Origin of the sequence: Thermodesulfobacterium sp., from assembly GCF_030445475.1 — a bacterium.
Lineage (GTDB): Bacteria > Desulfobacterota > Thermodesulfobacteria > Thermodesulfobacteriales > Thermodesulfobacteriaceae > Thermodesulfobacterium > Thermodesulfobacterium commune.
Map to the genome: position 1 here is coordinate 57,672 of NZ_JASUTP010000003.1, position 49,394 is coordinate 107,065.

Sequence of the window (49,394 nt, forward strand, 5' to 3'; positions counted from 1 at the left end):
TACAAGACATAAGACCTCAGGTTATGGCGCTTTTTATCATAGGGTGTGCTGCTGGAGCTGTAGCTGTGGGTCTTATTCTCTTGGTTATAACCTATCGTAATAAAGCAACCTTAAAAGTAGACGAATTCAATTTATTGAGGGAAGACTAAGATGGTAGTAGAAACCTCTATCACACCTTTACTCTGTGTGCTGGTTTCTCTTTTAGCTATACCCTTTATCATCGCTACCGGAGAAAGGAATCCTAACTTAAGAGAATTCTGGTCTGTTTTGGCAGGTATAATCAAATTTATCTTGGTTTTATCGATGGTCCCTGAGGTAGTTTCAGGAAAGATTTTAGAGTTTGAAGTCTTCTCTATACTTCCTGGTATTTCCTTGAAGTTTAGAGTAGATGCGATGGGACTACTTTTTGCCCTTGGAGCCTCATTTTTATGGATCATTACTACGTTTTATTCTATAGGATACATGAGGGGGCATCACGAACAAAAACAAACTCGATTTTATGCTTGTTTTGCCGCTGCCCTTTCCTCTACCATAGGGGTTGCTTTTTCTGCCAACCTTTTTACGATGTTTTTATTTTACGAAGCCCTTACCTTTGTAACCTATCCTTTAGTGGCTCATCATGAGACACAAGAGGCTCGAGCCGGGGCGAGAAAGTATGCCATTTATTTGATAGGTTCTGCTAAGCTGTTTTTGGTAGCAGCCATAACCATCACCTATCTTTTAGCAGGTACCCTTGAGTTTCAAAAAGGAGGAATCTTCCCTAGCCATATAGTAGAGGCTCATCGAGGACTTTTAAGTGTACTTTTTCTTATGTATTTTTATGGATTTGCCAAGGCTGCAGCCATGCCTTTACATGGTTGGCTTCCTGCGGCGATGGTGGCACCTACTCCGGTTTCTGCCCTTCTTCATGCGGTAGCGGTGGTAAAAACCGGGGTTTTTACCGTGTTAAGAACCATATTTTTTGTGTTTGGTCAAGAAACGATGAAACTTCTTTATACCAAGGATTTGGCTATTTTTATAGCAGCTTTTACCATTACCACTGCTTCGATCATCGCCCTTACCAGAGATAACTTAAAAGCAAGGCTTGCCTATTCAACCGTTAGTCAACTTTCATACATCTTACTAGGTGCTCTTTTGCTTACCTATCATGGTACTATCGGAAGCATTATCCATATCTCTAACCATGCCTTTGCCAAAATAACCCTCTTTTTTTGTGCTGGCTCTATCTATGTTTGTGCTCACAAAACTGAGGTTAGTCAACTCGACGGTATAGCGAAAAAACTACCTATTACCATGGCCTCTTTTACGATAGGAGCACTTGGTATGGTAGGTATCCCTATGGTAGGAGGCTTTATTACCAAATGGTATCTCCTTCTTGGTACCATAGAAGCCCATAATTTTTGGACCTTAGTTGTCCTTCTTTTTAGTTCTTTACTTAATGCAGGCTATTTTTTTCCCATAGTTTATAGAGCTTATTTTAAGGAATATAAGGGAGAAGGGCATGAAACCCATCATCCAGTCAAAGAAAACCCTTTTATGGCTACTACCCTTTTGATTACAGCTATCATCAGCGTTATTTTAGGTCTTTATCCGGACTTTTTAATAAACCTTGCTAAGGAGGTTATTAGGTGAGCTTGCCTCAGGAAAATGGAGCCCAAGAAAGACAAATACTAAAACATAACCCCTGGCCAGGATACAAAAGGGCATTTTACATAGTTTTTACCATTGCTGTTTTGTATTTGTTTTTCATCTTTTATCTGGGATACAGGCCTCACTAAAGGGGGGTACCTTTATGCAAGAAGAAAAAAAAGGTTTTTTTGATTATCAGGAAAACGTTAAGAGGTTTTTAAGAGGGTTTTATCTATTTTTGGTGCTGGTAGTTTTAATAGACCCTTTTATCCATAAACATGCTTATTTCGGTTTTGATGGTTATCCTTCTTTTTATGGAACCTTTGGTTTTGTAGCCTGTGTGTTGTTGGTGTTAGCAGCAAAGCACATTTTAAGGCCTCTGGTAATGAGGAGGGAAGACTACTATGATGATTAACATACCCCCTGCACTCATCCTCATCTTTGGAAGTTTGTTAATCCCTTTTTTAAGAGGTAGGCTTAGGAGCGTTTATATAGTAGGATTACCGCTTTTGACTTTTTTCTATGTAATTAGTTTGTCAGAGGGTATCTCATGGGTTTTTAAGGTGCTTGATTTAGAGCTTGTTTTAAAAAGGGTAGACAGGTTGTCTTTGCCTTTTGGGTATATTTTTTCTTTAATTTCGGTTATAGCTGCCATCTACAGCCTTCATGTTAAAGACAACCTTCATTTAGTATCTGCTTTTATCTATGCAGGTGCAGCTTTAGGGGTGGTTTTCGCAGGAGACTTAGCTACACTTTATGTTTTCTGGGAGATTATGGCCTTAGCTTCAACCTTGGTCATCCTTACAGCTAGGAATAAAAAAGCTATTTCTGCAGGTATGAGGTATCTGTTGGTTCATTTAGCCGGAGGTTTATTGCTTTTAGGAGGTATGGTACTCTGGTTTAAACAAACAGGTTCTCTTAAGTTTGAATATATCGGGTTGAATTATCAAGATTTAGCTTCTTGGCTTATCTTTTTGGGTTTTGGGATTAACGCTGCCTTTCCTATCCTTCATGCCTGGCTTCCTGATGCTTATCCTGAGTCTACCGAAACAGGAACGGTCTTCCTTTCTGCTTTTACAACCAAGACAGCAGTCTATGTTTTGGCAAGAGGTTTTTACGGGACAGAGCTTTTAATCTATATAGGGGCTTTGATGACCGCTTTTCCTATATTTTATGCCGTGATCGAAAATAATCTCAGGCGAGTGCTTTCCTATAGCCTTATAAACCAGGTTGGATTTATGATCACAGGTATTGGGATTGGGACCCAACTTTCTTTAAACGGTACAGTAGCCCATGCCTTTTGCCATATCCTGTATAAAGCCTTGCTTTTTATGTCTATGGGGGCAGTGCTTTATAGAACTGGGAAGATTAATGCCACTGACCTGGGGGGATTATATAAGTATATGCCTCTTACGACGATATTCTGTATCGTTGGTGCAGCTTCTATTTCTGGTGTTCCTTTAACCAGTGGTTTTGTTAGTAAGTCTATGATAGTTTCTGCCGCTGGTGAAGGAGGAATGCTATTTATATGGTTGACGCTTTTATTTGCTTCTGCTGGTGTATTCCATCACTCGGGAATTAAAATTCCCTTTTTTGCCTTTTTCAGCCATGACTCTGGCTTAAAACCTAAGGAAGCCCCTACTCATATGTTGGTAGCCATGGGAATAGCGGCTTTTCTATGTGTGGCTATAGGTATTTTCCCTGGAACGCTTTATGGTATCTTACCTTATCCTGTAGATTATAACCCTTATACCCCAGCCCATGTAATCGATCAAACACAGCTTCTTGCTTTTTCGGCCTTAGCCTTTACCCTACTTATGCTTTCAGGCCTTTATCCTCCTGAAATCAGATGTGTAAACCTTGATACCGACTGGTTTTATCGCAAGGCCACAGCTGGGTTTTTGTTTTTGGCAGAAAAGGTGATCGCTAAGATAGACTACCAGATAATCGGTGAGGCTTACGAAAAAATCTTTGTAAGAGGTATGTTAGCCTTAGCAAGGCTTTCTAAAAAATTTGATACTTCTGGGGTTGACAAAAGTTATCATAACTTAGCCAAAGGATCTTTAAAGTTAAGTGAGATTATAAAAGTAATCCAAACAGGAAAGGTTTCAGATTATGCCTTTCTCATGATCATAGGTTTGATAACCCTTTTGTTAATTTTGGTTTTACCGATGCTTTCTTAAAGGGGTGAGTAGATGGGTGAATTAGGCTTTCCAACCCTTTCTTTTCTTATTTTCTTTCCTTTGTTAGGGGCTGCTTTGATCTTTCTGGTTAAAAAAGAGAGTTTGGCTAAGTTTATTGCCTTAGGGACTACCCTGTTAAACTTGGTCTTTGGTATTCCTTTGTGGACAAATTTTGACAAAACCAATCCACAGTTTCAATTTGTAGAAACCTTTTGGTGGATTCCTTTCTTAAACGCTTACTATAAGGTCGGGATAGATGGAATAAGTTTACTTTTTGTTATGTTAACCCTTTTAATCAGTGTTTTATGTGTGTTGTGTTCCTGGACAGCTATTAAACAAAGGGTAAAAGAGTTTTATGCTTTACTTTTGATGATGGAAACCATCATGTTAGGTGTTTTTTGTGCGTTAGACATGTTTTTGTTTTATGTCTTTTGGGAAGCGATGCTTATCCCGATGTTTTTGCTTATAGGTATCTGGGGTAGTCACAACAGAATTTATGCCTCGGTTAAGTTTGTAATCTTTACCTTTGCTGGTAGTGTGTTGATGTTAATAGGAATTATCGTGCTTTATTATGCAGGAGGAAAGACTTTTGATGTCATAGAGCTTTCTAAAGTTCAATTGCCTGTAAACCTTCAATACTGGCTGTTTTTAGCCTTTTTTGTAGCTTTTGCCGTGAAGGTTCCTATGTTCCCTTTCCATACCTGGCTTCCTGATGCCCATACAGAAGCCCCTACCGCAGGTTCGGTTATTTTAGCAGGTATTCTTCTTAAAGTTGGGGCCTATGGATTTTTAAGGTTTACCATTCCTTTCTGTCCAGAAGCAACCCTTGGATTAAAAGAGGTAATGCAAATAATTTCTGTTATAGCGATTATTTATGGAGCCTTAGTCACCCTTATGCAAACAGACTTTAAACGTTTGATAGCCTATTCCAGTATAAGCCACATGGGTTTTGTTACGTTGGGTATCTTTACCCTAAATAAAGAAGCTATAGAAGGGGCAATCCTTCAAATGATCAATCACGGTATAGTCACCGGTGCGCTTTTTATGTGTATAGGTGCTATCTATGAAAGAACACACACAAGAGACCTGAGTAAATATGGAGGACTTGGAGAGGTTGTTCCGATTTTTGTGTTTTTCTATACCCTTTTTTCTGCGGCAGCCATAGGTTTTCCAGGCACTAACTCTTTTATAGGGGAATTTTTGATAGCCCTTGGTGTTTTTAAAGACAGAATCCTTTTAGGAGCTTTTTTACCTCTGGGATTTGTCTTGGGAACCGCTTATATGGTTTGGCTTTATTATCGGGTTGTATTTAAAGAGGTGCCTGCTGAGATTAAAGACCAACTTTATGACCTCAACCTAAGAGAAGTGCTAATGTTTATACCTTTAGTGGTCTTGGTTTTTATGATAGGTTTTTATCCCCAGGTGCTTTTAGGTGTGTTAAAGGACTCGGTGATACAAATCATCAATTTTCTAACCTAAGGCCTTTAGAAATAGTTTTAGGAGGTAACCATGATAAACTTGACTCCGTTTTTTCCTGAACTTCTTTTTATAGGATTTACTTTGTTTTATTTTGTATTAGGCCTTTGGATAAAAAAAAGGGTGGTTCATTCCTTGCTGGTAATCGCTTTTTCTGTTTTAACTTTGCTTACGTTGTTTCAGGTTCAGGGAGAAGCCTTTAAAGGGATGTTTGTAGCCGACTCCTTTAGTCAAACCTTAAAACTTGTGTTTTTGATAAACTTAGGGATTTGTAGCCTTTTGGGTATGAATTACTCCCAGATAAAGGATGAACTCTTTTACGAGTTTAACCTTCTTCTTATGCTTAGCACCTTAGGGATGATGTTTATGGTTTCTTCTAAGGAACTTTTAAGTCTTTTTCTTTCTTTAGAGTTTATGTCCCTTTGTCTTTATCTTTTGGCTGGTTTTGTGGTAACAGACCCTAAGACAAACGAGGCCGCACTTAAGTATTATCTCTTAGGTAGTATGTTTTCAGCCTTGTTGATTTTAGGGATTTCTATCTTTTACAGTATATTTGGAGGAACAACCTTTAAGATTATCGCTGAAAACCTTCCTTTGATGTCTCAACATCCGTTTTATCTTTTTACGGGAATTATATTGATCCTTTCTGCCTTTACTTTTAAGGCTGGGCTTGCCCCTTTTCATCAGTGGTCTCCTGATGTTTACGAAGGCGCTCCTACTCCGGTTACAGCTTTTATGTCTGTAGGCCCTAAGGTTGCTGCCATAGGGGTTATGGCAAGTTTTTTGACAGAAGCCTTGTCTCAAAAACCTGAGCTATGGATAGGACCTTTGATTTTTGTAGCTCTTTTAACTGCAGCTATAGGTAATATCTTAGCCTTAAGACAGGTCAATCTTAAACGTCTTCTTGCCTATTCTTCTATAGCCCATGCAGGCTATCTTTTACTTGCGGTTATAGCCTGCTCAACCTCAGGACTCAAGGCTATTTCTTTTTATGCCCTTGTATATACCTTTATGAACCTTGGTGCTTTTGCTACTCTTATTTCTTTTCCTCAAGGAGAAAGGATAAATGCCTTTTTAGGACTTTCTCAGGCTAACCTATTTTTAGCTATATCCATGTTAGTTTTCCTTTTTTCCCTGACAGGCCTTCCCCCTTTTGGTGGTTTTGTAGCCAAATTTTTTATATTTAAGTCTATCATAGAGTCTGGATATACCTGGGTTGCGGTAATTTCTATTCTTTTCAGCATCCTTTCCGCATACTATTATCTAAGGGTTGGGGTAAAGATGTTTTTCTATGAAGGAGAAATATCTCTACCTTCTACACCTCTGTCTTTAAGATTAATACTCGTTTTTACCTTAAGTTTTACCATAATCCTTGGGATTTTTCCTTTTTTGCCTTAAAGTATCTATAGTAATTTTTAAATCAAGAATTATTTTTTAAAGAAATATGTATAATATAAAAATATATGGAAAAAATAAAAAAGGAGGGATTGGTATGGCCAATTTTTCATTAATTAAACAGTTAAAAAAGAAACTTTTCTACATTTCTTTGATATTCTTTTTGATAACCGGCTTTTTTTGTATGTGATGACCAAGCATTTTATCTATGCTAAGGATACAGAAAAACTTATTGGGATTCTTGCGAACGCGTATAAGATAACCATTAAAGATGAAGGAGAAATCCTTGCATCCTATGCCTCTTTGTTGTCCAATAAAGCTGTCAGTGATGTTTATGTATCTTTACTTAAGGAAGCTGGTACACTTTCTGAGGTAAATGATGCCAATAAAAAAATTTTTGAAAAGTATGGTCAGACCCTTCGGGAAACAGTGACCCCTCAGATTAAAGCTGCTGGAATAAGTAAATATCATATACATTTTCATCTTCCTGGCCCAAGGTCTTTTTTACGCTGGAACCGTCCTCAAGGGGAAGATGTAAAACTTGACGACTTATCCACTTTTCGTTTTACTGTAGCTAAAGTGCAGAAGGAAAAACAGCTTCTTACTGGACTTGAGGCAGGAAGAGACGGTCTTTTCCTTAGGGGTATTGCTCCTATAGTAAGAGATGGACAAACCATTGGTTCTGTTGAATTGGGAATGAATCTTAGAGATTTAGTTAAAAATTTACAGTCTACTTATACTCAAATTTCCCATTATGTGATCCTTGTAAACAAGGACTTAGAAAAGATTATGAGCCCTTATCTTGCTAAGGGTGAGGCCAAAGTCTTAGACAAAGGAATTCTTTATTCTAAAACCGAAAACATCGAAGAGAACTTACTAAAAAAGCTTATTAATGCCAAAAAATACCCTGTGGAGGTTGGCTCTTTAGTTTTTCACGCCATTCCTCTTTATGATTATTCAAACAACCAGATAGGATTTATTATCATAGGTATCAAGCGTGGAGAGATTATAAATCTTTTTCGTTTTAGCGGATTTATCTTGGGGCTTGTTGCCTTTGTGGTGTTTTTCTTTGGTTTTATGGTGATAAACAAAACCTTACAGAAAATCTCACAATCTTTGTCAGACACAACCAATATGGTAGAAGAACTCGGTAGAGGTGGAGGCGATTTAACCTTTAGATTTGAAGTTAAGTCTCAAGACGAGTTAGGAGTGTTAGCCTCTAAATTTAACCATTTCTTAGAAACTTTAGCTTCGATAGTTAAAAACCTAATAGAAAAGGCTGAGGATTTGTTTAGACTTTCTAAAAAACTTCAAGACGATGTAGACACCACCTTTAACTCTGTTAAGGAATTTACGGAAAAAGCAGACCTTATAAGTGCAAGTTCATCTGAGACCGTAGAGGTTATAAACAATGTTACCACTCAACTTGATGAGCTTACTAGAGCCATCAAAGAGATAAGCGAAAAAGCCCAGTTAAGCAAGTCAATCGTAGCTGATACTGCCAGAGAAGTAGATAAATCAAAAAATTTAGTAGAAGAGTTGATTTCATCTTCTTCAACGATCATAGAAGTAGTAGACCTGATTAAAGATATCGCAGACCAGACCAATCTTCTTGCCCTCAATGCATCGATTGAGGCAGCTCGTGCTGGGGAAGCTGGCAAGGGGTTTACCGTAGTAGCCAACGAAGTTAAAGAGCTTGCCAAACAAACACAAGTTGCTACAGAAAACATCAAGAAAAAGATCGACCTTTTATTACAGAATAGCAATTCAGTTGCTCATTCTGTAGGAAGTATCGTAGAAATGATGAAAAAAGTAGAAGAGGCAGCGGTGGCTATCGCTGCAGCAGTTGAAGAACAGGCTATAGTTGTCCAAAACGTTTTTGAGCACATCACTTTTGCCAGAGACAAAGTGCTTTTAAACGAAGATCACGCTCAAGCCATAAAGATTGGTGTAGAAAAATTGATTAGCTCTTCTCAAAAGCTTAAGGCATCAGGTGAAGAAGTAGGAAGAATTGCTGAAGAGATTAAAGATATAGTTTCTCAGTTTAAGGTATAATGTATAATCTTAGGTCAATTAGGCTCCCTCCTTTAGAGGGAGCCTATAGATTTATTTTATGTTTTATTTTATGTTTTAATCTTTTTCCTCTTCTTCCTGGTTAGAAATTCCAGAAAGAAGTCCATGGTGTTTCATCTTAGTCCTCAGTTGTTTTCTTGAGATGCCTAACAACTGAGCCGCTTTAGTTTGGTTCCATCCGGTTTCTTCTAACGCTTTAAGGATAAGGGTTTTTTCCATCTCTAACAGGTTTAAGGTGTTCGAGGAAGACATTTCTTTTTCTTTTGAACCTAAAATTCTTTTTGGTAGATGTTTAAGTGAAATTACACCAGAGGTAGAAAGAATAACCGCTCTTTCTATCACATGCATAAGTTCTCTTACATTGCCAGGCCATTCGTAGTTTATCAACATGTCCATCACCTCAGGTTCTACCATCGGTATAGGACGATTGTTTTCCTTAGCAAATTTTTGGACAAAATGCTGTATAAGAAGAGGAATATCTTCTTTTCTTTCCCTAAGGGGAGGTAGGTGCACCCTTACTACGTTAAGCCTCCAGTACAGGTCTTCTCTAAAAGTGCCTTCCTTGACTGCGTTTTCGAGATCTCTGTTGGTAGCAGCAATCACCCTTACATCAACCTTGATTTTGTTAAGTCCTCCCAACCTTTGAAATTCCTTTTCTTGCAAGAATCTTAAAAACTTTTTTTGTAGACTTGTAGGTAATTCTCCTATCTCGTCTAAAAATACAGTGCCCCCGTTAGCTAACTCTAAAAGTCCTATTTTTTTCTCTGTAGCTCCGGTAAATGCTCCTTTTTCGTATCCAAAAAGTTCGCTTTCTAAAAGATTCTCTGGAAGGGTAGTGCAGTCAACCACTATAAACGGACGGTCTTTTCTTTTGGAGAGCCTATGGATTGCCCTTGCTATCAGTTCTTTACCTGTACCAGATTCTCCAGTAATAAGCACGTTAGAGTTACTATCAGCTACCATTTCTATTATATAAAAAATTTCTTTCATTACCGAACTTTTAGCTATGATCTCTGGAAATTTATGAGAGATATCTTCTTTATAGTCTAATTTTTCATGTTTAGAGATGGCATCTTTGATTACCTCAACCAGAAGTTCAGGGTCAACCGGTTTTACCAGATAATGAAAAGCCCCTAATTTCATAGCCTCTACAGCTTTTTCGATCGTTCCATAAGCAGTAAGCATGATTACCGGCAACATGATGTTTTCTTTTCTTAGCCATCTTAACATTTCTATCCCGTCCATACCAGGAAGTCTATAATCAAGAAGTAGACAGTGAGGTTTGTGTTTTCTAAGCTGAAAAATACCCTCTTCTACGGTTTGGGCGGTTATTATAGTGTAATCATGTTTTTTGAGGATGGTAGAAATGGTTTTTAGACTGTTTATCTCGTCATCTATAAAAAGTATCTTATATTTCATATCTTATCGGGAGGAAAACCTTAAATTCTGTCCCTTCTCCTTTTTTACTAAAAACAGATACTTTGCCTCCATGTTCTCTAACGATTTTTTCTACACAAGCAAGTCCAAGTCCTGACCCTGTAACTTTAGTAGTAAAAAACGGTTCAAACACCTTATCTAACAGTTCTTCTGGTATCCCTTCACCCGTATCTTTTACAGAAATAACTACCAATCCCCCTTCTCTTTGTGTCGCAACCGAGATTTTATCCCCTTTTTTCGTAGCGTCTCCGGCGTTTACCAAAAGGTTTAACATCACCTGTTTGAGTTGATAGGGGTCAAAATAAAACTCAGGTATAGAAGGATCTAAACTTAATTCTATTTGTTTTCCTTCTTCTTCAAACTCAGGTTTCACCAAATTTATTATTTCTTTTATGATATTATTAATCTGCGTTTTTTCAAGTTTTAAAGGAACAGGCCTTGCATAAGTTAAAAAACCGGTGATCAGTTCATTTAATCTTTGGGTTTCTTTGTCTATGATAGAAAGAAATTCCTGCAAAACTTTACCTTTAAAGTTGGTTTTAAGGTAAGAACAAGCAGCCTTAATAGAGTTTAACGGATTTTTGATTTCATGAGCAACCACCATGGCCATCTCTGAAACCGCAGAATATTTTTCAAGCTTAATTTTTTCTTTGGTGGCTTTATCAAGTTGTTCCATATAAGACCTTAGGTCTGCTACCATCTTATTAAAACTTTCTATTACATAACCTAACTCATCACCACATGAATACTTATAAACAAAACAGTCTTCACACTCAATTTTTAAAACACTCTTACACCATTTTTTCGAATCTTCGTTAAGCCAACATCTGGTTTTTCCGTAAGAAGGGCATCGATAATCCTTGCACTGGTAGAAGTCTTTACATAAAATAAGTTTTTCATTTTCACAAAATTCAAACTTGTTAGCCTGCACTTTTTGAATGCTTTTTTTAAGTTTGTTTAGTGGTTTGGTTAGGGTGATAGATATAAAGTACGCCACCACAAGCGCTACCAGCAAAAAAACTCCCGATATAAAAAGCATATAACGTTTCAGCGTATTTATAGAGTGTTCAATAAAATCATTAATGTCTGCTTCTGAAACTCCTATTCTAACCGCACCTAACGAAAAGTCTTCTTTGAAAACCGGACGGTTAAAGTGCTTTATCCCATTATTATCTAAACTTTCCCAGGTTTTGAAGGTAGAATCATTTACAGGAATAAATTGGCCTAATTTAGAAGGATTGGTATGAGCTACTATCCTTCCGTTTTTGTCAACAACCATCACATATACTATCCCTGGAAGGTTTTTTAAAGAACTTACCTTTTCTTCGAGTTTAAGAGGGTCAAAAAAAACCAACCAGTCTACCACCTCTAAAGAAAAGTTTTCTAAGTTATGGGTTAGCCCTTCATAATATTGATTTTTTAAAGAATTTTTTTGGTAGTTTATTATCAAAAAATTTACGCTAAAAAGTAGTAAGGTTATCAAAAACAAAAAAGAAAGAAAGATTCTGCTTTTAATGCTAAAACTTCTTAAGAGTTTATAAAAAGTTGATAAAAAATCTTTACGGATTAACATATCTTTTTATAGGTTCAAATTCTTTATCTTCCACAGGTTTAAATTTTTTTACTTTCAGGTTTTTCAGGATAGAAGCAGGTAGATGGGTGAGTGATTCTTGGACTTTTTTGGCGAGGTCCTTGTCTGCTTTAACCACCGCCCAGGGCCAGTTTGGTAAAAACTCTGTTGGGGTCAAAACTTCTATCTGAGAGAGATCTACTTCTTTTCCAAAAACACCAAGAGCTGCCTCTCTTATGAAACCTGCGTCTGCCTCTTTTTTATACACCCCGATGATCACCCTTTCTTGCCTTTTCACGTCTACTAACCGAAAATCTCTCCTTAAATTGTATCCTCTCTTTTCTAAATAAATTTTTTGTGAAAGAAAACCACCGGCAGAATAAGGAGAAACTATGAAAATTCTTTTGTTTTTTAAATCTTCTATCTTTTTAATCGGACTATCTTTTCTTACGATAATAATCCCTCTAAACCTGTCCCCTCCACATATCTCACTTGATTCATCTATACAGTCTTCTCCTACGGTTAGGGCTATAGCCTTTGCATGCCCAGATTTCGACAGAAGAGCATAAACATAGGGATTTTGATAGGCAAAGTGTACTTCTTTTTTCTTTACTAAGGTGATAAATTCTTCGAAATTTTTAGGGATGACAATTTTAAACTCCTTTCCTGTCTTTTCTGAAAGATACTTCATCAAAGGATCAAACCTCTGATAGATAGTAAGCGGACTGTAAAGAGGTAAAATGGCAACCTTTATGGTATCAGGCCCGTATTTTATTAAATCCTTTCCTTTAAATAATTTTATCAGTACTCTTATGTAGTCAAAGTCTCTGTCTTCAGCAGGCACAAGTTTTTCTATCTGCAGGTTAGTTAAAACCTCTTTAGGAAGAGACACAAGGATTTCTTTTAATAACTGTTTCTCTTTTAAAGCAGAGGTTGAAGCAATCAAAAATACAGGCACTTTTTCAGAGGACTTTATTACTTTAAGACCTGAGGTTAAATAAGGTTTGGCTATCGATTCACTTAAGGCTCCTACCTCATAATCTCCTATCAATACAGAGAGAGCAATCCTTTTTTCCTGACCTAAAAAATCTACCTTAGAAAAGTCTTTTAAAGAAAGTTCTAAGTCTTTTAGCATGGACAAAGGGATTAGATAACTGAAAGAAGAATTTTTATCCCCTAAGGCAAGCCGTTTGTTAACAGCATCAAAAATCCTTTCTATTCCTGAATTTTCTTTGGTTACAAAAATGCTGCTTGCCTCTCCCTGTCCTCCCTTGGGCTTAACTAGAGGAAAAATCTTTTGAGGATAAAGGGCCTTTAATTCGCAGTAAAAAGCTGGGTCTATCATTAGAAGATGTAGTTTATCCTCTGCCACTTTTTGGGTTAGCTCTTCAAAGTTGGCTGAGATGTCTATCGAAACAGGTTTTTTAAGTTGATTTTCTAAATAGGTTTTTAAAGGATAAAGCTGTAAAAAGGTTTGTTGAGGAGAGCTTACGTTTAAGACCCCTATAACTAAAGGAGGTCCGTTTAAAACCTCCGAGGGCTTATTTTCCTGAGTTTGTCTTCCTTTGTCTTTAAAACACCCGGATAATAAAAACCCTAAGAAGATGGTTAAAAATAGAGCCCAAAACCTATTTCTTTTTAACATCTTCTAAATACTCTCTAACGCTAAGTGCGGCTACAGCGCCCTCACCACAGGCAATCACTATTTGCCTAAAGGGTTTACTAACGCAGTCTCCACAGGCAAAAATTCCCTTCTGAGAGGTTTCCATCTTTTTATCTGTAATTATAAAACCGTTAGGGTCTAACTCTACGAAACCTTTTAACCAAGAGGTATTAGGCTCATATCCTATAAAAATAAAGACCCTAGAAACTTCTAAATATTTTAGTTCTCCTGTTTTTTTATCTAAAACCTTTATCCTTTCTACCTTGTGTTTTCCTTCGATAGCCTCTACAGTCGAGTTCAAGATTATCTCAATCTTAGGGTTTTTAAAAACCAAATTTTGCAAATAGGCCTCAGCCCTAAACTTATCTCTTCGATGAATTAAAAAAATCTTTTTTACAAACTTGGTAAGTTCTAAGGCTTCTTTAAGAGCCGAATCTCCACCTCCTACCACAGCCACCACCTCATCCTTAAAAAAAGGTCCGTCACAGGTAGCACAAAAAGAAACTCCCTTGCCTATCAATTCCTTTTCCCCAGGAATACCTAATTTTTTAGGGGATGCCCCTAAAGCTAAGATCACCGCATAACTTAAAACGTAGGTCTTGTCAGAAAACCAGATTTTAAAAAGTTCCTGTTCTTTTTCTATACTAACGACTTCTTTTGATAATAAGTTCAACCCTAATCTTTCTACTTGCTTAACCATCTTTTCTATCAAGTCAAACCCTGATATACCTTCAGGAAATCCGGGATAGTTTTCTATCTGTTCTGTAAGGACTACCTGACCACCTAAAAAGTTTTTTTCTATAAGTAGAGTGTTTAGCATCCCCCTTTGAGCATAAAGATAGGCAGTAAGACCTGCAGGCCCTTCACCTATTATGGTTAGATCATAAGTAGTTTGTTGGGTCATTTTGGTTTCCCATTTTACTTTTTTTAGTTTTATATTATAATTTCTTTTTAAATTTTATTAAGAGGTGAAAAGATGTGTAAAGAATGTGGGTGTGGATTGGTTAATCATCCTTCAGAAGGATCGGAAAAACATCATGAACACCACCATGGACATACCCATTCCAAGGAAACCTTGCAACTTCTTGAAGACATCATGAAATATAACGAATTTCAGGCAAGACATAACAGGGAACATTTTGAAGAATATGGAATTTACGCCATAAACCTTATGAGTGCCCCAGGTTCTGGGAAAACTACCTTGTTAGAAAAAACTATAGAACTTCTTTCAGGAAAGTTAAGGATAGGGGTAATAGAAGGGGACTTAGAGACAGAGAGAGACGCTGAAAGAATAAGGAAAAAAGGAGTACCTGTGTATCAAATAACTACAGGCAGTGCCTGTCATTTAGACGCATCTTTGATCCATAAGGCTATGCATAAACTTCCGATGGACCAGATCGACCTTCTTTTTGTAGAAAACATAGGGAACCTTGTTTGTCCTGCAAGTTATGACCTTGGCACCCACCTTAACGTAACCCTTCTTTCAGTGCCTGAAGGAGAAGACAAACCAGAAAAATATCCTCTCATTTTTAAGGTTTCTCAGTTGGTGGTTATCACCAAGATAGATTTGCTTCCCTACTTTGACTTTGACCTGGAAAAGGTAAAAGCCCAGATACAAAAGATCAATCCTAAGGCTCAGATTATCGCCCTTTCTGCCAAAACAGGAGAAGGGTTTGACCTTTGGGTCAAATTTTTAGAGGATACCTATACTCAACATAAAAACTCTCTAAGATAGAGGAAAGGTTATGGGATTTGAAAAACTTTTGTTAGCCCATGGAGGAGGTGGAGAGGAAACCTTATCTTTGATAAAAGATTTTATTTTGAAATATTTTACCAACCCTATTCTTGAGCCTCTTGAAGATGCAGCTTTACTAACCAATCAAATTTCTCGATTGGCTTTCACCATAGATGGTTTTACCGTAAAACCTATTTTCTTTAAAGGTGGCAACATAGGGAAACTTGCTGTAACTGGCACGGTAAATGATTTAGTGGTAATGGGGGCTAAACCTTTATATCTTACGGTAGGTTTTATCATCGAAGAAGGGTTTAAAATCAAAGATTTAGAAAAGATTTTACAGTCTATGCAAGAAGAGGCCATAAAAAACGAAATTTACATCGTGGCAGGAGATACAAAAATCGTACCCAAGTCAGAGGTAGACGGTATTTTTATCACAACCTCAGGTATAGGAGAGGTGATTTATTCAGGCATTTCTTGTAAAAACCTAAAACCAGGAGACGTTATTTTGGTTTCTGGCCCTATAGGAGACCATGGGGCCTGTATTTTGGCAGAAAGAGAAGGTATAAAAGTAGACATAGAGTTAGAAAGTGACTGCGAAACCCTTTGGCCTGTGTTAAAACCTCTTTTTGAAAGTGGGATTGAAATCCATGCGATGAGAGACCCAACCCGTGGAGGATTAGCCGCTACTCTTCATGAATGGGCTTATAGTTCTCAGGTAAATCTGGTGGTAGATGAAGAAAAAATTCCTGTGAGGCCTCAGGTAAAGGCCTTTTGTGAGGCCCTTGGATTTGAGCCTTATCATTTAGCCTGTGAAGGAAGAGTAGTAATAGCCTTACCAGAAAAAGATGCCGAAAAGGCCTTAGAAATTTTAAGGTCTCATCCATCTGCAGCTGAAGCTAACATCATAGGACAGGTGTTGGACCATAGTCCCTCTCCTCAAGTATATCTCAAAACACTGTATGGCACTCATAGGGTTTTGGAAAATACCTCAGGAGAACTCTTCCCGAGGATTTGTTAGGTAAAGCCTATGCATGAGTTTTTTATCGTTCAAAACGTGATAAGAACCGTAGAAGACTTGATGGTTAATCACCCTAAGAAAAAAGTAGTAAAGGCGGTTTTGTTGATAGGAAGATTTTCTGGGGTTGAGCCTGAGTTATTACAAACTGCCCTTGATTTTTTTAAGCAAGGAAGCGTTTTAAAAGACGCAGAAATCGTGATAGAAATAGAAGACCTTAGGATGAGATGTCAGAAATGTCAGCAAGAATTTTCAAAAGAGAAATGGGATCTTACCTGTCCTTTTTGTGGCTCCTTTGAAACTGAGGTTCTTTCAGGAGAAGAGATGTTACTCAAAAGCTTAGAACTGGTCGATGAGGATTAGATACCGGATCAGGATAAACGGGGTAGTCCAGGGGGTTGGTTTTCGCCCTTTTGTGTATAACCTTGCTAAATCCTTAGGGTTGACAGGTTTTGTCAGCAACGATACCAACGGAGTTTTTATCGAGGTTGAAGGCAACGAGGATACTCTGCAGGATTTTTTAGAGAGGTTAGTTAAAGAAAAACCCCGGCTTTCGCAAATTTACCGTGTGGTTCATGAAAAACTTCCCTCTGTAGGCTATGAAGACTTTTTGATTAAAAAAAGCCTTAAAGATGAAGAGATAACCTTAGACATCTTGCCTGATGTAGCTACCTGTGAATTTTGTTTAGAAGAACTGTTTAATCCTTCAGACCGAAGGTATCGATATCCCTTTATCAACTGCACCCTTTGTGGACCAAGGTTTACCATCATAGAGAGTTTACCTTATGACCGAGAAAAGACGGTGATGAAAGAATTTACGATGTGTCCTGCATGTTTTGAAGAATATACCGATCCTACTGATAGGAGGTTTCATGCCCAACCTATAGCTTGCCCGATCTGTGGCCCTCAGCTTGAATTCTATGATCTTAAACGAAACAAGCTGGCAGAAAAGGAAGAGGCTTTATATCAAGCCATAGAAAAAATAAAACAGAAAAAAATAGTAGCTGTCAAAGGTTTAGGAGGATTTCATCTTGTCTGCGATGCTACAGACAGAGAGGTGGTAAAACTTTTAAGACAAAGAAAGAGAAGGTCTAAAAAGCCTTTAGCTGTGATGTTTAAGGATTTAGTCCAGTTAGAAGAATATTGTTTGGTTACCTCTCAGGAAAAGGAGCTACTTTTATCTCCTTCTCAGCCGATAGTCCTTTTAGAAAAAAAAAGTAAGCTTTTACCTGAGGAAATAGCCCCAGGATTAAAAAAAATAGGAGCTTTTTTGCCCTACACCCCTTTGCATCACTTAATTCTAAAAGAGATAGACCTTCCTTTGGTGGTTACCTCTGCCAACCTTTCAGATGAACCTATAGTGATAGACAACGAAGAGGCCTTTAACAAACTTTCCTCCCTTGCAGATTACTTGCTTCTTCATAACCGAAAAATCCTAAGAAGAGCTGATGATTCGGTGGTAAAAGTAATAGCTGGTGGTCCTGTTTTTATAAGAAGGGCAAGAGGTTATGCACCCTTGCCGGTTTTTCTTCCCTTTAACGTAAAAAAACGGGTACTTGCGGTAGGTCCCAGGGAAAAAAACACCTTTGCCCTTGCCTTTCAAAACAAAATAGTGCTAAGTCAGCACATCGGAGACATAGAAACCTTAGAAGACCTAAAAGATTTCGAAAAAACCCTTTTAGACTTTACCAAACTTTATGAGTTTGAACCAGAGGTCGTGGTAGCTGACCTCCATCCTTTTTATGAGACCACCAAATGGGCAGAACGTTTTGCCAAAGAACAGGGGCTTGAACTTATAAAGATACAGCATCATTTTGCCCACATCCTTTCTTGTATGGCAGAAAACGGGATCTTTGATGAGGTTTTGGGGGTTGCCTGGGATGGTACAGGATATGGAGAAGACCATACCGTTTGGGGAGGAGAGTTTCTCGTAGTAAAAGGGAATAAGTATCAGAGGGTTGGCCATTTTAAGCATTTTAGGTTAATAGGAGGAGAAAAAGCGGTAAAAGAACCTAAAAGAGTAGCCTTAAGTTTGATGTTTGAACTTTTAGGAGAAAAAACTTTCGACCTCTCCTTACCTTTTTTAAAAGAGTTTACCAAACAGGAGTTGACACTTCTTTATCAAGCCTGGAAAAAGGGTATAAATTCACCCTTAACCTCTTCTTGTGGAAGGCTTTTTGATGGGGTGGCTGCGCTAACAGGTTTAAACTTTGTTAACCACTATGAGGGAGAGTCTGCGATGCAGTTAGAAGACCTATTTTTGTATGATTTAGAAGATGCTTACGCAATAAGAATAGAGGAAAAAGAAGAAATCCTGATTTTTGACTGGGAAAGTATGATAGAAGAGATTGCCTTTGGAAAAGAGCCTTTACCAGTAAAAGCTACCAAATTTATCAACACTTTGGCTAAGGTTTGCGAAGAGATAGCTACGAGAATAGGGATAGAAAAGGTATGTCTTTCTGGTGGGGTTATGATGAACAAGCCTCTGGTAGAAAGGGTTAGAGAAAGGCTTTCTAAAAAGGGATTTAAGGTCTATCTACAAAGAAAAGTTCCTCCCAACGACGGAGGTCTTTCTTTGGGACAAGCTCTATATCCCAATCTTTAAGTTGAGAAACCACCGCTTCAATCAAAGGGATAAAATTAGCCTTTACTGAAGGAGAAAGTTCATACCTCATCTCAAGGCTTTCAGGTTCTAACCCTAACACCACAAGCTCCTCAGGAGAAAAACCTCTCATCTCAGCTAAGGTGAGTATGTCTAAAAAACTTACCTCATGGATGGAGAGTTTTTCAAGAATCTGTTTAGGTAGGGTGTCTTTAGTAAATTTGTGAAGGGTGCCAGGAGGACTTCCTTTTGCGATGGCATCTATTACCAAAAGTCTTTTGGCTTTTTCTATGTAAGGAAGTAGTTGAAAACTCCCTACTCCTCCGTCAACAAGCTCCACATTTTCAGAAGGAACTTCAAAAAACTCTTCCAAAACCTTAACTGCTAAAACTCCTATCCCTTCGTCTGCAAGTAAAACATTCCCTATCCCTAATACCACAACTTTATCCATCATCGATAAACTCTCTCATTATTTTTTAGACGAAGTCTTTAAAATTTTAATATACCATTTAAATATTAATTTAGGAAGTTGATATTGACTTTTACAAAAATGGGAAAAATAATAAAATTAAGATTTGAGTTAAACTTTAAATGATTTTATGACTTGGGGTTTTTGGTGTTGAATAGAGTTAAGTTTCAAAAACATGGAGTTTCGAGGGTTTCTATTTCAGGTTATTCCCTGATAGAGCTTATTGCAGTTATTTCTCTTATAGCTATCTTGGTGAGTGTTGCTATACCTTATATGTCTAGGTTGATTCGATATACTAAATATCAAAACTACTGTAATTCTTTAGAGCTTCTTATAAAACAGGCTAAAATCCTTGCGATGGAAAGAAGCACTAACATAGGTATTTGTGTGGATGACGAAAGAACGGTAAGGATTGTTGATATGGGTACGAATAGGGGAGCAGGGGCTTGCGTAGGAACCACTTTAAGAATTCTTCAGATAGAACCAGGAGATACCTCTTTTGTTAGGTTTGCTGGAAGTAGTGCATCGTTAGACCCCAGAGGTTTTGCTATTTTTAATGTTTTTAATGGAAATGCTTGTGTTCATAATTCAGAAAAAAACGTTTATTTTTTAGTTTGTATAAGCAGGTTTGGAGGGATAAGGGTTGAGACAGGGCAAGGAGGGTGTAGGAATTGTTCGTATTAAAAAAAAAGGTATTTCGCTTATAGAAGTTTTGATAGCGATTTTTATAGTAGGCATTGTGGTTTTATCAATAGCGCATCTTATGACCTTTAGTGCCTTAAGCACAAGAGAAGATACCTTAGGAATTTGTACATGGCAGGCTGCTTTGTCAGGAATAGAAGAGGTGAGAGGTAATAGAACGTTGATAGGAACTACCCGTAATTTCATATGCAGTATTTCTAACGGTACTACAAACAGCACGCTAAACGTTCAAGTCACCACAAGGATCATCAGAGGAGCAATTCCTAATACACCTCCTTCTGAAGGAAGCGGGATAAATTCATGTGCTTTGATAGAAGCAATGGCAACTTTATTTAACAAAAATTATACTGTAAGGGATATGGTATGCAACTTTCAATAAATCAGGGAAAAAACACGGGTTATTCTCTTTTAGAACTTTTAATTGCCACCTTTATAGGTCTTTTAGTCATAGCTGCTATGTATGGCTTTTATTGGGTTGCTCAGAATACTTTTACTCAGATAAAACATATTACTTCAGTTAAAGAACAAGCTAAGGTTGGTTTAGCTCAACTGGAATGGTTTTTTCAGAGATGGGGATTTGGAGTACCATGTTCTAACTATAATAATCCAACAGCCTGTATACAACTTTTTGTGGAAAACAGCACGACCCCTAAGTTTCCCTATCCTCCACCAAGTTCTCTTTATCTTCGGATATCTCAAAGTAACCCCTGTGATGAAGTTTGGTTTTATGGAAGTCTTGGTGGACAAGGTTTTGTAACCAGGGTTGTGGGGGTAAATAAGGTAGCTGTTATGAGCTGTAGATTAAACATCCAAAATACACAAAACAACAGAGAGAATTGTTATCATGTATGGAGAAGAAGGACCCATTTTGTAAATAAAAATGCTAACTCTAACGGCTCTTTATGCTATGATACCAATATTTTTAACATAACTACTACTGAATATCCCATAATTTTTAAACTTTCAGGGTTGTCTTCAAACAATCTTGACTGTTCTCGTGAAAACAATCCTGACAATGCTGAATTAGATATTAGGATTGAAGCCTATGAGGGAAGCTGGGAGGATTACAACGGAACCCAGCAGATTTTTGTTAATGCTACCAACCTGGAAGGAGGAGACCTTATCATAAGAACACCTCATCTAATTCATTTTTTTTGTAGACAAAACGAGCATGATCAAAATAACCTTTGGCTTTATGTAGAAACTAAAGATGTAGCTTTAAATTGTAAAACTAACGAAAATCCTATGCCTCTTGTTAGGGTTAATAGCTTTAAAGTTACCCCTCAAAATAATGGAGTTCTTGTCAGGATAGAAGTAATAGGTACAGAAACAAGGTTTGGAATAAATAACTCTAAAATTATAATGGTAGAAAGGTTTTTTGGGAGGTAAAAATGAAAAAAAGGGGCTTTGCTTTGGTTACAGCCCTTATTTTATGCTTTGTTTTGAGTATTATAGGTACAGCTGCCATAACCCTTTCTTATATCTCCTATCAAACAAGTATTGCAGAGAAAAATTTTTATCTTGCTGAGAAGGCTGCAAACGTATGTCTTTTAGCTGCTATGGATGAAATAAACAGGACAGGGTTTTGTAGTAACCAGGAATTTACTAATTCGGGATTAGGATATACTTTACCTTATGGAACCACCTGTAAGGTAACCTCTACTCAGAGTACTAACATCTGTTTCTTAAGGGCAGAGGGACAAGCAAGAAATTCAAGAGTTTTTAAAACTACCATTATTCAGGGTTTTTATGGAGCAGGTTTATATACTGTAAGAGGTGGAGTTAATGCTAATTATAGGGGAGGGCTTCTTACAGGTTGTGATGGAGAAAACAATTGTACTGTTCCTGCTTTTATAGCCTCAAGCGGGACTATAAACTTAGGGAGTACAACTCCTAGGTATTGTCCACAATCATCTAACACAGGAATATGGGGTAACCCTCCTACCTATACCAACGCTGCCTTTCGAGACCTCGTCCCCCTATTCTTCAACGTAAACTGTTTTGCTTCTAATTTTTATGATGTTAATCTTAGATGTAACTATGGCTTGACAGATGCCCTAAGAGACACGTATGGATGGGTCTATAGAAATAGTAATCAAGGATATTTTACCCCCTATCCAAACACTCAAACCTCAAACAATGCCACAGATTTTTATTTTTCTTCTTACGGAGAACCTGTGATAAACTCTGTACTAAGAAATGACTTGCAAAACTATTCTTCCCTGTCAGGACCTTGTGTTTTTACTTCTAACGCTAATTCATACGATTTGAGTAGTTTTTGTAATAATTTTTATAACTCTAATCCTAATTGTGGTAATTATACCTTAGTATTTACCAGGAGAACCTCTATAAGTCTTACAGGTTCTCTTCCTCTAACCTGTGGGAGTACTGACATCTCTTATCGTTGGGTGACCATTTTCCTACCAAGAGGCGGTAGTCTAAATAACGTAAACGGAGGTCTTCCTGTTTCTCAAACTTCCTTAGGAGAATGGAGATATCGTTTAAATATTTACTCCGGAGGTACTTTAAACATCTCTGGTAGTTTAGATTATGTAAGAATCCTTTCTAATGCACAGATCAATGTTTCTTCAGGAGTAAACATAAGAAACTCAACCATCATCCAAGCGCTTAATTCTGAAACAGAAAACAACAACGCTAATTCCCCTCAGAATTTCATTGGTAGTGGACAAATCAACCTTTATGACTCAAAAATAATCACCCGGCACATAAGGTTTACTAACGGAAATCTTTATGCCTTCAGGACCCTTTTATACCTCTATGCTAATGCTTGTCCTAACTGTGTAAGAAACACGAGCGATCCTAATCAAAATCCATGTTATACAGGAAGTAATACCTACAGATGTGGCTGGTATGGAGGTAATTATAACGCCTACGTAGGTATGTATCAAAACGGAACTTACGTGTTATCAGATGGAACTCCCTTGACCTCTCTTGTTATAAACAACAACTCTATCGTTAGATCTTCCAGTTTTTACATAGCTGGAATCTATTTTGGTCAGGATGTTAATTATTTAGTGGGAAGCACAAGCTTTATAAGAGGATTTCTTGTCAGAAATTTGCCTTCCAATCTTTCACTTCAAATAGGTTTTACAGATAATACTAATTTTCAGTTTAAGTTAGACGCAATCAACTCCTTGAGATATGACCCTCTGTCCCGAAGAGGTTTTTGGTTTGTAAGGAAGGTTAACTGTATTAGAGAAAAACCAACCCCAGCTTATTTTTCTGTCATAACCAGAATGACTACTTGGTAAGTTGTTATAAACTATTTCTAAATTTGTAGTATAAAGACCTATCTTAAGAAGGGATACAACTTAAGTAATTCTTGATACTGCCTTGTCTTACAAATTAGAAAATGGCTAAATTATTTTCCTATAGAGACCGATCTTTCTCTTTTGAGATTATCTTATCTATTCTTTCTTTTCTATAAAACCATTTGCTAAGAAAGAAATACATGGAAAGAAAAAAGACAGAAAAGATAAGCAACAGAGTAACCACAGTTACTGCATCATCCGGGGTTATTAAAACGTGCTTTCATTGATGGCTTCTTTTGGGAGGTAAAGGACGTATGGCAAAACCAAATAACTTTATATTTATCAGAGTAAAAGCACTGTAAGTTACAAAAAAGCCAACAGCACCCCACATACCTTCGGGAGAATAAACCTTAGATAGCATATCTGGATGTCCTATCTCCCTTATCTTTTGTTTTACCCTGAACCTCCAAACCAGAAAACTTACATAAAAGGATGAAATTGTAGATATAAAATTTGCAATCTTTGCCTCAAAACTTACATTTGCATATTCAGGGCTATAAAATATGATAAGCCAATAAATACCATATACTATACAAAGGAGAAACACTACTAAAAACAAAAGCTTTTTTCTACGCATATTTATATTTTAACTTAAAATTGCAAGTAGAAAATCCTATGTTTTTGGCTCCATTTGTCAAATGTTTTTCGATATAGAATTCTTCTGGCAGATATAGGCAATAGAGTTGACAGGAAGTTTTGCCTAGAAATTTTGCCTAAGAAAAAATCTGAAGGATCTTTTCAAATGAATAGTTTGTTGTTTCATAAAGTACCACTTTTTGATTATATTTGTATTTATTTAAATTTTATGTGGTGTGGTAAGGTAGTTAAGATGATTACAAGGATAAACTCAAATTTAAAAAATCTGCGGGAGGAGGGACTTGAACCCTCACGGGGAAATCCCCACCGGATCCTAAGTCCGGAGCGTCTACCGTTCCGCCACTCCCGCAAAAATTTTTGACATTTTAACCATATTTTAATAGATAAAACCGTTCTTTTCAAGATCGGTTTACTTTTCCTTTTCCATAAATGATTTTAGAGTTATAATAAAAACATGAACGTTGGACCCGCAGGTTCAACCTCTCTTAAACTTTTTGCTACCCCTAAAGAGAAAAATTTTGAAGAACTTAAAATCCGGGTGTTGATAGAAAAACTAAAGATCAGAGAAAAACAGGTTATAGCCCATGAGATGGCTCATAAAATCGTGGGAGGAAAGTATGCAGGAAGTGTACATTATCAGTATACACGAGGCCCAGACGGAAAACTTTACATTTCTGGTGGAGAAGTAAGCATAGATGTTTCTGAAGAAAGTTCCCCTGAAAAAACCATTCAGAAGATGGAAATCGTAAGGGCTGCAGCCTTAGCTCCAGCAGACCCTTCTCCTCAAGACCTACAGGTAGCACAAACCGCCACAGTCAAAGAAATAAAAGCAAGAAGAGAATTGAGTCTTTTGAAAGAAAAGGAACAACACCTATCTAAAGGAAAGATTTTAGATATCAAAGTTTAAATCATAAAAGACTTTACGATAGACCTCAGAAAAAGGCTCTCCCTGGTAGTGATAGGTAAGCATCCCTAAGGTTTTAGCAGGTTCGATATCATTTGACAAAGAGTCTCCTATCATCAAGGCTTCGTGTGGATTCACTTTTAGGGTTTCTAAGGCTGTTTGAAACAACCTTAAATCTGGTTTAAGGTATCCTACTTCACACCCTATAAAAATTTCATCAAAAAGTTCGCCTAACCCAAGCTGTTTTAAAATGTTTCTTAGTCTGGCATCCCAATTAGAAATAACCGCTGTCTTAATACCTTGTTTTTTTAAAAGGGATAATATCTCTGGAAAATCTTGAGCTAAAATCACACAATCCTTGGTTGCGAAGAACTCCCAACTTTTCTGAAAAACCTCCTCAAAACAAGGGGCATTTTTCAAAGGCTCAAAGGTTTTTTCAAATATTTGATACCAGCTTTTCTTACAAAGCTCTTGGGTCCAACGTTCAACCTTGTCATGCTTAAATTTATCCCTAAAAGCTGGTATAAACCTTTGCATTATCTCTGAAGGAGACACTTCATATCCCTTTTCTTTCCAAAATCTGGCGTAGACCTCACCTACCGACGGAGAGATATGTAAAAAAGTGCCTTCTACGTCAAAAAATACTGCTTTTATCTTTTTCCTTTCCATAGTTTTATTTTCTCATACTTTAGAGATTTTTTCAACTTTTGATTAAGTGAATTTTTGTCATAGCTTTTAGGGTTAGAAAACATTTTTAGTTCTGGTTATAGGCTTTTTTTACTTTTAACAGTAAAGGTATTGCCGAAAGTTGAAGAATTACCGAAACCGTGATAAGGGCATAAACAGAAAAATGATATAATGTTCCTAAAATGGTGCTACCTAAGAACCAGAAGAACCCGTAGGTTGTGTGAAACACACCATATCCTGTCCCTCTTTTTTCCTTAGGTACTAATAGGGCAACCGCTGCCCTCATGATAGACTCCTGGGCTCCCATACCTATACCCCATAAAATCATACCTAAGAGTGCTCCGTAAAATCCTCCTAAAAAGCATAAAGGAGAAAACCCTACTGATATTATTACAGAAAAAATAAGGACAAAGAAACCTTTTTTATCGAATAAATAGCCGAATAAGATGGCAGCCAAGGCATCAACTCCCATAGCTATGGCATAAAAAACAGGGATCCAGGTTTCTGAGACGGTAGCTACCTTTTTAAAGTGATAAGCAATCAGGGGATAGTCTGCATATCCTGCTCCGTATAAACTAACCGCTATAAGATAGATCCAGTAGACTTTTTTAAATCCTTCAGGTTTAACTTGGATGGTTTTGATTTTTAAATAAGAAGGCGAAGGGTATAAAAACCTGGCTATCATTAAGATTGAAATCGCTAAAACCGCCGGTATCAACAAAACCCCAAAAGCCTCTTTATAGCCTCCTTGAAGGTAAAAAACGAGGGCTATCATGAGAGGACCAAGCATGGCTCCTATCTGATCCATAGCCTCGTGAAGCCCAAAGCCCCATCCATAACCTATTTTCCCGGCTGCATGACTAAGTAGAGCATCTCTTGCCGGAGTTCTTATCGCTTTACCGATCCTTTCCATAAAAAGCAACATAATCGCCAATTCCCCTCGTCCTACCAATGCCAAAGCCGGTACACTTAGCAGGTTGATAAGATAACCTGCTATTATAATCCCCCAGTATTTACCTGTTTTATCGGTTATCCAACCTGAAATAATCCTTAGCCCATACCCTAAAAACTCGCCTAATCCAGCGATAAAACCTACAACCAAACTTGAAGCACCAAGGGTTAAAAGAAAAGGTCCGGTAATGCTTCTTGCTCCTTCGTAGGTTAGGTCTGAAAAAAGGCTTACTAAACCAAGTAAGATTATAAAAAAAGCAGGTTTTTTGGAATCAATCTTTAACATTTTGTCTTCCTTTATAAAGGAGTTAGTCATAAGAATATAGCTAAAAATAGAAAAATCAACTTAACTACTGAATAATTTAGGTTTTATGATTGTTATGATAGCAACGTCTTCAAATCATGTTATAATACGAGTATAAATAAAAGAAGGGGGAAGGAACATGATACCAAGGTATACACGTCCTATAATGGCTAAGCTTTGGAGTCCAGAAGAAAGACTGAGAGCCTGGGGGTTGGTGGAGTTTTATGCCTGTGAGGCCTGGTATAAATTGGGTAAAGTGCCAGAAGGGGACTATCAAAAGATTAAAGAGAAGCTTCTTCCTTATCTAGAAGAAGGAGGATTTACCGAAGCCAACGTAAAAAGGGTGGAAGAGATAGAAAAAGAAACTAAACACGACGTGATAGCCTTTTTAACCCATCTGGCTGAGATCATAGGTCCATCAGCCAGATACCTTCACCTTGGTATGACCTCTTCTGATATGCTTGATACCGCCATGGCTTGGTTGATGAAAAGAGCCATGGAAATAATCCTTGAAGACCTGACGAGAATAAAGGAGGTTTTAAAAGCAAGGGCTTATGAATTTAAAGATACGTTAATGATAGGAAGAACCCATGGAATTCATGCAGAACCTATTACCTTTGGGTTAAAACTTGCGCTCTGGTATGAGGAGATGAAAAGAAACGAGAAAAGGTTAAAAAACGCTCTTGAGTGTATTTCTTATGGGAAAATATCTGGAGCTGTAGGCACTTTTGCCCATGTGCCTCCAGAGGTAGAGGCTTATGTATGTGAGAAAATGGGGTTAAAGCCTGCTCCTGTATCGAATCAGATAATTCAAAGGGATAGGTACGCTGAGTATATGGCTTCTTTGGCTATTTTAGGAACTACGGTAGAAAAAATAGCTACAGAGATCAGACATCTCCAAAGAACTGAGGTGCTTGAGGCAGAAGAATTCTTTTCTCCTGGTCAGAAAGGTTCTTCTGCCATGCCTCATAAACGAAATCCCATTCTTTCTGAAAACCTTTGTGGTCTTGCAAGGCTTCTTAGAGGCTATTTAATTCCTGCTCTTGAAAATGTTGCTCTTTGGCATGAAAGAGATATAAGTCATTCTTCTGCTGAAAGGGTAATTGTGCCTGATGCCACTACTGTCGCAGATTTTATGTTAGTTCGTTTAGAAGGCCTGTTAAAAAATTTGGTGGTCTATCCTGAGAACATGATAAAAAACTTTAATCTCTTAAGAGGACTTACCTTTTCTCAACAGGTGATGTTAGCTTTGGTAGAAAAGGGGATGATAAGAGAAGAGGCTTATAAAATCGTACAGGAATTGGCTATGAAGGTGTGGAAAGATACGAATTTGAACTTTAAAGATTTGGTGTTGTCAGACCAAAGAATAAGAAACTTTTTAACTCAAGAAGAAATAGAACATATTTTTGACGTAAAATATTACTTAAGGTATGTAGACCAGATTTTTGAAAGAGTTTTTGGATAGATGGCGGTTAAGGTAGTAGCAGGGTTTATAGAAAAAGATGGTAAGGTTTTAGTAGTAAAAAGGCCTACAGACAAAAAGAGAGGAGGTTTTTGGGAATTTCCTGGTGGAAAGGTAGAAGCTGGTGAAAGTTTACAAGAAGCTTTAAGGAGGGAATTAAAAGAAGAGTTAGGGATAGAGGTTAGGGTAGGAGAGGTTTTAGAAAAAATAAGATATATTTATCCTGATGAGGAAATAGAGCTTTATCTTCTGTCAGTAGCTGTAAACCGAGACCTTGATTTAAAAGAATCGCTAGAGGTTAAGTGGGTAGACTTACAAGAATTAGAAAACTTAGAGCTTTGTCCTGCAGATAAGGTTTTGTTATCAAAATTAACTCTTGTCAAAAACAAAAAATAGGTTAACTTTATAAATTGAGGCTTTTTTGGGCGGTTAGCTCAGGGGTAGAGCGCCATCCTCACACGGTGGATGTCGCAGGTTCAAATCCTGCACCGCCCATTTTGCCTCCTTGCTCCTTGAAGACTCAAGGGGCCCAAAAATAGGACCAAAAGGAGGGTAAAGATGGCTTTGTGGCGACCAGTTAAAAGGTTTCGTAAATGGGAAACCCTATTTATCATCCATCCTGATAGGGTATCTGAAAAAGATCAGGTTTTAGAAAAAGTTAAAGAGATTATTAACTCTAAAGAAGGTGATGTACTTAAAGTAGACGAATGGGGTTTAAGGAAACTCGCTTATCCCATTGCTAAACGTAAAAATGGTTATTATGTCTTAATAGAGTTTTATGGTTTAGCAGATACCCCAAAGGCATTAGAGGATTATTTTAGGATAGATGAACGTGTGGTAAGGTTTATCGTGGTTAAGTTGGAAGATAGATATAATCCAGAAAAAGTATCAAATGAGGGGTAACAGGGGGGATAAAATGGAAAATACGATTATAAAAAAGAAAGCCTTTGCTAAGAAAAAGTTTTGTCGTTTTTGCGCTGATCCAAGCGTTAAGATAGATTATAAAAACGCAGATCTTCTTAAACAGTTTTTAAACGAGAAGGGGATGATCATTCATAGAAGACAAACTGGTACCTGTGCCTACCATCAGAGACAACTTACTACTGCTATCAAAATGGCAAGAATAATGGCTCTTTTGCCTTTTGTAGCTGAAGTAGAGGTAGAATAATCAAACAGGGGGATAACCGATGGAAGTAATATTAAGGACCGATGTTCCCAAATTAGGGAAAGCAGGTGATATAGTAAAGGTAAAAGATGGATATGCCAGAAATTATTTAATACCCAAAGGCTTTGCTATCCCAGCTAACCAGAAAAATATAAAAGCCTTAGAAAAAGAGAGACAGATTATTTTAGCTAAGGCAGAAAGAGAACGTAAAAAACTTATGTCCTTAGCTGAAAAACTTGAAGGATTAGAATTGGTAATTTATAGGCGTAAAATAGAAGAAGATAGAATTTTTGGATCAGTTACGGTAGCAGACATAGTAAGCGCCTTAAAAGAAAAGGGATTTGAGGTAGATAAAAAGTTTATCGAATTAGACCAGCCTATCAAAAAATTAGGGGTTTATGAGATACCTGTAAAATTTTCTCCTGATAGAGTAGTAACCATAAAGTTAGAAGTAATAGAAGAAAAATAATATTTTTAAATGTCAGCAAAAAAGAACTTAAAGTTTAAACAAGAGCTTGCGGAGGGTTTACCTCCTGAGCTCTTACCTCCTCAAGACCTACAGGCAGAAAAACATCTTTTAGCAAGTATTTTTATAGACCCTCCTTCCATAGTAAAAGTCCTTGACATCATCAAACCTGAAGATTTTTATGCCTTGCCCCACAGATTAATTTATAGTACCTTCCTTTCTCTCTTTGAAAGGGATGAGCCTATTGACATCGTAACCGTACATAATGAGCTTGAAAAGAGGGGAGAGTTAGAAAAGGTCGGTGGGGCGGTGTATTTAGCCGAGCTGGTTAGTCTTCTTCCTACTTCTGCCCACATCCTCTATTATGCAAAAATAGTAAAAGAAAAAAGTATTCTTAGAGAAATCATCAATATCTCCCAAGAGCTTATCTATAGGGCCTATTATTCTACAGAAGATTCTCAAGAACTTTTAAGTTATGCGGAAAAGGCCTTCTTTGAGTTGTCACATTATGGAAAAAAAGAGGGTTTTTCTCCTTTGAAAGATATAGTAAAAGATACCATCAAGTATTTAGAAAACATTTATCAAAAGGGAGACCTTATAACCGGTATACCTACAGGTTTTTATGAATTAGACCGAATGACCGCAGGGTTACAAAAAGGAGACCTTATTATCATAGCTGCTCGTCCTGGTATGGGTAAGACAGCCTTAGCCTTAGACATAGTAAGAAACGCTACCAAACAAGCCAACATAGGGGCTGCGGTTTTTTCTTTAGAAATGAGTAAACAACAACTTTGTGCAAGGATGCTTTGTGCTGAAGCCAAGGTAAATTTTCAGAAATTTAGGACTGGACAACTGGAGCCTCAAGAATGGCAAAAGATAGCTCAGGCAGCTTCAACCTTAAGCCAACTCCCTATCTACATAGATGAAACTCCGGGTATCAACATTTTAGAAGTAAAAGCCAAGGCCAAAAAACTGCTTAAAGAAACCCCATTAGGGCTGATCGTGATAGACTACCTTCAGTTGATGAAAGGACTTGAAAGAAAGGAAAGAAGAGAACAAGAAATATCAGAAATATCTTCTGGTTTAAAGGCTTTAGCTAAGGAACTTAACGTTCCGGTGGTTGCCCTTTCTCAATTAAACAGAAAGGTAGAAGAACGTCCAGATAAAAGGCCCCAGCTTGCAGATTTAAGAGAATCAGGGGCTATCGAGCAAGACGCAGATGTAATTCTTTTTATCTACAGAGATGAGTTTTATAACAAAGAAAGCCCAGAAAAAGGTATAGCTGAAATCATCATCGGTAAACAGCGTAATGGCCCAATGGGCGTAGTAAAACTTGCCTACTTTCCCCAGTATACTTCTTTTGGAAATTTAGACCCTAATCTCCGTTTTTCTTAATGACTAAAATAGGTACCGGGGAGTTAGCAATTATTTTTTGAGCAGCACTCCCGATAAGTTTCTTCCCCGTCTCTTCGTCAGCTCCTATCGCAAGTAGAGTGGCCCCAAGATTTTTAATGATGTTTACGATAACTGCATAGGGTTCTCCTTTTTCTATAAAGACCCGAGGTTTTAGGCCTAATGCCTCGATTTCCTTTACAACAGGGTTTAATTGGTTAGAAATTTCTTCTTTTAATATGTTTAAAAGTTCTTCTTCTCCTATGATAGATTCAGGAGGAAGTTGAATAACTGAAGCAATATCCAAGGTAGCGCCATACGCCTTAGCTATCTTTGCTGCCCGTTTAACTGCATTGTTACCAGGGATTGACCCATCTGTAGCTGCTAGTATTTTTTGGATCTTTAAAAGAGTTTTTCTGGGTATTATAAGTACGTCTATAGGACTGTCGTTGATGATTTTAGCTGCGGTACTTCCTATAAGGATTTTTTCAAAACTGGTAGCTCCTCTACGTCCTGTTACTATAAGGTCGCAGTTGTTTTTGATGGCTACCTCTATCACTTTTTCACAAGGTTTCCCTTCTTCTAAAAAGGTTTTTAGCTCCATCTGGTTTTCTTCAGCAAGCATTTTAGCCTCTTCCAAGGCTTTTATGTATGTTTTTTTGATATTCTCTCTAACATGTCCAAAGATAGAAAGAGAACTCACCAACCCTTTATAAGGAGGGATAACACTTACAGCCATAAGCTCTATACCTTCGTTCTTAGCGAAGGTTAACGCCTCTTCAAAGGCATGTTTACTTGCGTCTGATCCATCAAGTGCAACTAGTATCCTTTTAAACTTACACATTTCCTACCCCCCTTTTTAAACTTACGTATATTTTTTAATTTTTATAAAAAATTAAAAAATAGTCAAGATAAAACTGATATTTTGTAGGTTAAATTTTGAAACTTCTTACTTAATCTTACATCATACAAAGAAAATATGGCATTGATTTTTTTGGAGAGAAAACAGAAGAGAAGATAAACTGAAAGCCCCTAAGGGGTCTCCTTAGGGGCTGAGAAGTAGAGAGTTGTTATTCTTCAGGTTTTTTAATCCAAGGCATCATAGCACGAAGTTGTTTTCCTACCTCTTCTATCAGATGTTCTTTTTCTCTTTTACGGAGAGCGTTTAATACAGGTCTTCCGGCTTGGTTTTCAAGAATCCACTCTCTTGCAAATTCACCTGTTTGAATCTCTTCAAGGATTCTTTTCATTTCAAACCTTACATCTTCATTGATGATCCTTGGACCTCTGGTAAGGTCTCCGTATTCAGCGGTATCACTGATAGAATATCTCATGAAAGAAAGTCCTCCTTCATAAATTAAGTCTACGATAAGCTTAAGTTCGTGAAGGCATTCAAAATAAGCCACTTCAGGCTGGTATCCAGCCTCTACCAGAGTTTCAAAGGCTGCTTTAATAAGTGCTGTAACTCCGCCGCAAAGTACCACTTGTTCCCCAAAAAGGTCTGTTTCAGTTTCTTCTTTAAAAGTAGTTTCTATCACCCCAGCTCTGGTTCCTCCTATTCCTTTCGCATAGGCTAAAGCCTTTTGAAAAGCCTCCCCTGAGGCATCCTGGTGAACTGCTACCAAGCAAGGAACTCCTGCGCCTTTAGTAAATTCTCTTCTAACTAAGTGCCCAGGACCTTTAGGTGCAACCATAGCTACATCCACATCAGCCGGAGGAACGATCTGGTTGTAATGGATGTTAAATCCATGAGCAAAAAGTAACATTTTATTAGGAGTTAATACGGGCTCTATTTCGTTTTTATAAACCAATGGCTGGTCTTGGTCTGGGAGAAGGATCATGATGATGTCAGCTTTCTCGCAAGCTTCTTTAACTGAAAGAGGTGCAAATCCATCTCTTTTAGCCCTTTCATAACTTTTCCCACCTTTTCTTACCCCAACTATCACGTTTAAACCAGAATCTCTTAAATTTAAGGCATGAGCATGCCCTTGACTCCCATAACCTAAAACTGCTATAGTCTTTCCCTTTAAAACCTCCAAACTTACATCCTCGTCTCTGTAAACCTTCATAAAGCACCCCCTAAATAGATTTTAAAGTGTTATTTTAACACTTAATCCTTTTTTGAAAATTTTAAACCTCTTAAATGTTAAGAAAAAACTACTTAGAATAAGGCTCAAAGTATTCGTAGGTATTCTGTTCTTTTTTGTCAGAAAATACGTATATCCATAAATGATGTATCAGATAAAGAGGATATTTTTGATTGCCATAGGTCTTTTCTCCAGAACGAACCTTAACAGTTATGACCCACCATCCAGGGTGCTCAAAGGAAACTACAAAAAATCCGTTTTTTGAAAGTCGAACCTTATTTTTAAGATAAGGATAGTTTATCTGGCCATAGCTGTCTTTAGGAAGGTCTTCTTCATGTAAAAACACAGGAGAAAAGTGTTCAACCTCTACTTCACCTGAGGATAAGGGTTTGTTTTGATACCAAACTTGTCCCCAAAAAACTCCATGTTTTTTAAACCCATAAGGTCTGGTATAAGGTTTGATTTCTAAGTCAAAGTTACAAAGGTTTTTCTGATAGGTTTCCTTTACCACATGAAATGGAGTTTTGACTAAAAATTTACCTACGATTTTGTCTCTTAACAAAGTATAATCACTTTCCAAACAAAGAAGATGGTCTCCTTCGTTACTGGGAGAAAACTTGAATTTATAACCTACCCTTTTGGTGTTAAGTGAACGGTCAAAAAATTCGGTTTTTAAAAAAGTAGGTTTTTCTGTTGTCCCATTAGGAAGGAGAATATAAAGGTTTTTAGGGGTTTTAAGGTCTAAAATTAACCCAAAGGCAGGCTCTGCTGCCCCTACATAGAAAATTTTTTCTTTTTTTAGGGCTCCATAATTATCAGGAAGGCTGATTAAAAAGACTTTATACCCAAAACTTATTTCAGGGAAAAAAGAAAAGATTAAAAGAAAAAGTAATCCTAAAAAAGGCATTTCTTTTTAGGTGAACCTGTTAAGTATCCAGGAGATGATCGCACTCTTTAGTTGAAGTTCCTGTTCAGGGGTAAGGCTTGTTAACCAATATTTTATCCATTTTTGTAGTCTGTTTACATGAATCTTTGGAGGTTTATCTCCATAGACTAGTTCTAAAGCTTTTAGATACCAGATAAAGATGGCTTGGAGTGGCATGAACCTGTATTCTAAAGTAATAGGATAAAGAACTTCATAAAAAGCACGGTTAGCAAACTTTTTATCTTGTTCGCTTGAGATTTTTCTGATGTGAAGTTTGGATACCGTGGTGGGTCTATTATCTACTTTTTCTTCTAATTCTTTCAAAGCCTCTAAGTTTTTTTCTAAAATCATTAATTTGTCTTGATTTTGTCTTATGATCTCGTCTTGGAGAGCAAGTAAAGCTAACGGATTTTCCCTTTCTTTATAGTATTTTGCCAGTTTCTGCTTTAATACAGATTTACGTGAGCGTCCACCCATAATCTCTCCCTCTTTAAAAAATTACCCCTTTTTCTATAAAACCACATTTTAGTTTTTTTTCAACTGGTTAATCCATAGATAGAGATAAAAAGCTGATAACACTTGCTAACCCTAAGAAAGCAGTTTCTGCTCTTAATACATACGGACCAAGGGATAAGAATAGAAATCCAACTTTAGATAGCAGCTCCTCCTCAGTTTTTTCAAAACCGCCTTCAGGTCCGGTTATAAATACAACGGTGTGGGTTTCCTTAAGTTTTATGCATAACTCTTCTACTTTAAGAGAAGAATCTAAACCTCCTACCAATTTAAGGCTTTCCTTCCAAGGAAAATCTTTTAAGAAAGCCTTTAATTCTACCGGAGACAATATCTCAGGCATAAATAGCCGTCCCGATTGTTTTAACGCTTGTTTCGCTTTATTTATAAGACGGGGAATTAGATTTTTAGAAGGTTTAGCCACACTAAATCTGCTGTAAAAAGGGACAAAAATATCTACTCCAAGCTCTGTACCTTTTTCTACCAGCCACTCGGTTTTTTCTTTTTTTAAAACAGGTAGTATTCCGATAACCTTAGGTGTCCTTGGTTTTTCTTCTCTTAAAAGTTTTAAGATTTGAACCCTAGCTTTAAGAGTTTTTCCGTCTTTTACAATCTCTTTAATTTCAGCCTCAAACTCTTTGCCTTGTCCGTCTATTAGAAAAAGTCTGTCTCCTTGTTTTTTTCTAAGTACTTTAATTAAATGAAAACTCTCTTCTTCTGAAAGAAAACCTTCTTCTCCAGAAAATTCAAAGAAAAATCTATTCCCTCCTTGAAGGTTCATAAAATCTATAATACAATAAATTTTGATGGAGTCAAAAGAGCCTAATATTATCATATACAAAGCCAGTGCAGGAAGCGGAAAGACTTATAATTTAGCCTTAAACTACCTTAAGTTTATCTCTCAAGAAGGAAAGGATTCACTCAAAAAATTTCTTGCGATCACTTTTACCAACAAAGCTGCTTTTGAGATGAAACAAAGGATAATAGTGTTTTTGAAAGAGATAATAAAACAAACAGAAAGAGGAAAAACTTTAAGCTGTCAGCTTAATCTCTCACCTGAAAAAGCAAAAGAAATCCTAAATCACCTTTTTTTAAATTACGACCACCTTCAGGTTAAGACCATAGATAGTTTTCTGCTAACCTTATATAAGGCTATCTCGTATGAGGTAGGTTTGGAGCCAGATTTCAGGGTAAGTACCTATCTTAGAGAAGAGCTTATAGAAAAGGCTCTTACCGATTTTTACCAACAAACAGAAAAAGACCAGGAGTTAAAAAAAATTTTAGAAACTTTTGTGGAAATTCTAATTACAGAGAAAGAATTTCTTAAGCTCAATTTTAAAAATAGTCTAATTTCCGAATTAAAAAAACTTCTGGAAAAACTTACTTATCATAAAGAGGTTTTAACCTTTTTGAATAGCTTAAACAAGGATGATGATAACGAATTAGATAGAGAAATAAAAACCTATTTTGGATTTTATTCTATCTTAAAGGACTTCCTAGAAAGGACTTTTTTTCGAGAAAAAGAGCTTGTTATAGGATTTTGGAAAGAAAAAATAGCAGATATTTTGTTTAAAGAAGAAGATGGACTTCTTCCTTGGGTATATGTCAAGCTTGGAAGCCTTAAAGGGGTTATTATAGATGAGTTTCAGGATACGGACCGGCTTCAGTGGGAAGCGTTGAACCCTATCATAGAAGATTTAATAAGTAAACAGGGATTTTTAATCTGTGCTGGAGATCCTAAACAGTCTATCTTCCAATGGAGAGGGGCAGATCCTAAACTTTTTGAAGAGGTTTCGCAAAATTTAACTCTGCGTTCTTACAATGTTAAAGAAGAAGTTTTAGACCACAACTATCGTAGTAGTAAAACAATAATAGAGTTTAACAACCGATTTTTTAATAAACTCAACGAAGACCACATAATTCATGAAATTTTGACAGAGCTTGTTTTTTCTAAATCAGACCGAGGATCAGACCGAGGAGAGGAAAAGGATAAAGTTCTTCAAAACCTTATAAGTGAGTTTAAAACCAATTTTAAGCATGTCCTTCAAAATCCATCAAATACACAACAAGGAGAAGATAAAAGTAGAGTTGAGATACGAAGGTTTAATATTGATGAATCATCCGAAAATAAGGCTATAGAAAAGGCAAAAGAAGAGGTTCTCAACATTTTAAACGAGCTTAAATCTCAAGGAGAATTAAGGGATGTAGCTATCTTGATGCTAAAAAACGAGGAAGTAGCAGATTTTTCTTCTTTTCTTATTTCTCAAGGTTTTAATGTATTAGCCACCTCTTCTTTGCATTTAAAGGAGTCGCTGGTGGTAAACGCCTTAGCGTCTTTACTTAAGTTTATAGCCTATCCAGAGGACGAGGTCGCTCTTGCAGGGTTTCTTTCAAGTGCTATTTTCCCTGAAGGAAAGGAAATTTTAGAAGAATACCTAAATTGGATTTTAACTAAATCTTATTTAAGGCTTGTAGCGTTTTTGAAAGAACATAGAAAAGAGTTTTGGGAAACACAGATATTGCCTCTTTTGGATCTAAAGAAAGATGCCTCTTTGTATAAAACCTGTATAGAGATAGTTAAAAACTTAGAAATAGAAAAGAAATTTTCGACAGAGATAACAGCACTTTATAAATTTTTGACGGTGGTTTTTAATTTAGACAGAAAAGGAGAAGGTCTTGAAGAATTTTTATTATACTGGGAAAAATATTCAGAAGATGAAATGGACATCCCTGAGATGGAAGATTGCATAAAAATTTTAACCATTCATAAAGCCAAAGGGTTAGAGTTTGAAACGGTGATTTTACCATTACTCTGGAAAGAAAAAACGTTCGTTACAGACTTAAGGTTGGTATTTTACAACGGAAAAGTTTTTTATGGGAAAAAAACGGAGCTTCCTGAAGAAGGTAGATTAGGCTGGTATTTAGAAAAAGCTAAAAATCGGCTTGAGCTTTTGAACTTACTTTATGTTGCACTTACCAGGGCTAAGAAAAATTTGTTTGTTCTCCTTCCAGACCCTATAGAAAAAACCAAATTTTCTCCTTTGGTAAAAATATTTAAAAAGGTTTACGACCTTTTGGAAAGGGAAAATTTGGAAAGCAGTAATTCTTTAAGTTCATCAAAGCTTTCTACGTAATAATCTGCGTTAAGGGCTCGGTTTTTAAAAGCTACCAAGGAAACTTTACAGGCTTTACAAAGGGCTTCATCTACCTTAGAATCTCCTACATATAAAGTTTCCTTAGGAGAAGTTTTAAAATGTTCTAAAATCTGGAGAAGGGCTCGAGGGTTGCTTTTGGGAACGATGCTTGCATCCATAACATAATCAAAATAATCGGTAAGGTTGAAGTGAGATAACAAAGGATAGGTGGAAGTAGTACGGTTGGTGCATAAAGCAATGTATAAATAATTTTTGGCCCAACTTAAAAATTCCTTTACTCCTTTTTCCATAACTAAATAGTCAAAAAAAAGGGAATAAGAAACCTCTTTTTGGATATTTTTAGCTAAATCAAGTTTGTCTGGCATGTTTCTGAAAAGATAGGCTAAACATTCGTTGACTGAATGCATATGGATAAATTCTATCTCTTCAGGACTCATAGGAGGTCTTCCGACCCTTTCAAGGATATAGTTATAGAAATAAGTATTGGCCTGTTTTGAATCAAAAAGCACTCCATCACAATCTAAAACCAAAAGTTTGATTTTATTCATAACCCTTTACTTTTTTCTGTTAGTTAGATAATCTGTAATGAAAAGGAGCATTTGTTTGTAAATATTTTCTGGTAATCCATTTAGGGTATCTTTAGCTTTATTTATATAGGATAAAGCTTTTTCTTGGGCAAGCTTAAATCCTTGATTTTTCTCTATAAGGTTTTTAGCTTCTTCGAAAAATTCCTCCTTAGGCTCAGGGAGATTTAACAACTCTAAAAGCCTTTTCTGATCCGCCTCTGAGGCTTGCTTTAAAGCATAGATTACCGGTAAGGTGATTTTTCCTTCCTTAAAATCTCTTCCCAAGTCTTTTCCTGTTTCAGTGCTTAAGTAGTCTAAAAGGTCATCTATGATTTGGAAAGATAAACCTAAATACTTCCCAAAAATTTTTAGTTTTTCTCGTTCCTTGTTAGAAGCTCCTCCTAAGATCGCTCCTACTTCACAACAAGCAGAGATAAGAGCTGCAGTTTTTCTGAAAATAATTTCTTCATAAAATTCTTCCGAAAGGTTTGTTTGATAAAGATTTAAGAGCTGAAGGACCTCTCCTTCACTCATGATAAGGGTGGTTTCAGTAATAATTTCCATAATCTCAGGGTTTCTTAATTCACTGGCAAGTTTTAAAGCCTTAGCATAAAGGTAATCACCTACTAAAATGGTAGCTTGATTGCCCCAAAGATTTCTTGCAGCCTTTCTTCCCCTTCTAAACTCTGCTGAATCTACTACGTCATCGTGAAGAAGGGTTGCTGCATGTAAATATTCAAAAAGAATAGAAGACCGATATAAAACCTCAGAAACAGAAGGAGAGAAAAGTTTAGCACAGATTACGGTAAGAAGAGGTCTTATCCTTTTCCCACCTGCAAAGAGAATATACTCACTTACTTGATTGATAAACGGTACTTGAGAACTAAGAAAATTCTTTAGAGCTTCTTCTATTAAAAGGAGTTCTTTTTTGATTTCTTCGACAATCATCTTACTTTTTACACTTTTTGTGGAATTATAAAGCATAAACCTCTTTTTGACAATCATAATTTCTAAAACAAAAAAAAATGAAAGAAAATTTTTAAAAAATTAAAAAAAAAGATATTTAATAAAAATATTTGCTCATATTAAACTAAAAAACATGTTAAACGCCTTTTAATTCTATTGACTTTAATCCTTAATTGTTTAATAATTTGAAAATAATTAAATAATGTAGGTTTAACTAATGTAGGTAAAATAATTCAACTGAAAGGAGGGTTACTATGGAGCTTTATTTTAACAGGCCTATGCCTCATGGTGGGCGGTTGGTAGAAAGGGTTCTTAAAGACAAGAAGGCAGCTAAAAAGATCGTCCAGGCTTGTGAAAAGGCTGGTGCTGTTTATGACATCAAGCCTACCTTGCACTACAAAAGAGGCACACCTGTCAGAAACGTTTATCGTGAGATTATGTCTGTCTGTTATGGATTTTTTAGCCCTGTAGAAGGTTCTATGACCTCTGCTGAGTTAGAGTCTGTTCTTTCAAAAAGAAGGTTGTTAAGTGGTTGGATTTTCCCTTATCCTATTCTTTTTGACATTTCCAAAGAAGATTATCAGAAACTTGGGGTTGATGCTGGAGATAGATTGCTTCTCAGGCTTAAAGGTAAGCCTTTTGCAATTTTAGACATCGAAGAAATTTATGAAATCGACCCTGCTGAACTTGCAGACAGAACTTTTGGTACTCCTGAAAAAAATCCTGAGGTAGTGAGAGAAAAGTTTGATGATAAACATCCTGGTTGGGTTATTTACAGAAGTCATCAGCCTATCATTTTGGCTGGAAAGTATACCATCATTAACGAGCCTATTTTTAAACCTCCTTTCGACAGATTTTGGATTCCTCCAAGAAAGTGTAGAGAGATTTTTGACGAAAGAGGTTGGAGAACTGTGATCGCTCACCAAACAAGAAACGTGCCTCATGTTGGACACGAGATGCTTATGAAGGCAGCTGCTTTTACCGGTGATGTGGAGCCTTGTCATGGTATTTTGGTAAATGCTATTATTGGTGTTAAAAGAAGAGGAGACTATCCTGATGAGGCTATCTTAGAAGCTCATGACATGGTGAATAAGGCAGGTTATATCAAGCCTAACAGGCATCTTGTTTCCTTTACCCTTTGGGATATGAGATATGGTAACCCCTTAGAAAGTTTGCTCCATGGTATCATCAGGCAAAACATGGGTTGTACTCACCATATGTTTGGTAGAGACCATGCAGCTGTAGGTGAATACTATGATACATTTGCTACCCAGATCCTATGGCTTAAGGGTATTCCTAGCTATGGTTTTGACAAGCCTCCTACAGAGGTTGAGGGTGGCTTGCAGATTAGGCCTCAAAACATGAGGGAATTCTGGTATTGTCCAAAATGTAAGGAAATGGCTTACAGTGAAAACTGTGGGCATGACAAAGAAAAACAAAAACTCAGCGGTAGCTTGATAAGAGGATTGGTTGCTGAGGGTGTTCAGCCTCCAGCCATTATCATGAGACCTGAGGTATTTAAGACCATCGTTAAATGGTGGAAAAAGTTTAACTATCCTTTTGTTAACGAAAAATATGTACAATATAAAGAAGAGACTTTAGAAGTTGATGTTCCTGACCTTGATTAGTTAAAATTTTTAAAAACATAGGGGGTGAAAACATGGAATACATTTTAGAAGTATTTTTAGATGATTACAGGTTGGCAAAACTTAAGGGCACTCCTGTAGAGGCCAATATAGAGGCTGTTTTTGGTGGAGAGCTGAAGGTTCTTAGAGTAAAGGTAGGTGAAGAGGTAAAAAATGAGATCTTGAAAGCCTTTGAAACTGCACGAATCGACTCTCGTGCCTGTATAACCGATACTCCTGTAGCTTTCAAAAGAGCGCTTTTTGAAGAGATAGTTAATCAGAAGAGCTTAGGAGAAGAAGTGGTGAAGGCAGTTTTAGCTAACATCGGTAAGATTAAAGAGTTAGCTGCTAAAGAAGCCGAATACCTTCCTGCTCCTGAAATAGAAATTGAGTAAATAAGGTGTATGGGGAAAGGTGGACATCCTTTCCCCATTGTTCTTTAAAAAGATAGCAAAAGAAATAAAAAGATAAAAAAAGATTAATGAAGTTTTTAAGATATTTTTAAAAATTTTTGCTTATTTTCTAGAGTTGACTTTTTATTAAAGTTGTTTATAAAGATATAAAAGTTTATAAGAATAAAACCAAAAAGGAGGTTGGCTATGCCAAGTTATGTGAACCCTGAAAAGTGTGACGGTTGCAAGGGTGGTGACAGGACAGTTTGTATGTACATTTGTCCTAATGACCTTATGATTCTTGACCCTGAGGCTATGAAGGCTTACAACCAGGAGCCTGATCAGTGCTGGGAGTGTTATAGCTGTGTAAAAAGCTGTCCTCAAGGTGCTATAGCTATCAGGCATTATGCCGATTTTGCTCCATTACACGGAACTTGCCAACCTATGCGTGGTACTACTGACATTATGTGGACCATCAAGTTTAGAAACGGTGTTGTATTAAGGTTTAAGTTCCCTATCAGAACCACACCTGAAGGTTCTGCTGATCCTACGGTTGGGAAACCTGCTCCTGATCCATCTAAACTTAGTACCAACCAGCTTTTTACTCAGGCAGCTGATGGAATAGAACCTAAGAAGCCTGAAGCCGTTCTTAATAAGAAATTTGAAGTTGGTGCTCTTGGTAAGGTTGCAAAATACTAAAAAATTTAAAAAATTTTAAAAATAAAAGGAGGTGGCAACTATGCCTAAGATTTGGTTTTATAACCCTGGTTTGGCTTGTGCAGAACCTGAAATAGTAGAAAAAGAGACAGATATTTTGATTGTTGGTGGTGGAATGGCTGCATGTGGTGCTGCTGTGGAGGCCGTTCAGTGGGCCAAGCCTCATGGTTTAAGGATTCTTCTTTGCGATAAGGCTGCTATGGAAAGGTCTGGTGCTGTAGCTATGGGTCTTTCTGCTATCAACACCTATATAGGAGAAAACAAGCCTGATGATTATGTAAGAATGGTCCGTTGTGACTTGATGGGTATTGTACGTGAAGACTTAGTTTTTGATGTTGGTCGTCATGTAGATGATACTGTTCATTGTTTTGAAGAATGGGGTCTTCCTATCTGGAAAAAAGATCCTAACACTGGTAAAACGTTAGACGGAGCTGAAGCTAAGGCTAAGGGGTTAACACTAAAGAATGGTGCTCAGCCTGTTCGTTCTGGCCGTTGGCAGATCATGATTAATGGAGAGTCTTATAAGGTTATCGTGGCTGAGGCTGCTAAAAATGCTCTTGCCAGCTATGATAAGGCTGAGATCATTGAAAGATGCTTTATCGTAAGACCTTTATTAGATGCTAATGATAAGGGTCGTTGTGCTGGTGCTGTAGGATTTTCTGTCAGAGAAAATAAAATCTATATCATTAAGGCTAAGGCTACTCTTCTTGCTACCGGTGGTGCGGTTAACATTTTCCGTCCAAGGTCTATAGATGAAGGTAAGGGCCGTGCTTGGTATCCTGTATGGAACCCTGGAACTGGTTATGCTATGTGTGCAATGAGTGGTGCTAAGCTTGTTCTTATGGAAAACAGGTTTATCCCTGCTCGTTTTAAAGATGGTTATGGTCCTGTTGGTGCTTGGTTCTTGCTCTTTAAAGCTAGGGCAACCAACGCCTTTGGTGAAGACTATGTAGCCAAACACAAAGACGAGCTTAAGAAGTTTGCTCCTTATGGAGAAGCTTCTCACATCGGTACCTGTTTGAGAAACCATGCAATGCTTATTGAAATGGAACAGGGTCGTGGTCCTATTTATATGCACACTGAATGGGCTCTTCAGGAAGCCGCTGAAAAGATGGACAAGAAAGAGTTTAAACATCTCATTGCTGAGGCTTGGGAAGACTTCTTAGATATGTGTGTAACTCAGGCTGGATTGTGGGCTTGTTTGAACATCGAGCCTGAAAAAGTACCTTCTGAAATTATGCCTACCGAGCCTTATCTCCTTGGTAGCCACGCTGGTTGCGCTGGTGCTTGGGTATGTGGTCCTAATGAAGATTGGGTACCTGAAGAATATAAGGCTCCTTGGAAAGAAATCGGTCTTTACAACAGGATGACTACTATAAAAGGTCTTTTCTGTGCTGGTGACACCGTTGGAGCTTCTGGACATAAATTTTCCTCTGGTTCTCATGTAGAGGGACGTATTGCAGCCAAGGCTATGGTCCAATACTGCCTCGACAATAAAGACTATACACCTACCATCAAGGAAACCGCTGAAGAGTTAAAGAAAGAAATCTATGGTCCTTGGTATAGGTTTGAAGAATTTAAGAATGCTTCTACCCACTATGAAATCAATCCCAACTATCTCATTCCTCGTCACATCCAGGCCAGGCTTATGAAGCTTATGGACGAATATGTGGCTGGTGCCTCTACTTTCTACAAGACCAACAAGGTCATGCTCGAGAGAGGTCTTGACCTTCTCAGAATGCTTAAAGAAGATATGGAATATGCTGCAGCCAGAGACTTACATGAACTTATGAGAGCTTGGGAAAACAGGCACCGTGTATGGACTGCTGAGGCTCACCTCTTGCACATCCTTTTCCGTGAAGAGACTCGTTATCCTGGTTACTTCTACAGAACTGACTTTCCTTCTCTTGATGATGCTAACTGGAGATGTTTCACCCTTTCCAGCTGGAATCCTGAAACTAAGGAATGGACTTTAGAAACCTATCCTTACGTCCAGATCATTCCTGATCCACTTGGACCGTAAAATAATTAAATAGTAGTAAGGGAGGGGGCTTAGTCCCCCTCTTTTTTTATTTTTTCAGAATAAAGCCCTTTAGGGAAAAAGGGCTTTATTCTGAAAAAGTGTTTAGGGGGTTATAATATGAGTAAACCTATATTGGTGGTAGGTGGTGGTATAAGTGGAGTAACCGCTGCGGTAGAGGCAGCAGAGGTTGGAGCTGAAGTTATTTTAGTAGAAAAACAACCTACCTTAGGTGGAAGGGTAGCTCAACTTAGGTATTATTTTCCTAAGTTGTGTCCTCCTACTTGTGGTCTAGAGATTAACTATAGGAGGATTAAAAGTAATCCCAGGATTAAAGTATATACAATGGCAGAGGTTCTAGAGGTAAGTGGGACACCTGGGAATTATAATGTTAAAATCAAAATATATCCAAGGTATGTGAATGATAACTGTACTGCCTGTGGAGAGTGTGAGAAGGTTTGTGAAGGAGAGAGGGTAAGTGACTTTGACTTTGGCCTTTCTAAAACAAAGGCCATCTATCTTCCTCATCCTGTAGCTTTTCCTATGAAATATGTATTAGATAAAGACGCTTTGGCCCCTGGGGATTTAGAAAGGATTATGGCAGCTTGTAAATATAATGCTATAGATCCAGAAATGAAAGAAGAGATTTTAGAATTAAATGTAGGTGCTATAATCTGGGCTACCGGTTGGAAGCCTTATGATGCTACCAAGCTTGATAATTTAGGTTATGGGAAATATGCAAATGTAATCACTAATATGCAAATGGAAAGAATGGCTTCTCCTTGGGGACCTACACAAGGAAAGATTGTAAGGCCTTCTGATAACCAACCACCTAAAAAGGTGGCTTTTGTTCAGTGTGCCGGTTCTCGTGATGAAAATCATTTGCCTTTCTGTTCTTACATCTGTTGTTTGGCATCATTAAAACATAGTCTTTATTTGGCAGAACAAGACCCTAAGGCAGAATCTTATATCTTTTATATAGACCTTAGAACCCCTGGTAGATATGAGAAATTTCTAAAGAAAGCTGAAGCTGAGGCTAAGATTAATTTTATAAAGGGTAAGGTAGCTAAAATAGAGGAGGATCCTGAAACTAAAGATTTGATAGTTACTGCTGAGGATACCCTTTCTGGTAAAAAGGTTAGTCAAAAGGTTGATTTGGTGGTATTAGCTTTAGGAATGCAACCGAGTTTAGCTTCTGCGGAAATTAAGGGTATAAAGATCGATCAAAATGGATTTGTGGTTGAGGATGAAGGAATTATAAGTTGTGGTTGTGCAAAGATGCCTTTAGATGTCATGACTTCTAATGAGACTGCTACTGGTGCAGCTTTAAAAGCTATTCAAATTATAAAAAGGGGGTAAAAAATGGAAAAAATAGGAGTTTTTATATGCTCTTCTTGTAATATAGGTGATCGTTTGGAATTGGCGGATTTAGAAAATGCAGCTAAAGACCAAGGTGCTGCGGTTGTCTATACAAAAGAATTTCTGTGTTCTAAGGAAGGTAGAGCTTTTATCGAAGAAAAAATAGCTCAAGATGGGTTAGATGCTGTTTCTATATGTGCTTGTTCTCAAAGGGTAAACTATGATGTTTTTTCCTTTGATCAAGTAGCGGTTGATAGGGTAAGTTTAAGAGAAGGGGTAGTTTGGAGTAGATTTTTGGTAGGAGAAAACGGAGAGATACTAGAAGATACCGCTGAATATGTTAGTGGGGTTACTTTTAAAGACGAACTGATGGCTTTAGCTAAAGACTATGTAAGAATGAGTGTAGCTAAACTTCAAACTTACAAAAAGCCAGAGCCTTTTAAGCCTGAGGAGGAAATCTCTAAGGTTATTTTAGTTATAGGAGGTGGTGTTGCTGGTTTAACTGCTGCTTTAGAGGCAGCTAAAGCAGGTTATGAGGTGGTTTTGGTAGAAAAGGAAAAAGAACTTGGTGGTTTTGTAGCAAAGATGAAAGCTCATTGTGAGGTGAACCCTCCGTTTCAAAAGTTGGTTCCTCCTATAGTAAATGACCTTATTGCACAGGTAGAAGCAAACGATAAGATAAAAGTATATAAAGGTGCGGTTGTAACCAACATTTCAGGTGCTCCTGGTTTATTCCAGGTAAAGATAAAACAGGGTGGGAAAGAGGAGGAGATAAAGATAGGTTCTATAGTTTTAGCAGCTGGTTTCAAACCATATGATGCGAGCAAGCTTACAGATTTAGGTTACGGAGTTATTCCAAACGTGGTGACTAACGTTAAGTTTGAAGAGATGGCTAAGAATGGAGCTTTGGTAAGACCTTCAGATGGTGCTCCGATAAAGAGTGTTCTTTTTATTCAGTGTGCTGGTCAAAGAGATGAAAATCATCTTCCTTACTGTTCTGGTTTCTGTTGTTTAGCTTCTCTTAAGCAGGCTCAGTATGTAAGAGAGGTAGACCCAGAAGCTAAAGCTTTCATTGTTTATGATCATATGAGAACTATAGGTATTTTTGAGAACTTTTATAAAACTTTACAAGACGACCCAGGGGTGTTTTTAACCAAAGGTAAGGTAGTTTCTGTCACTGAGGGAGAAAACGGTAAGGTTAAGGTGTTGGTAGATGAGACCTTATTAGGAGAAAAAATTGAGCTTGAAGTTGACTTGGTAGTATTAGCTACAGGAATGGTTCCAGTTACAGCTGAAGAGTCTGTACTTAATTTAGAATACAGGCAAGGGCCAGGATTACCTGAACTTGAACTTTTTTATGGGTATGCAGACTCAAACTTCATTTGTTTCCCTTATGAAACCAGAAGAACAGGAATTTATGCAGCAGGGGCTATTCATCAACCTATGACCATTCAACAGGCGATAGAGGATGCTAAGGGAGCAGCTTTGAAGGCTATTCAATGCTTAATTGCTATTGAAGAAGGTCATGCAGTGCATCCAAGGACATGGGATTATGCTTATCCTGAATGGGATTTAAAGATGTGTACTCAATGTAAGAGATGTACTGAGGAATGTCCTTTTGGTGCTTTAAACGAAGATGAAAAAGGTAATCCTCTTCCTAATATTACTAGGTGCCGTCGTTGTGGAACTTGTTTTGGTGCTTGTCCTCAAAGAATTATTAACTTTAAGGATTATTCTATCGATATGATTTCTACTATGATTAAGGCTACAGAGATGCCTGAACAGGGATACGAACAGTACAGGCTTATGGCTTTTGTTTGTGAAAACGACGCCTTACCAGCTTTAGACATGGTTGCTTACAATAAAAAGTCCATCCCTGTAGCCTTTAGGATCATTCCTGTAAGATGTTTAGGAGCGGTTAACGTAGCTTTTATAAAAGATTCTATGAGTAAAGGGTACGATGGTATTCTTCTTTTAGGTTGTAAATATGGTGAAAACTATCAGTGCCACTTTATAAAGGGTAGTGAACTTGCTAACAGACGTATGGAAAACGTAGCTGAAACGTTGCAGCAACTTGCATTAGAACCAGAAAGGGTTACAATACATACGGTGGCGATAGACGAGTTAGATGTAGTAGTAGAGAAAATGCAAAAATTTGCTGAAGAAATTAAAGGATTTGGTGAAAACCCATTTAAAGGCTGGTAAGGAGGATAGACTATGAGTAATGGCATTTTAAAAGTAGACCCAGATTTAAAGGCCATTCAAGAGCTACAGGAAATAGGTGGTGATACTGTTAAAAAATGCTATCAATGTGCTACATGTGCTACTGTATGTCCTCTTTCTCCAGAAGAGGCTCCTTTCCCTCGGAAACAGATGATCCTTGCTCAATGGGGTTTTAAGGAGAAACTTTTAAATGACCCTGCGGTTTGGTTGTGTCATCAATGTGGTGATTGTAGTAAATATTGTCCAAGAGAGGCTCAGCCAGGAGATGTTTTAGGAGCTTTAAGGTTGTTGGTGATTAAAGAAACAGTGCCTTTAAAGTTTTTGCATACCTTTTATAACAACAGCTGGGGTATTTTGGTTTTACCTGCTATTGCTTTGTTTTTTATTCTTTTAGCAACTTTAGCTACCTTCCAGGGACTTCCCAACTTTTTTGATGCCAACTCCTTCCCTTACGGTGGTCCTACTTATGATATCTGGATTTTTCATTTGCCGGCAAGGGTTTTGATGATAGATGTGGTGTTTTTACCTCTTGCGGCATTTGTGGTGATAATGCTTGCTTCTGCGATAAACAAAGTATGGAATGCCTATGTGGATACGTATAAGATACCTCAGGCCTATAGGTATGGGATGTGGACTATTTTAAAAAATTACTTTATCCCTGCTATAGTAGAGATTTTATCTCATGCGAGGTTTAAAAAGTGTAATTCTAACCACTGGAGGGCTAATCCTCATATGTTGTTGGTTTATGCCTTCATTATTTTAGCCATTACCACAGCGATTGTTTTCTTTATGGCTGACGTTTTAGGTTTCCATACTCCATGGAATCCTCTTACTCATCCTGTTAAATGGTTAGGCAATTTTGGAGGTCTCTTGCTTCTTTATTCCATCATAGCTATAATGGTGGGAAGAGGCAAGGCTGAGGCTGAAAAAAGTGTAAAGACAAGCTATGCTGACAGTTTCTTGATCAATCTTATTTTAATCATTGGTTTAACTGGTTTTGGCATAGAGGTGGTACGGAGTATACCTTCTTTAGAATCTATAGTATCTTTAGTTTATTTAGCTCATTTGGTTGCGGTATTTATCTTATTTTTAGGGGTGGCTTATTCTAAATTTGCTCATTTAGCCTTTAGAACAACCGCAGTTATGTTTGATTTATACTATAAAGACATAAATCAAAAGATGTCTCAATAGTGTTTTGTTCTCTTGACAAAATGTAAAATTAAGTTAATTTTATAGAGACTAAAAACAAGGAGGGGTACCCGAGCGGCCAAAGGGGCCGGGCTGTAAACCCGGTGGCTTTCGCCTTCGGAGGTTCAAATCCTCCCCCCTCCACTTTTGTTTATTTTTAGAGAATAAAGCGGGCGTAGCTCAAGTGGTAGAGCATCAGCCTTCCAAGCTGAGGGTTGCGGGTTCGAGTCCCGTCGCCCGCTCGTGAAAAAAAGTTTGGGTGCCCACGTAGCTCAGGAGGTAGAGCACTTCCTTGGTAAGGAAGAGGTCACCGGTTCGAGTCCGGTCGTGGGCTCCAGTTTTTAAACCTATTTTAGGATAGGAGGAAGGGAAGATGGCTAAGCAAAAGTTTGAGAGGAAGAAGCCGCATTTAAACGTGGGGACGATTGGGCACATAGACCATGGTAAGA

46 protein-coding genes and 5 tRNA genes (1 of these 51 only partly in view) are annotated in these 49,394 nt (G+C 37.4%); 35 read left to right on the forward strand and 16 right to left on the reverse strand.

The window, feature by feature from the left end:
- From nuoK to PWP26_RS02340, 8 genes are all read left to right on the forward strand, one after another.
- Positions 1–149, forward strand: the final stretch of a protein-coding gene (nuoK, locus tag PWP26_RS02305) for an NADH-quinone oxidoreductase subunit NuoK (RefSeq protein WP_301398886.1). 157 nt of this gene lie to the left of the window's left edge; only the last 149 of its 306 coding nucleotides appear in the window; its start codon lies beyond the left edge, outside the window; it ends in the stop codon at positions 147–149.
- A 1-nt stretch (position 150) separates the two neighbouring features.
- Positions 151–1,632 carry a monovalent cation/H+ antiporter subunit D family protein gene (locus PWP26_RS02310; RefSeq protein WP_287567882.1) on the forward strand — a complete coding sequence of 494 codons (1,482 nt, stop codon included), beginning with the start codon at positions 151–153 and terminating at the stop codon, positions 1,630–1,632.
- Positions 1,629–1,778, forward strand: a complete 150-nt coding sequence (locus PWP26_RS02315) for a hypothetical protein (protein ID WP_156874783.1) — start codon at positions 1,629–1,631, stop codon at positions 1,776–1,778. The genes PWP26_RS02310 and PWP26_RS02315 overlap by 4 nt, the downstream gene beginning before the upstream one ends.
- A 14-nt stretch (positions 1,779–1,792) precedes the next feature.
- Complete coding sequence (locus PWP26_RS02320; RefSeq protein ID WP_028841142.1) at positions 1,793–2,044, forward strand: hypothetical protein; 252 nt, start codon at positions 1,793–1,795, stop codon at positions 2,042–2,044.
- Positions 2,034–3,812, forward strand: a complete 1,779-nt coding sequence (locus PWP26_RS02325; protein WP_028841141.1) for a Na(+)/H(+) antiporter subunit D — start codon at positions 2,034–2,036, stop codon at positions 3,810–3,812. Before PWP26_RS02320 ends, PWP26_RS02325 begins: the two co-directional genes overlap by 11 nt.
- Positions 3,813–3,824: 12 nt before the next feature.
- On the forward strand, positions 3,825–5,291 hold the full coding sequence (locus PWP26_RS02330) for an NADH-quinone oxidoreductase subunit M (protein ID WP_287567884.1): 1,467 nt from the start codon (positions 3,825–3,827) through the stop codon (positions 5,289–5,291).
- Positions 5,292–5,321: 30 nt separating this feature from the next.
- Positions 5,322–6,686, forward strand: coding sequence for an NADH-quinone oxidoreductase subunit N (locus PWP26_RS02335; protein ID WP_301398888.1), 1,365 nt, complete (start codon positions 5,322–5,324; stop codon positions 6,684–6,686).
- Between the two features lie 186 nt (positions 6,687–6,872).
- Entirely contained in the window at positions 6,873–8,738 is a 1,866-nt protein-coding gene (locus PWP26_RS02340) for a methyl-accepting chemotaxis protein (RefSeq protein WP_301398889.1), read from the forward strand.
- A gap of 75 nt (positions 8,739–8,813) precedes the next feature.
- Here PWP26_RS02340 and PWP26_RS02345 read toward each other — a convergent pair whose 3' ends face one another.
- Genes PWP26_RS02345 through trxB form a run of 4 tightly spaced genes read right to left on the reverse strand, consistent with a single transcriptional unit; the run spans position 8,814 to position 14,330 of the window.
- Positions 8,814–10,175 carry a sigma-54 dependent transcriptional regulator gene (locus PWP26_RS02345; RefSeq protein ID WP_301398890.1) on the reverse strand — a complete coding sequence of 454 codons (1,362 nt, stop codon included), beginning with the start codon at positions 10,173–10,175 and terminating at the stop codon, positions 8,814–8,816.
- A complete protein-coding gene (locus PWP26_RS02350) occupies positions 10,165–11,766 on the reverse strand; it encodes an ATP-binding protein (RefSeq protein ID WP_273010371.1) in 1,602 nt (533 codons plus the stop codon). Before PWP26_RS02350 ends, PWP26_RS02345 begins: the two co-directional genes overlap by 11 nt.
- Positions 11,753–13,408: a PhnD/SsuA/transferrin family substrate-binding protein gene (locus PWP26_RS02355; protein WP_301398891.1), complete on the reverse strand. Its 1,656-nt coding sequence runs from the start codon at positions 13,406–13,408 to the stop codon at positions 11,753–11,755. The genes PWP26_RS02350 and PWP26_RS02355 overlap by 14 nt, the downstream gene beginning before the upstream one ends.
- Positions 13,392–14,330, reverse strand: a complete 939-nt coding sequence (gene trxB / locus PWP26_RS02360; RefSeq protein WP_301398892.1) for a thioredoxin-disulfide reductase — start codon at positions 14,328–14,330, stop codon at positions 13,392–13,394. Before trxB ends, PWP26_RS02355 begins: the two co-directional genes overlap by 17 nt.
- 72 nt (positions 14,331–14,402) lie before the next feature.
- On the opposite strand from trxB, the gene hypB reads away from it, so the two are divergent.
- From hypB to hypF, 4 genes are read left to right on the forward strand one after another with little or no spacing between them, the layout of a single operon-like run.
- The gene (gene hypB, locus PWP26_RS02365; RefSeq protein WP_301398893.1) at positions 14,403–15,161 is read left to right on the forward strand and encodes a hydrogenase nickel incorporation protein HypB; all 759 of its coding nucleotides are present in this window, start codon (positions 14,403–14,405) and stop codon (positions 15,159–15,161) included.
- Positions 15,162–15,171: 10 nt separating this feature from the next.
- Complete coding sequence (gene hypE / locus PWP26_RS02370) at positions 15,172–16,182, forward strand: hydrogenase expression/formation protein HypE (protein WP_301398894.1); 1,011 nt, start codon at positions 15,172–15,174, stop codon at positions 16,180–16,182.
- A 9-nt stretch (positions 16,183–16,191) separates the two neighbouring features.
- A complete protein-coding gene (gene hypA, locus PWP26_RS02375) occupies positions 16,192–16,542 on the forward strand; it encodes a hydrogenase maturation nickel metallochaperone HypA (protein WP_273010367.1) in 351 nt (116 codons plus the stop codon).
- Positions 16,532–18,784, forward strand: coding sequence for a carbamoyltransferase HypF (gene hypF, locus PWP26_RS02380; RefSeq protein ID WP_144241989.1), 2,253 nt, complete (start codon positions 16,532–16,534; stop codon positions 18,782–18,784). The genes hypA and hypF overlap by 11 nt, the downstream gene beginning before the upstream one ends.
- On the opposite strand, the gene PWP26_RS02385 is transcribed toward hypF, so the two are convergent.
- A complete protein-coding gene (locus tag PWP26_RS02385) occupies positions 18,705–19,235 on the reverse strand; it encodes a HyaD/HybD family hydrogenase maturation endopeptidase (protein ID WP_273019716.1) in 531 nt (176 codons plus the stop codon). The genes hypF and PWP26_RS02385 overlap by 80 nt on opposite strands.
- Positions 19,236–19,397: 162 nt before the next feature.
- On the opposite strand from PWP26_RS02385, the gene PWP26_RS02390 reads away from it, so the two are divergent.
- From PWP26_RS02390 to PWP26_RS02405, 4 genes are read left to right on the forward strand one after another with little or no spacing between them, the layout of a single operon-like run.
- Positions 19,398–19,934 (forward strand): Tfp pilus assembly protein FimT/FimU, encoded by a 537-nt coding sequence (locus PWP26_RS02390; protein ID WP_301398895.1) that lies wholly within the window; start codon positions 19,398–19,400, stop codon positions 19,932–19,934.
- Positions 19,894–20,331 carry a prepilin-type N-terminal cleavage/methylation domain-containing protein gene (locus tag PWP26_RS02395; protein ID WP_301398896.1) on the forward strand — a complete coding sequence of 146 codons (438 nt, stop codon included), beginning with the start codon at positions 19,894–19,896 and terminating at the stop codon, positions 20,329–20,331. The genes PWP26_RS02390 and PWP26_RS02395 overlap by 41 nt, the downstream gene beginning before the upstream one ends.
- Positions 20,316–21,341 (forward strand): PilW family protein, encoded by a 1,026-nt coding sequence (locus PWP26_RS02400; RefSeq protein ID WP_301398897.1) that lies wholly within the window; start codon positions 20,316–20,318, stop codon positions 21,339–21,341. The genes PWP26_RS02395 and PWP26_RS02400 overlap by 16 nt, the downstream gene beginning before the upstream one ends.
- Before the next feature lie 2 nt (positions 21,342–21,343).
- Entirely contained in the window at positions 21,344–23,224 is a 1,881-nt protein-coding gene (locus PWP26_RS02405) for a pilus assembly PilX N-terminal domain-containing protein (protein WP_301398898.1), read from the forward strand.
- A gap of 280 nt (positions 23,225–23,504) precedes the next feature.
- Here the strand turns inward: PWP26_RS02405 and PWP26_RS02410 are convergent, their stop codons facing one another.
- Entirely contained in the window at positions 23,505–23,861 is a 357-nt protein-coding gene (locus PWP26_RS02410; protein WP_287567912.1) for a hypothetical protein, read from the reverse strand.
- A gap of 286 nt (positions 23,862–24,147) precedes the next feature.
- Positions 24,148–24,230: transfer RNA gene (locus tag PWP26_RS02415), tRNA-Leu, on the reverse strand.
- Between the two features lie 105 nt (positions 24,231–24,335).
- On the opposite strand from PWP26_RS02415, the gene PWP26_RS02420 reads away from it, so the two are divergent.
- A complete protein-coding gene (locus PWP26_RS02420; RefSeq protein ID WP_273019092.1) occupies positions 24,336–24,788 on the forward strand; it encodes a putative metalloprotease CJM1_0395 family protein in 453 nt (150 codons plus the stop codon).
- Here the strand turns inward: PWP26_RS02420 and PWP26_RS02425 are convergent.
- Positions 24,771–25,454 carry an HAD-IA family hydrolase gene (locus tag PWP26_RS02425; RefSeq protein WP_301398899.1) on the reverse strand — a complete coding sequence of 228 codons (684 nt, stop codon included), beginning with the start codon at positions 25,452–25,454 and terminating at the stop codon, positions 24,771–24,773. The two genes, PWP26_RS02420 and PWP26_RS02425, sit on opposite strands and share 18 nt — an antisense overlap.
- 85 nt (positions 25,455–25,539) lie before the next feature.
- A complete protein-coding gene (locus tag PWP26_RS02430; RefSeq protein WP_287567918.1) occupies positions 25,540–26,709 on the reverse strand; it encodes an MFS transporter in 1,170 nt (389 codons plus the stop codon).
- A gap of 157 nt (positions 26,710–26,866) precedes the next feature.
- Between PWP26_RS02430 and purB the strand changes: the two genes are divergently transcribed.
- The 7 genes from purB to dnaB all read left to right on the forward strand — a co-directional run bounded on the left by purB (position 26,867) and on the right by dnaB (position 31,215).
- Entirely contained in the window at positions 26,867–28,192 is a 1,326-nt protein-coding gene (gene purB, locus PWP26_RS02435) for an adenylosuccinate lyase (RefSeq protein ID WP_301398900.1), read from the forward strand.
- Positions 28,193–28,585 carry a (deoxy)nucleoside triphosphate pyrophosphohydrolase gene (locus tag PWP26_RS02440; protein ID WP_301398901.1) on the forward strand — a complete coding sequence of 131 codons (393 nt, stop codon included), beginning with the start codon at positions 28,193–28,195 and terminating at the stop codon, positions 28,583–28,585.
- 27 nt (positions 28,586–28,612) lie between these two features.
- A tRNA-Val gene (locus PWP26_RS02445) sits at positions 28,613–28,684 on the forward strand.
- A 63-nt stretch (positions 28,685–28,747) separates the two neighbouring features.
- Positions 28,748–29,092, forward strand: coding sequence for a 30S ribosomal protein S6 (gene rpsF / locus PWP26_RS02450; protein WP_038062656.1), 345 nt, complete (start codon positions 28,748–28,750; stop codon positions 29,090–29,092).
- A gap of 13 nt (positions 29,093–29,105) precedes the next feature.
- Positions 29,106–29,357, forward strand: a complete 252-nt coding sequence (gene rpsR, locus PWP26_RS02455) for a 30S ribosomal protein S18 (RefSeq protein WP_038062653.1) — start codon at positions 29,106–29,108, stop codon at positions 29,355–29,357.
- A gap of 19 nt (positions 29,358–29,376) precedes the next feature.
- Positions 29,377–29,823, forward strand: a complete 447-nt coding sequence (rplI, locus tag PWP26_RS02460; RefSeq protein WP_273010783.1) for a 50S ribosomal protein L9 — start codon at positions 29,377–29,379, stop codon at positions 29,821–29,823.
- A 9-nt stretch (positions 29,824–29,832) separates the two neighbouring features.
- Positions 29,833–31,215: a replicative DNA helicase gene (gene dnaB, locus PWP26_RS02465; RefSeq protein WP_038062649.1), complete on the forward strand. Its 1,383-nt coding sequence runs from the start codon at positions 29,833–29,835 to the stop codon at positions 31,213–31,215.
- On the opposite strand, the gene PWP26_RS02470 is transcribed toward dnaB, so the two are convergent.
- The 5 genes from PWP26_RS02470 to PWP26_RS02490 all read right to left on the reverse strand — a co-directional run bounded on the left by PWP26_RS02470 (position 31,196) and on the right by PWP26_RS02490 (position 35,515).
- On the reverse strand, positions 31,196–32,056 hold the full coding sequence (locus PWP26_RS02470; RefSeq protein WP_301398902.1) for a universal stress protein: 861 nt from the start codon (positions 32,054–32,056) through the stop codon (positions 31,196–31,198). The genes dnaB and PWP26_RS02470 overlap by 20 nt on opposite strands.
- A 226-nt stretch (positions 32,057–32,282) precedes the next feature.
- Complete coding sequence (gene ilvC, locus PWP26_RS02475; RefSeq protein WP_038062645.1) at positions 32,283–33,281, reverse strand: ketol-acid reductoisomerase; 999 nt, start codon at positions 33,279–33,281, stop codon at positions 32,283–32,285.
- A gap of 88 nt (positions 33,282–33,369) precedes the next feature.
- Complete coding sequence (locus tag PWP26_RS02480; RefSeq protein WP_301398903.1) at positions 33,370–34,206, reverse strand: DUF4198 domain-containing protein; 837 nt, start codon at positions 34,204–34,206, stop codon at positions 33,370–33,372.
- A gap of 6 nt (positions 34,207–34,212) precedes the next feature.
- A complete protein-coding gene (locus tag PWP26_RS02485; protein ID WP_038062640.1) occupies positions 34,213–34,701 on the reverse strand; it encodes a hypothetical protein in 489 nt (162 codons plus the stop codon).
- Positions 34,702–34,768: 67 nt separating this feature from the next.
- On the reverse strand, positions 34,769–35,515 hold the full coding sequence (locus PWP26_RS02490; RefSeq protein WP_158506241.1) for a 16S rRNA (uracil(1498)-N(3))-methyltransferase: 747 nt from the start codon (positions 35,513–35,515) through the stop codon (positions 34,769–34,771).
- 25 nt (positions 35,516–35,540) lie between these two features.
- On the opposite strand from PWP26_RS02490, the gene PWP26_RS02495 reads away from it, so the two are divergent.
- On the forward strand, positions 35,541–37,868 hold the full coding sequence (locus PWP26_RS02495; protein WP_038062634.1) for an exodeoxyribonuclease V subunit beta: 2,328 nt from the start codon (positions 35,541–35,543) through the stop codon (positions 37,866–37,868).
- Here the strand turns inward: PWP26_RS02495 and PWP26_RS02500 are convergent.
- On the reverse strand, positions 37,799–38,437 hold the full coding sequence (locus PWP26_RS02500) for an HAD family hydrolase (RefSeq protein ID WP_038062631.1): 639 nt from the start codon (positions 38,435–38,437) through the stop codon (positions 37,799–37,801). The two genes, PWP26_RS02495 and PWP26_RS02500, sit on opposite strands and share 70 nt — an antisense overlap.
- 6 nt (positions 38,438–38,443) lie before the next feature.
- Positions 38,444–39,403 carry a polyprenyl synthetase family protein gene (locus PWP26_RS02505; RefSeq protein ID WP_038062665.1) on the reverse strand — a complete coding sequence of 320 codons (960 nt, stop codon included), beginning with the start codon at positions 39,401–39,403 and terminating at the stop codon, positions 38,444–38,446.
- A 272-nt stretch (positions 39,404–39,675) separates the two neighbouring features.
- Between PWP26_RS02505 and sat the strand changes: the two genes are divergently transcribed.
- From sat to PWP26_RS02555, 10 genes are all read left to right on the forward strand, one after another.
- Positions 39,676–41,049: a sulfate adenylyltransferase gene (gene sat, locus PWP26_RS02510; protein WP_287567929.1), complete on the forward strand. Its 1,374-nt coding sequence runs from the start codon at positions 39,676–39,678 to the stop codon at positions 41,047–41,049.
- A 32-nt stretch (positions 41,050–41,081) separates the two neighbouring features.
- Entirely contained in the window at positions 41,082–41,441 is a 360-nt protein-coding gene (locus tag PWP26_RS02515) for a hypothetical protein (protein WP_287567931.1), read from the forward strand.
- Between the two features lie 204 nt (positions 41,442–41,645).
- Positions 41,646–42,137: an adenylyl-sulfate reductase subunit beta gene (gene aprB, locus PWP26_RS02520; RefSeq protein WP_038062625.1), complete on the forward strand. Its 492-nt coding sequence runs from the start codon at positions 41,646–41,648 to the stop codon at positions 42,135–42,137.
- A 40-nt stretch (positions 42,138–42,177) separates the two neighbouring features.
- Positions 42,178–44,178, forward strand: a complete 2,001-nt coding sequence (gene aprA / locus PWP26_RS02525; RefSeq protein ID WP_287567934.1) for an adenylyl-sulfate reductase subunit alpha — start codon at positions 42,178–42,180, stop codon at positions 44,176–44,178.
- A gap of 117 nt (positions 44,179–44,295) precedes the next feature.
- Positions 44,296–45,534, forward strand: coding sequence for a CoB--CoM heterodisulfide reductase iron-sulfur subunit A family protein (locus PWP26_RS02530; protein WP_287567936.1), 1,239 nt, complete (start codon positions 44,296–44,298; stop codon positions 45,532–45,534).
- A 3-nt stretch (positions 45,535–45,537) separates the two neighbouring features.
- Entirely contained in the window at positions 45,538–47,739 is a 2,202-nt protein-coding gene (locus PWP26_RS02535; RefSeq protein ID WP_287567938.1) for an FAD-dependent oxidoreductase, read from the forward strand.
- 12 nt (positions 47,740–47,751) lie between these two features.
- On the forward strand, positions 47,752–48,948 hold the full coding sequence (qmoC, locus tag PWP26_RS02540) for a quinone-interacting membrane-bound oxidoreductase complex subunit QmoC (RefSeq protein ID WP_038062613.1): 1,197 nt from the start codon (positions 47,752–47,754) through the stop codon (positions 48,946–48,948).
- 58 nt (positions 48,949–49,006) lie between these two features.
- Positions 49,007–49,089, forward strand: a tRNA-Tyr gene (locus PWP26_RS02545).
- Positions 49,090–49,114: 25 nt separating this feature from the next.
- Positions 49,115–49,187, forward strand: a tRNA-Gly gene (locus PWP26_RS02550).
- A 19-nt stretch (positions 49,188–49,206) separates the two neighbouring features.
- A tRNA-Thr gene (locus PWP26_RS02555) sits at positions 49,207–49,282 on the forward strand.
- The last annotated feature ends 112 nt before the right edge of the window (positions 49,283–49,394 follow it).

Coding starts and splice junctions, on each gene's coding strand:
- PWP26_RS02310 (WP_287567882.1), top strand. CDS start 151: ATGGTAGTAGAAACCTCTATCACACCTTTACTCTGTGTGCTGGTTTCT.
- PWP26_RS02320 (WP_028841142.1), top strand. CDS start 1,793: ATGCAAGAAGAAAAAAAAGGTTTTTTTGATTATCAGGAAAACGTTAAG.
- PWP26_RS02325 (WP_028841141.1), top strand. CDS start 2,034: ATGATGATTAACATACCCCCTGCACTCATCCTCATCTTTGGAAGTTTG.
- PWP26_RS02330 (WP_287567884.1), top strand. CDS start 3,825: ATGGGTGAATTAGGCTTTCCAACCCTTTCTTTTCTTATTTTCTTTCCT.
- PWP26_RS02335 (WP_301398888.1), top strand. CDS start 5,322: ATGATAAACTTGACTCCGTTTTTTCCTGAACTTCTTTTTATAGGATTT.
- PWP26_RS02340 (WP_301398889.1), top strand. CDS start 6,873: ATGACCAAGCATTTTATCTATGCTAAGGATACAGAAAAACTTATTGGG.
- PWP26_RS02345 (WP_301398890.1), bottom strand. CDS start 10,175: ATGAAATATAAGATACTTTTTATAGATGACGAGATAAACAGTCTAAAA.
- PWP26_RS02350 (WP_273010371.1), bottom strand. CDS start 11,766: ATGTTAATCCGTAAAGATTTTTTATCAACTTTTTATAAACTCTTAAGA.
- PWP26_RS02355 (WP_301398891.1), bottom strand. CDS start 13,408: ATGTTAAAAAGAAATAGGTTTTGGGCTCTATTTTTAACCATCTTCTTA.
- trxB (WP_301398892.1), bottom strand. CDS start 14,330: ATGACCCAACAAACTACTTATGATCTAACCATAATAGGTGAAGGGCCT.
- hypB (WP_301398893.1), top strand. CDS start 14,403: ATGTGTAAAGAATGTGGGTGTGGATTGGTTAATCATCCTTCAGAAGGA.
- hypE (WP_301398894.1), top strand. CDS start 15,172: ATGGGATTTGAAAAACTTTTGTTAGCCCATGGAGGAGGTGGAGAGGAA.
- hypA (WP_273010367.1), top strand. CDS start 16,192: ATGCATGAGTTTTTTATCGTTCAAAACGTGATAAGAACCGTAGAAGAC.
- hypF (WP_144241989.1), top strand. CDS start 16,532: ATGAGGATTAGATACCGGATCAGGATAAACGGGGTAGTCCAGGGGGTT.
- PWP26_RS02385 (WP_273019716.1), bottom strand. CDS start 19,235: ATGATGGATAAAGTTGTGGTATTAGGGATAGGGAATGTTTTACTTGCA.
- PWP26_RS02400 (WP_301398897.1), top strand. CDS start 20,316: ATGCAACTTTCAATAAATCAGGGAAAAAACACGGGTTATTCTCTTTTA.
- PWP26_RS02405 (WP_301398898.1), top strand. CDS start 21,344: ATGAAAAAAAGGGGCTTTGCTTTGGTTACAGCCCTTATTTTATGCTTT.
- PWP26_RS02410 (WP_287567912.1), bottom strand. CDS start 23,861: ATGCGTAGAAAAAAGCTTTTGTTTTTAGTAGTGTTTCTCCTTTGTATA.
- PWP26_RS02420 (WP_273019092.1), top strand. CDS start 24,336: ATGAACGTTGGACCCGCAGGTTCAACCTCTCTTAAACTTTTTGCTACC.
- PWP26_RS02425 (WP_301398899.1), bottom strand. CDS start 25,454: ATGGAAAGGAAAAAGATAAAAGCAGTATTTTTTGACGTAGAAGGCACT.
- PWP26_RS02430 (WP_287567918.1), bottom strand. CDS start 26,709: ATGTTAAAGATTGATTCCAAAAAACCTGCTTTTTTTATAATCTTACTT.
- purB (WP_301398900.1), top strand. CDS start 26,867: ATGATACCAAGGTATACACGTCCTATAATGGCTAAGCTTTGGAGTCCA.
- PWP26_RS02440 (WP_301398901.1), top strand. CDS start 28,193: ATGGCGGTTAAGGTAGTAGCAGGGTTTATAGAAAAAGATGGTAAGGTT.
- rpsF (WP_038062656.1), top strand. CDS start 28,748: ATGGCTTTGTGGCGACCAGTTAAAAGGTTTCGTAAATGGGAAACCCTA.
- rpsR (WP_038062653.1), top strand. CDS start 29,106: ATGGAAAATACGATTATAAAAAAGAAAGCCTTTGCTAAGAAAAAGTTT.
- rplI (WP_273010783.1), top strand. CDS start 29,377: ATGGAAGTAATATTAAGGACCGATGTTCCCAAATTAGGGAAAGCAGGT.
- dnaB (WP_038062649.1), top strand. CDS start 29,833: ATGTCAGCAAAAAAGAACTTAAAGTTTAAACAAGAGCTTGCGGAGGGT.
- PWP26_RS02470 (WP_301398902.1), bottom strand. CDS start 32,056: ATGTGTAAGTTTAAAAGGATACTAGTTGCACTTGATGGATCAGACGCA.
- ilvC (WP_038062645.1), bottom strand. CDS start 33,281: ATGAAGGTTTACAGAGACGAGGATGTAAGTTTGGAGGTTTTAAAGGGA.
- PWP26_RS02480 (WP_301398903.1), bottom strand. CDS start 34,206: ATGCCTTTTTTAGGATTACTTTTTCTTTTAATCTTTTCTTTTTTCCCT.
- PWP26_RS02485 (WP_038062640.1), bottom strand. CDS start 34,701: ATGGGTGGACGCTCACGTAAATCTGTATTAAAGCAGAAACTGGCAAAA.
- PWP26_RS02490 (WP_158506241.1), bottom strand. CDS start 35,515: ATGAACCTTCAAGGAGGGAATAGATTTTTCTTTGAATTTTCTGGAGAA.
- PWP26_RS02495 (WP_038062634.1), top strand. CDS start 35,541: ATGGAGTCAAAAGAGCCTAATATTATCATATACAAAGCCAGTGCAGGA.
- PWP26_RS02500 (WP_038062631.1), bottom strand. CDS start 38,437: ATGAATAAAATCAAACTTTTGGTTTTAGATTGTGATGGAGTGCTTTTT.
- PWP26_RS02505 (WP_038062665.1), bottom strand. CDS start 39,403: ATGATTGTCGAAGAAATCAAAAAAGAACTCCTTTTAATAGAAGAAGCT.
- sat (WP_287567929.1), top strand. CDS start 39,676: ATGGAGCTTTATTTTAACAGGCCTATGCCTCATGGTGGGCGGTTGGTA.
- PWP26_RS02515 (WP_287567931.1), top strand. CDS start 41,082: ATGGAATACATTTTAGAAGTATTTTTAGATGATTACAGGTTGGCAAAA.
- aprB (WP_038062625.1), top strand. CDS start 41,646: ATGCCAAGTTATGTGAACCCTGAAAAGTGTGACGGTTGCAAGGGTGGT.
- aprA (WP_287567934.1), top strand. CDS start 42,178: ATGCCTAAGATTTGGTTTTATAACCCTGGTTTGGCTTGTGCAGAACCT.
- PWP26_RS02530 (WP_287567936.1), top strand. CDS start 44,296: ATGAGTAAACCTATATTGGTGGTAGGTGGTGGTATAAGTGGAGTAACC.
- PWP26_RS02535 (WP_287567938.1), top strand. CDS start 45,538: ATGGAAAAAATAGGAGTTTTTATATGCTCTTCTTGTAATATAGGTGAT.
- qmoC (WP_038062613.1), top strand. CDS start 47,752: ATGAGTAATGGCATTTTAAAAGTAGACCCAGATTTAAAGGCCATTCAA.